Source organism: Helicobacter sp. T3_23-1056 (assembly GCF_053654535.1).
On record NZ_JBSIUU010000019.1, the window covers coordinates 1 to 48,875 of the forward strand.

A 48,875-nucleotide genomic window follows, 5' to 3' on the forward strand; every position below is an offset into this window, starting at 1 on the left:
AAATATTTTAAAACATAGTGAAAAAATGCAAAAAATTTGTGATTTTTACAAAAAAAAAAAAAACGGCACAAAAATGGGCAAAAAATGAGGAGGGTTTTGATGAAGCATTATGTGGAAAATGGTGGATTTTATGTGGAAAATGTGGAAAAGAAATGTGAAATATGAAGTCAAAATCTAGCAAAAATGTGAAAAATATAAAAAATGTTGTGGATTAAAAAAGTGGAAAATGTGGAAAGAAATGTAAAAAATAGTGGATTTTGGTAAAAAAGTAAAATGTTAAAAATGTGGTGGATTTTGGTGGAAAATATAAAAAATATGGAAAATATGGAAAATGGTGGATTTTGAAAAAAAAAAAAACGATTTGGTAAAAAGTTTGTGCTAAGATTTTGCATTTTATTGCTAGATTCTGCGCAAAAACTTAAATTTGGGCAGAATCTTTAAAAAGGCAAAATTGCAAAATGACAAAATTGTAAAATTGCAGAGCAGAATTGTAAAATTTCAAATTTGCAGGTATGAAATAAAAAAATAACAAAAAGGAGTCAAAATGACACAAGCAAAGAAAAGCCAACCAAACACGACAGCAAGCGCAACAATGCAAAATCTATCTAGCACAACAACGCACAAACTAGCTAAGGCAACGCACAAACTAGCTAAAACAACGCGAAATCTATCTAGTGCGATAGCTAGCGAAACAGCTCAAAAAATAACTCAAAAAGTGGCTAAAAAAATAGCTCAAAAAGTGGCTAAAAAAATAACTCACAAAATAGTTCAAAAAATGGCTCAAAAAATATTTTGTGTAGGGCAGAATCTATCTAGCGTAGCAATACAAAATTTAGTTGGGGTAAGATTTAGGATTGTTGGAATTTGTGGGGTATTTTTGTGCTTTTTTAGCCTTGCCACGCTAGAATCCAAATCCTCACAGGATTCTAAAGCCTCGCAAGAATCCAAAACCTTACAAGAATCCAAAACTTCTCAAAAATCCACAGCAACACAAAAATCCGCAACCACACAAGAGTCAAAAACTTCGCAAGAAGCCCAAAACATAGAATCTAACGCAACCAAAGAGCAAAATCTAGCAATAGATTTTGTAGATGGTATCAAAAAATTTTATGAGGAATATGCGATTGAGCTTGGTATAAAAGGTGAGTGCAAAAATGACGCAAGCAGTCCCACAAAACCAAACAACAGCGCAAAAACAAGCACCCCTGCAAAACAAAACACCCCCGCAAAACAAGGCGCAAAAGACAAAATTTATAAAGCAAGTTTTACCTGCAAATATCCGCAAATATATCCATTTTCACGATTTGGGCTAAGAGAAATGAAAGATTTTTTTGTGATTGCCGATATGCAGACACGCGTATCAGTCCTAAATCAAAACGAGATAAAAGACAGCACAAACGCCAAAATTATCTACACAAAAGATTTGGCAACAAAATTAAGCAAGGTCCAAAGATTTTTGCCTAAAAATTTTACTAGCAACTCATATCAAAAGATTGCAAATGAGGATTTTGAGGTTGGTGGTGAAGCAGTCATAGACACAAATGATGGCTTAAAATGGAGAGTTGGAATGGATTATGTCATATCTAGCCCTTACTTTAAGCAAAAGTCCCTAGCAGAAATACTATGGATAATCAATGATTTTAATTTGGATTCAATCGATGATGAAAAAGATGGGCAATGCAAAGAGGCACTACGCGAAATACATACCCAAAAATCTATTTTTGAGGCAAAAATCACGGATTTGCCAAAAAACATTCAAGCGCAATGCAAACGATTTATGGAGAATTTGGATTTTATGCAAAGTGCGAAAATCCACATAAAAGAGGTAAAAATCCTGCTAGATGCAAAAAGTGTGCGCAATATCATCTATGAAATGATGGCAGATGACTACCAAAAAAATGGCGAAAAACTAACCCAACAAGAGTTTGTCAAACAAGTAAAGCAAGCAAATGAATCTATGCAAAGTAGCATTTCGCTACTTAGGCTTACTGGTAGCGAGGCTGACGAAAAGTTTTTTATGGATTTTTTGCTAACGCTTGCGGATAAAGTAACCAACGCTATCACGCAAAACAAAAATGCTATGATAGGATTTTCTATCAAACACAAGCAGGGGCAAACTATCGATATTGGCAAATGGCTAAAAGCCGATGATAAATCAACGCTTGAATATTTGATATGGCAAAGTTTGGGCGATATGCAGTGGCAAGTCATCGATAAATGAGGCAAAATATCGCTACAATATTCTATAAAATCTAGCAAAAAAATGCGAAAAAATACGAGAAAACGCGAGAAAAAAATGAGCAAAAAACTTATCGTTTTTAGCGGGGCTGGGCTAAGCGCGGATTCTGGGGTAGCGACTTTCCGCGATAGTGATGGGCTGTGGGCAAACTATGACCCGATGGAAGTTTGTAATTTTCAAAATTGGGAGGAAAATTATGAGCTAGTGCATAGGTTTTATAACCTGCGTAGGGCGGAGCTAAGAAGCGTTAGCCCAAATGCTATGCACGAATTTTTGGCTAGTTTGCCTAAAATTTTGGCGCAAAATTTGGCAAGTGAGAGTTTGATAAACGAGGCTTTGGCACACGAAAATTTGGCAAGCGAAAATTTGGCAAACAAGGCTTTGAGGCAAAAATCTAGCACGCAAAATATAGAAGTGGTGTATCTAACGCAAAATGTCGATGATTTGCTAGAGAGGGCGGGCGCAAAAAATGTCATTCATCTGCACGGGGAGCTAACCAAAATCATCTGCCCCAAATGCGGATATATCATAGAAATCGGCTATGATGAGTTTGATATATCTAGTGTGTGCCCTAAATGTGCTAGCAAAAAGCTAAAACCAAAAATAGTGTTTTTTTATGAGAATGCACCGCTGTATGAAACAATGTATGCAGAATTTGGCTCGCTTGGCAGGGGGGATATGGTGCTGGTGGTGGGGACAAGTGGCAATGTAGTCCCTATCAGCTATATTTTGCGAAGTAATGAAAACATAGGCTATAAAATCCTAAACAATCTAGCCCCATCGCCACACATTGATGAGGGGCTTTTTGATACCGTGATTTATCAAAAAGCGGTGGAGGCGTTTTCACAAATCAAGCAAGAAATAAGCGCGTTTTTTGCTAAAAATTGATTTTAGATTTTGCGGGTAGGGGGTAGTTGTGGATTTTATGATTTTTAGCGTGTTTTTTAAGTCTTTTAAGTCTTTTAAGTCTTTTAAGTCTTTTAAGTCTTTTAAGTCTTTTAAGTCTTTTAAGTCTTTATGTCTAGCAAGCTGTTTTCTAGCTCAAAAAGTGGTGCTACATCGCTATCGACATAGACGCAAAAATCACAAATAATCCCCAAATCGCTTCTGTGTTTTTTTAGTAGCGTAGCGATTTTTTCGCTCATCACCCAAAATTGCGCTAATAAATTAGAATCTTTAGAATCCTTAGCGTTTTTAGATTTTGGCATTTGGCTTAAATCGCCTAAATTGCCAAAATCGCTAAAATTACTAAAATCACCCAAAACGCTAAAAACGCCTTTTATAGGACCAAGTGAGGGGAAAATGCCATAAAAATGCACTTCTTGTTTGCGCGATTTTTTGGTAGTCATTTGAAACAAATGCTCTTTGTTTTCATCGCTTATCACAAGGCTAAGCACCCCTTGAGATAGGCAAAGTAGCGATTTTGATAGCTCGCTAAAATCTTTTTTGTTTTCACACATTGCAAGCTCTTTTAGCAAAAATTCTTTTAACTCATTTACAAAATCTTTTGGATTTTTTTGCAATTCTGCCAAATCGCTAAGGCTAAATTTTAGTGGCGAATTTTGCAGATTTTCCATTATTTTTGGGTTTTTTATGAGATTGCTTAGGATTATTTGATTTGCCTCGTTTTTTTGCATATTTGCCCAATAGCTTTTGCCGATTTCTAGCTTTATGGCGGAATTTGTGGCGATTTGGCTTCTGCCAAGTTGCAATAAATATTCGCCATTTTTGCTTTGTGCTAGCACTTTTAAAAGCACGGGCAAAGAGGCGTTAAAATGCTTTGGGGTGGTAGAGTTGCCCGCATTTATGGCAGAATCTAGTTTGGCAAGATTGCTAAGAGTTTGCAGGGGATTTAGATTCATTGTTGGGATTTTGTGTTATTTTTTGGTAGATTTTAAGCTAGCGCACACAAAACTAAGGATTTCATAAGATAGGGCAAGTTTAGATTTTTTGCCTAAAAATTCTATGTCTTGCTTGCTAGCTAATGCCCTAGAATCTAGCAAATAAAAGCTATTAAAATCCGCTCCAAAAGGGCTAAAATCTATGCCATTTTTTGCGTCATTTTCTAGGACATTTAGGCATACGCACGCGCATTCTTTGCCACCTTCTTTTTTGGTTTTTAGCATTTTTTTGGCGTTTGTGATGGCATTTTGCAGTGTATTTTGGCTATCGATACTTTCGGCTTTAAAGCCTATTTTGTAGATTTTTTTGCCATCAATGCTTGCTAAAATATCTTGCGTGGCGCATAAATCTAGGGTTAGATTTGGTAGGGAGGATTTTTTGATTTTGTAGTTTTTGGGGGATTTTGGTGCGTAGTCGCACAACGCTGCTGCCATAAATAGCACGGGTTTTTTGCTTTTTATTGTTTTGTTTTTTGGCGATTTTTGGTCGTTAGATTTTGCGTTAGATTTTGCGTTATTAAAATCCATTTTTTGCAGGCAATAATCTATCGCATTTTTGTAGTCATCATTTGTGCTTGCGCTTAGGCATTGTATTTCGTTTGGCAAAAAGTCATTGATTTTAGAAGAGATAAGCGTTACTTTTGCGCCTAGTGTGTAGGCTGCTTTGGCAAGCGCGATTGCTTGTTTGCCACTTGAATAGTTGCTTATAGCGCGCACGGAGTCAATCCGCGCGCTTGCTCCACCGCCTGTGATGATGACTTCTCTGTCTTTCCAAAAATTATTATTTTGCCAAAAGTTATTATTTTGCCCAAAACTACATTCTTGCAAAAAGCCACTTTCTTTGCAAAAAACACTTTCTTGCCAAAAATTATCTTGCGAAATACCCCTGCAATCTCGCGCTCCAAATCCTGCTATGTCAAATCCCGCTATGTCAAATCCCGCTCTAAGCGTGCGAAAAATCATCTCTTCTACTTCTGCCAAAGCCCCCATTCCATAGGTATTGCACGCTAGCAGGGCTTTTTTGGGGGGGATTATTTCATAGCCAAAATCTTGCAAGATTTTGAGTGAGTTTTGCACTTGAATAGAATCAAACATTTGCGTATTCATCGCTGGGGCAAGCAGGATTTTTGTTTTATTTTGATTTAGGGCTAGTAGGGTTTGGGTGATTAGGTTATCTGCGATTCCATAGGCGATTTTTGCGATGATATTTGCTGTGGCAGGGGCGATTATGACAATGTCTGCCCATTTTGCATATTGTATGTGGTTTGTAGATTTTGGTTTATTGAAATCAAAAGATTTTGCCTCTCTAGGATTTATGTCGCTAAAATCTACCTTATTTTTTGCATTTTCTGCCCAACTCTCCGTGTCTTTATGCAAGACTTCATTATGGCTTAGGGCTTCAAAGCTAAGCGGGGAAATAAATCTTTTTGCCTCTTCGCTCATTATCACAGCGATATTTGCCCCTAGTTTTTTTAGCCCGCTTATTAGTTCTAATGCCTTAAAAGCCGCGATAGAGCCACTCACGCAAAGCAAAATATTTACTTGGCATAGCAAATGCGCATCGGGGGTTTTTTTGTCGTTGTTATCGCTTGGCGTAGTTAGCATTTTTTCTCCATTATTTGTTGTAATATTGGGTTTTGTGAGAGAATTTTAGCATTCTTTATTCTTAATAGAGTATGATTTTATTTGCAATTACGATTCCATTTTATTTTTACAAAAAGGCATTGGCTAAATGATACAAATGACTTATCGCCAAAAACTGCGCAAAATCACACGCATAGCACTTCCATCAGCGGCAAATTCTTTGCTAGATATTATCGTGATGGCATTAGGAATGGTGTTTATGGGGCATTTTGGGCAAGAACACATTGTGGCAGTTTCGATTGCTATGCAGTTTATGATGATGTTTTTTGCGATACAAAATATTTTTTATATTGGCACAAATGCCCAGATTTCTAGGTTTTTTGGGGCTAGGGATTCGCAAAGCGCGTCTATGGTTTTTTCTACGCTTTTTTTGCTTTGTGCGATTTGTGGGATTCCGCTTGTGTGCGTGGCGTTTGTGAGTGCGGATTGGTTTGTTGCGTGGTTTGATTTGAGTGAAAAATCTCACACGCTTACCAAACAATTTTTAAGTATTGCGATTTTTACCCTCCCTGCGATGTTGCTAAAAAACATTATCTCTGCGGCTTTTGCGGCGATGGGAAATACGCTTAGCGTGTTTATCATACGCATTTTTAGCACGATTTTTTGCGTGGCGAGCAACTATTTTTTGATATTTGAAGTGAGGGTAGAGATTTTTGGCGAAGTCTATCAGCTAGGTGCTGGGCTAGGAATCATAGGCGCAGCACTTGCAAGCACTCTTACAGGGTATTTGGAGCTATTTTTATCATTTTTGCTTGCATACAAAAAAGGTAGATTTTTTATTGGGAAATTTGGAATCTTTTGGAAATATTTTTATATCGCGCTAAAGATTGGGATTCCCACAGGGATAGAGCGGTTTTTGACGCTTGGCTCTCTTGTGCTTACTACGCGTTTTATCGCTAGTTTTGGGGATATTGCCGTAGCTGGCTCACAGATTGGCTCGCGTGTAGAATCGTTTGCGTTTATGCCCGGATTTGGCTTTATGGTGGCGGCTATGGCACTCACAGGGCAAAATCTAGGTGCAAATCGCGTGTGGTTGGCGGAGGATTTGAATAAGACGATTTTGCAAATCTCTAGCGTTGTGATGGGGATTTTAGGCGTTTTGATGGCGGCGTTTGCGATACCTTTAAGCAAAATCTTTTATGATGATAGCGCAGTCATTGAAGTGGCAAAATGGTATTTATGGGCGGTGGGGCTTAGCCAAATCCCGCTTATTTGGGTATTTGTGCTTGATGGGGTTTTGCGCGGGGCTGGGATAACCAAACGAAGCCTTATGATAAATGCGATAAGCATTTGGCTTTTTCGCATAGCGCCTATGTGGATAGGGATAGAATGCGGGCTTGGGATATGGTGGGTGTTTGTGCTGATTTTTGTAGAGACATATATAAGGGCGGGGATTTTTTATGTGGTGTATGCTAGGGGTAGCTGGAAAAGGGCTGGGAGAGAGCTGTTTTAGATTTTGGTTTTGTGTTGTTTTGATTTTGGCTAGATTGTGGTTTTTGGGTGTTTTTTGAGGTATTTTGGGGGAGTGTTGTTGATTGTGGATTTTGATTTATGTGGCGGTGTTTATTCACGCACGATGATAGGTGAGAGGCTATTATTTTTGGCAAAATCCTGTGCCTCTGCCTCGCTACTAAAACCCTGCACAAACACGCGATACAAGTCATTATCCTCTTTTATGAAAACATTATAATCCTGCGTAATATCTTCAAATTTTTGCTTAGTGGATTCTGCCCCCGCTTTTTGCCTAAACACGCCTACTTGGAGGGAAAAAACCCCGCCTGCAACGGCTTGTTTTGTCTCGCCTACTTCAAACTCATCTTGTATCGCTTCATTGGCGATATTTAGGGAATTTTGGTAGTTTTTATCTACTTTGCCACCAAATCCTATCACTTCTAGTCGCACTTTTGCTGTGCCGTGTTTTATCATATCGATGTCTTTTGCGGCGACATTTGAGAGGTCGATTATGCGTCCTTCGACAAATGGTCCTCTGTCATTTATGCGCACTATGGTTGTTTTGCCATTTTCTTTGTTTAGCACTTTGACAATCGTATTCATAGGGAGTGTCTTGCTAGCGGCGGTGTGGGCGTGCATATTGTAAGTTTCGCCATTTGAGGTTTTTTTGGCGTGAAAATTTGGTCCATACCAGCTCGCGATACCATCAAAAGTCTCGCCTATTTTTACTTTTGTGGGGTAATACCATTTTCCAGCGATTTGATAAGGTCTCATCGTGGCGCGCTGTATGGCATCTGATTCTCTCATACCATACATTAGCGATGCGCCAGCCCCGCTAAAAGAATCAATAGGCGCGTTGCTTGCGTTGAAATTTTGCTCAAAGAGTTTGCCAAAACTTGTGTTTTTTGCTCGATTAGAAAAATCTCTGCCAAAGGCTTTTTCAAGTCGTTCATTTTCAAATACTTGATGCGCAAAATGCCCTGCTTTGCCCACAGAGCGATAGCTTGCCAACGCTTCATAATCTTTAAACGCTCCAAGCCCACCACGATATACGCTCTCATTCGCACAGCCTGTAAGAAACAATGTGCTAGCAAATATCGCTGATATAAATAATGCGATTAGATTTTGGTGCGAGTGGTGATGAGGTGTTTTTTTTGCGTTGGTAGTGGAGGCTTTGGGGGTTTTAGATATGTTTGCAGAATCTATGCTGTGGATTTGATAGCGCATTTGCGTGAGAGAAAAAAGCATAGATTCTTTGTGTTATTTTATGCGTTTTTATGGTGTATCGCCACTATTTTTGTGCGATTTTATCACTAGAAGCAAGAGGGACAAGAAGCCTTTGGTTTGCTGTGATTCTAGGTTTGTCGCTTAGGTTGTTGGTGGATTTTAGCGTGGCTACGGTGATGCCATATCGCTTTGCGATACTTGCTAGATTTTCGCCTTTTTTGACTCTATGAAACATAAATTGCGCGATTTTAGCGTTGTCTTGGTCAAAATTTTGCTTAAAAAACGCGAGTTTGTCATAGGGCAGGTATATGGAATATTCTTGTTGATTTGGTGGCAAGAAATGATAGATAATATGTCGGTTATATTTTTTGATGTCTTCTATGTCCATCCCTGCGCCTGCTGCGATAGATTCTAGCATTGTCCCGCCTTTGACTTGCACTTCGGCTAGCGTATCCATAGCACCACGATTTAGCAGATATTCTCTATCAGAATCACGCATTTTTTGCAAGTTGCCAAATGCAAGCGACATACTCAAAATCGTGCGAATATAGTTTCGCGTCTCTGCGGGCAAATATTTTGCCTTCTCATCAAGCAAGACATTTAAATCCTTTGTGCCAGCTTTTGCGATAGCTTTGTTTAGCCGTCCTAGACCGCAGTTATAAGCCATCGCGGCTAGATACCATTCGCCTGTGGCTTGGTATAGGTATTGTAGGTAGCGGATTGCAGCTTTTGTGCTTTTTATCGGGTCGCGCCTCTCATCTACATAGTCATTGATGATAAGCCCCATATCTCGCGCCGTAAAGCTCATAAATTGCCAAATTCCACTTGCTTTTTTGCGACTGTATGCTTTGGAGGAAAAGCCAGATTCTGCCATCGCTAAAAATAAAAATTCTTGTGGGATTCCGCCTTTGGCAATCATAGAGCGGATAATGGGGATAAACTCATAGCTTGAGTCAAACTGCTGGACAAATCTCGCCCATCGTTTATCATCGCTTTGTGAATGCAAAATCGTATTTGTTTTTAGACTCGCCAAAAATTCTTCACTAACGCCAAAGGAATTAAGCGTAGAAATGCTTTTATTATCGGGACTAAAGCCACCATTTGTGGTGCTTAAAAATCGCTCACTTGGAGTGGTGCTTGGTGTGGATTGGATAAATGGTTGGGGGTTTTGGGTGTTAGAAACTTCTGTGGCGGTAAGAGGATTTTGATTTTCTAGGGTTGTTAGGGTGGATTGTGCGCTGTTTTGAGGGGGTGTGGTAGAATCTAGCGATGTGGATTCTGCTTTTTGTGAGTTTTGTTGCAAATTTTGTTGAAAGTTTTGTTGTGAGTCTTGGTTTTGTAGATTTTGGCTATTTATCGCGGTGTCTAGGCTGTTTGATAGATTGTTTGGCAGAGAATCTATCGCAGGATTTTCAGCGTTACTACTATTTGGGTCTATGCCGAAATTTATATAGCTTGACTGATCGCTAGAATCACTAGAATCTAGCAATAGATTTTGACTAGAATCTAGCACGCCACTCCGCAAAGCATTGCTAGAAAATACATCAACAGCATTGCTTGCATTTAGCGCGTTTATAGCACTTAGACTTAATGCACCTACACTTACAAAAATCCCTTTTAGTAAAAAGTTTGATATTTTCACCGATATTCTCCTCTAAGCTATTAGCCTTTGATATTGCCCAAAAACAAAGCTAGCATTATAGTTGATTTTTGCTATTTTTCAGTAAAAATTAAATAAATTTTGTGCATTTTGTGTCGTTAGGCTCGCTATTTTCCCTGCTTCAATCCCTAATATTTCCCCCACACGCGCACAAATAAGCGGTATGTATTCAGGGCTATTGCGCTCTCCACGATAAGGGTGGGGCGTGAGATATGGCGCGTCAGTTTCTAGCACTAAGCGATTTTGCGGGATAAGAGGCAGGACTTCAAGCAATCTTCTAGCGTTTTTAAAAGTCGCCACCCCACCGATTCCATAATAAAAACTTTTGCTTAATCCTAGCAGGATTCTATCGGCATTGTAGCAGTGCAAAACCCCCCGTGCTTGCTTATAAGAGGACAAAATCTCATAAGCATCATTGCTTGCTTCACGGATATGCACAATAAGTGGCAAATTTTTTGCAATCGCTAGCTCTATTTGCTCGATAAAAAGGGCTTTTTGCGCAATTTTTATCGCTTTTATTTGCTCCATTTTTTTTTCTGCTTCATTTTGTGAGTCCTCCTGTGCTATTTTTGGTAGATAATAATAATCTAGCCCACATTCCCCGATAGCCTTGCATTTTGGCTCATCGATAAAACGGCTAAGACTTTCCCTAAAATCCGCTTCTTTGTCAATATCGCAAGGGTGCAATCCGCACGCAAAATACACCCCCTCATATTTATCGCTAATGTGCTTTGCTTTTGACAAAGTGTGCGGGCTTGCAGCAGGGATTAGGATTTCTCGCACGCCAAGTGCATAAGCATTGCTTATCACCAAATCCAAATCGCTATCATATCGCGCATCATCTAAATGACAATGTGTATCAATAAAGTGCATTTTCGTCCTTTAATCATTCTAAAATAAATAAAAATCCACAAATTTTGTTAAAATTCTAGCAAAAATTTCACTAGCAAAAAACTTCAAAATCATAGCAAAATCTATGAAAATATATTATTTTTAAGTTTATAAGGATTTTATGATGTTTAGCGGACTTGTGCGAGAGATAGGGGAGATTAAGAGTTTTAGAAATGATATTTTGCGTGTGCGATGCGCCCACAAAGCACAAATCGGGGATTCTATCGCTGTAAATGGAATGTGCCTAACCGTGATAGAGCTACATAGCGATGGATTTTCATTAGAGATTTCTAAGCATTCCCAAAATCTAGTCGCGCTTGAAAATTATAAAAATACCGTGCATATTGAGCCTGCTTTGAGGGCTGATTCTAGGCTTGATGGGCATTTTGTGCAGGGGCATATTGATTGCATTGGCGTGATAAAAAGCATTGTCCCAAAGGCAAATGCGACTATGTTTGAAATCGCCCTGCCTTATGAAAAAATCGAAATGATTATCCCGCAAGGCTCAATCTGCATAGATGGCGTAAGCCTTACGATTGCAAGCGTGGGAGCGGATTTGCACCCAAATCAACGCCACGCACAAAACGCCAAACAAGAAGCGATTTTTTGCCTAAGCATTATCCCGCACACTTTGCAAAACACGCTTTTTTGCACTTATAAAGTCGGCAGGCGAGTCAATATCGAAACTGATATGATTGTCCGCTCTATCGCACATATCCTAAAAAATAAAACGCAAGACAAAACCCAAAGCAAAGCGCAAAATAGCGCGACTTGGAGCGAGCTAGATTCTATCGCGCTAAGGTATTAAACCCCAAAATCTAGCACAAAATCTAAAAGGCACAAAATGCAAAAAAATTTTCATCAACATAGCCAAAATCTATCAAGCACAAAAGCCGCCGCACTTGCTTATAATCAAACGCAAGACATCGCACCAAAAGTCCTAGCAAGCGGCAAAGGCGAGGTGGCAAAAAAGATTATCCAAAAGGCAAAGGAATTTGAGATTCCGCTTTTTGCAAATGAAGAGTTAGTCAATATGCTTTTGGAAGTAGAGGTTGATGAGTGTATCCCTGTGGAGCTATATAGCGCGGTTGTGGAGGCATTTGTATGGCTATATAATATCGAGCAAAAATCCCAAATCAGCCAAAATCAATAGCAAAACTACAAACAAAAAAGGTATAAAATAAGTGAAAAAAATTTTTTTAATTTATGTGAAAAACGCATTTTACGCGCTTATAGCGGGCGTGGCTTTTGTGCTAAATGCTAGCTTTTTTAGCGGTTGTGCGTTTTTGGATTTTAACATATCCGCTAGGCTAAGCGGATATGAGCAAACAAGGCAAAATCTAGCCACAAAATCTAGCCACACAAAAACAGCCACTTCTACAAAAACAGCGACAAAATCAAACACAAAATCAACGACAAAATCTAGCCAAGACAACGAGCAAAAAGATTCTACAAATTCTACAAATATCGCCACGCAAGGCACGCAAGTTGCATTAGGAGCGGGGGCATTAGCAGAATCTGCGCTGGCAAATGTAGATAATGCAAATGATTTTACACAAGAAACGCAATCTAAAGAGGATTTTATCCTTAGCGAGCTGTATAAACAGCAAGAATCTTGGGCTAGCACGCCATATCGTTCAGGTGGGATAAGGCGTGAGGGAGCGGATTGTAGCGGGTTTGTGATGGTGGTTTTTGACGAGAGTTTTTCTTTGCAACTCCCTAGAATCACGCTAAATCAAATGGCACAGGGTGAAAAAATCGCTGGCAGACACATAGGTAGCAAAAAATTGCGTCCTGCGGATTTGCTGTTTTTTCGCACGGGTAGGGGAGCGCACGGCTATCATGTGGGGATTTATCTGCAAAATGGCGATTTTATGCATCTATCTACAAAGGGCGGGGTAAAGATTGTGAATATTTCAAATAAATATTGGAAAGATAGGCTTAGAAAAGTCGTGCGCTATGAGATTCCATAATGTCTCAAAATCTTAGCGCATAGATTTTTATAGATTTTTTCAAAAATAGTCAAAATGAGAGCTACAAATCAAGGATTTTGGTTTGAAAATGAGCAAACCCAAAATCTGCTATAATCCCAAAATCTAACCCCAACCAAAATCCCAAACAAAAACAAAATCACAACCAAAGGAGAAAAAATGCGAAGTGATGTAATCAAAAAAGGCTACTTAAAAGCCCCAAATCGCTCGTTACTGCGGGCGTGTGGGCTAAGCGAAGAGGACTTTGATAAGCCATTTATCGGCGTGGCAAATAGCTACATAGACATTATCCCCGGGCATTTTTATTTGAATGAATATGCGCGGATTATCAAAGATGAAATCCGCAAAAATGGCTGTGTGCCGTTTGAATTTAACACAATCGGTGTCGATGATGGCATAGCGATGGGGCATAGTGGAATGCTCTACTCCCTGCCTAGCCGTGAAATCATCGCAAATTCGGTAGAATCTGTGATGAACGCCCACGCCCTTGACGCGCTCATCTGTATCCCAAACTGCGATAAAATCACGCCGGGTATGCTTATGGGCGCGCTTCGCGTGAATGTGCCGACTATCTTTGTGAGCGGGGGACCTATGCGGGCTGGATTTAGCGAAAAGGGCGAAAAACTTACCTTAAATAGCGTCTTTGAAGCGGTGGGCGCGTATGAAGTCAAAAAAATCACAGAATCTGAACTCAAAGACATAGAATGCAAAGCCTGTCCTAGCGGGGGCTCTTGCTCGGGGCTTTTTACGGCAAACTCGATGAACTCACTATGTGAAGCTATGGGAATCGCACTAAGTGGCAATGGCACGGCGTTAGCACTAAGTGATGAGAGAGAAAATCTACTGCGCAAAGCCGCAAGGCGAATCTGTGAAATCGCCCTGCAATCGGTGTCAGATTCTGAGGTGGGTGAAAAATTTAAGATTCGCAATATCATTAACCGCGCCTCCATTCGCAACACAATGGTGGTGGATATGGCTATGGGCGGAAGCTCAAATACGATTTTGCATATGCTTGCCATTTCGCGTGAGGCTGGCGCACCGCTTGACATAAAAGAACTCAACGACATTAGCAAAAAAATCGCTCATATCGCCAAAGTCGCCCCGAGTCTGCCCGAAGTGGCGATGGAGGACATTGGGAGCGCGGGAGGCATAAGCGCGGTAATCAAAGAAATCTCACGGCGCGATAATGGACTGCTTGACTTAGACGCGCTCACAATCACGGGGGAGAGCTTGGGCGAGCGGATAAAAGATGCGCACATCAAAGATGAAAAAGTCATTCACAAGGTGGAGAACGCGTATTCACAAGTGGGCGGACTAGCGATTTTGTTTGGCAATCTCGCAGAGCAGGGCTGCGTGATAAAGACAGCGGGAATCACAGGAGCGCGGAAATTTAGCGGGAAAGCCGTGTGCTTTGATAGCCAAGAAGACGCGATAAAAGGCATCATCAAAGGCAGAGTGCAAAAAGGCGATGTGTGCGTGATACGCTATGAGGGACCAAAGGGCGGACCGGGAATGCAAGAAATGCTAAGCCCCACAAGTCTCATAATGGGAATGGGGCTTGGCGCAGATGTCGCGCTCATCACAGATGGGCGATTTAGCGGGGCGACACGGGGGCTAAGCATAGGGCATATAAGCCCAGAAGCCGCAGAGGGCGGACTTATCGGGCTACTAGAGGACGGCGATATAATCGACATTGATGTGGATAGCTACGAAATCAATGCAAGGTTAAGCGAAGCGCAAATCGCGGAGCGAAAAGCGAAATTTACACCATTGCAAAAGCCTCTGCGCTCTCGCTGGCTCTCACAATATCAAAAGCTCGTAAGCAACGCAAGTAATGGGGCGGTTTTGGATAGTGAATATTTTAAGAGTTGATTTTAGTAATTTTTAAATAATAGAGTTTTAAATGCTTAAAATTTTCCTTAAAAACCAAGATAAAACCAAATCTATTGAGCGTTACACGCTTGAAAATGAAAAATTGATAGTCAAATTTTTTAACCAAGAAACGCTTTATACTTATGGCAAGGACAATTATGCGATTATTGAGGTGGAGGAACTATCCAAAAACGAGCTTAGAATTTTTGAATATTTTGCTAAAATTGCGGACATTGCAGGGATAAAGGGCGATGATGATAAATCGCTACTTGCAAATGAATATAAAAAAATTGCAATAAATGATAAACCACAAAGCGCACTTTTTGCCTATATCAAGGCAGATTCAAATATTGCAAGTTATTATAACGATAAGCCTTTGCTTTTTCCTTTTGGCTCAAATCTCTCACAATGCGAGGCAGTGCAAAACGCGCTTACAAGCCAAATAAGTATCATTGAGGGACCACCGGGCACAGGCAAGACACAGACTATCTTAAATATTATCGCAAATCTTTTATACCGCGACAAAAGCGTAGCAGTGGTGTCAAATAATAATTCCGCCATACAAAATGTCTTTGAAAAACTAGAAAATGCTAATTTGGACGCTATTTGCGCTGTGCTAGGCAAAAGAGAAAATAAAGAAAGTTTTATCCAAAATCAACAAGCAAAATTAACAAAACTAAACCAAATCCTTAACGCAAATGTGATAAATCACAAAGCCATAATGGAGCGACAAATCACTAAATGCAACAAAAATTTATGCGAATTTTTTACATTGCAAAACGACATAGCCAAGACAAAATCTCTTTTGGAGCAAACTAGACTTGAATTTACACACTTTAAGCGCGAATCTAATGCCATCAATTTACCAAAAATTAGGAATCTATCTGCACTACAACCCGCGCAGCTGCTTTATTTTAAAGCACAAATTGAAGAATCTAACAAACCAAAATTTTGGCTTAAACTTAAACTTATTTGGCTTTATGGAATAGGCGATTTTGCTTTTTACAAAAATCCTACAATGAGCATTTTACAAGCATTTGAATATCTCTTTTATGAAATCACAATAGATAAACTCATCAAAAAGATTAAGCAAGATAGCGCAAGATTTGAGATTTTAAAACAGCAAGATATTCTTAATACACTAAAAACGCTATCGCAACAGATTTTACAATCTCATCTAGCACAAAAATATGCCAAGATTCAATGTGTGGCATTTGATGAAAATGATATGTCTTTAAAGGCTGAATCTTTTATCAAACAATATCCTGTGATTTTTAGCACTACGCATTCTATCGTTAGCTCATTAAATGCAGATTTTGTATTTGATTATCTTATTTGTGATGAATCTTCACAAGTAGATTTAGCCACAGGTGCTTTGGCTTTATCTATGGCAAAAAATGTGGTAATCGTAGGCGATTCAAAACAGCTCCCAAATGTCATTACAAACGTGCTAATTCCGCAGATTGAATCTCTAAATAATCAGTATAAAATCACCCCACATTATGATTATTTGGCGCATTCGTTTTTGTCTTCCGTTTGTGCGCGATTTGCAGATGTGCCAAAGGTTTTGCTAAAAGAGCATTATCGTTGCCACCCTAAAATCATAAAATTTTGCAATCAAAAATTTTATGATAATGAGCTAATAATTTTAAGCGAAAATGATAGCAAAAAAGACGCAATTAGTGTGCGATTCACAGCGCAGGGCAATCACGCTAGAGGGCGGTTTAATCAACGCGAAATCGATGAGATTGTAAATATTTTGCCAGAGTTTAGTGGTGAAATTAGCGATTCAGAGATTGGCATAATCACACCATATAATGAGCAAAAACAAGCATTGCAAAAGTCTTTGGAAGGAAGTGAAATAGAAATTGATACCGTGCATAAATTTCAAGGGCGCGAAAAAGAAGCGATTGTCATTAGCGTGGTAAATAATGAAGTGAGCGAATTTGTGGATAATCCACAGATTTTAAATGTTGCAATCACACGCGCTAAACGATTTTTACGAATCGTAGTTTCGCCCAATTTTGCAAACCAAAACAGCCACATTGGCGACTTAATCAAATATATTCAATACAATAATTTTGAAGCAAAGCAGGGCAACATAAAATCCATATTTGATTTGCTGTATCGTCAAAATTATAAGGCAAGGCAACGCTATCTTAAAAATAAACGCAAAATTTCGGTGTATGATTCTGAAAACATTGCGTTTCATTTTATCAACGAAATATTGCAAAAGGGTGGCTTTTCTAATCTCTCAGTGGCGTGTCATATCCCGCTTTTACGCGTGATTGGCGATACTGATAAATTAAATGAGAGTGAGAAAAAATACGCGCTAAATCCACGCACACATATTGATTTTGTGATTTATCATAAAATGGATAAAATGCCTATTTTGGCAATCGAGATTGATGGATATGCGTTTCATAGAGCAGATTCAGCACAAGGATTGCGCGACAATCTCAAAAACACGATTTTAGCAAAATTCAACTTTCCGCTTTTAAGGCTCAACACCACAGGGAGCAATGAAAAAAAGCGTATCGTGGATATGCTGATGAAAATTCTTCATCGCTAAATTTTCACGCAAAAAGCGTGAGAATTTGTTACAAAATTTCAAAGCCAATTTAATATTTCAAAAACCACTTCGCTATTTTCTTGCTATTATTTTGTTTTGATGGTCTCATATGAGACACATTCACAATCTTTGTCAAATGGTATTATATTAAACTGTTCTCCACCGTTTTTGTTTATTGTGCAAGTTATATACCCAATTATCACTATATTATAAAGAGCATTTTTATCTACATAATATTGTTTGGATACTATAATGCCAATTCTTATATTTTGTCCTTTGTTATTTTGGGTGGCAATATTTAGATATTTGCCATTTTCTTGTGTTTGTCTGAAATCAAGTTTTACAGTTTTCCCAAAAAATAAAAACAAATCATCATTCTTGCTACGCTTAAATTCTAACTCTTTTAGTGATTTTTTCCGTAGTGTTTGATGAGATTTTGATACACGAATTTTAGTTTGCATATCAATAGTGGCTTTTTTATTGTTATCTTGTGGAGGAACAATTGCATTATCATCTTGTTTTTCAGACAAATATCGCAATGCAGATTTAAGTTGATTTTTAATTTGTTTTGAAGTCAATGTCTTAACATATTCTGTCGTTGTTTTATGAGATTTTTGCTCATTCTTGTATAGACAATTGCTAGTATGTAAAGACTTTGGTGCTGTTTTAAGATGACGTTTTTTATTTGTTGTATGCAAGACAAAACTCAATTTTGCTTGATGACAATATGGACAAAACATATCGTTTTTATATTGTATATAATTATATTCATTAAGGCAACTGGCACTTATTTGCCTACTATGTGATTGTGAATAAAATTCTCCAAATTTATTAGTTTTATTCATTTTCCTTCCTTTAAAATATTATCTTTATTTTTTTAGGACACAACATAGTCTCTTCTTGAATTTTACCGTGATTATAACATTTTTTGATATAATCGCACACAATGATGGAGCTAAAATGGCAAAGGTAGATTTTATCGACACGCTACTTGCATTCTTTGGCTTTGGGCTTGTGCGCAAATGCGCGATTTTGCGCAAAAATATAGCACAATTACAAAGCAATCTTAAAATCTTTACACACATTAAAATTGATGAAAAGATTTATACTCTCGCACAAGATTTAGCCACACATTTGCCACATAATGCCAAAACCACGCAAACGCTTGAAAATCTAAACCAAACCATTTCGCTTATCAAATCTCACAATGAAACTATTAAAAATCTACAACAAAAGCTAGATAACGCTATTTCAAAGCATAGCGCAAAATCTATTTTGGCACATATTGATACTTACAGCTTAGAATCCATTCGCACCCTAAATGAAATCGCATTGCAAATCGCCACATATAAATTGCCAAATTCACTAGCACAAAAAGATAGTTACTTGCGCTATATGCGCGATATTGGCGAGATTTTTGATAATTATGCGACAATATTAAAACAACATAGCCTTATTAAAGATTTTCAAAGCCTTGATAAGCAATTAAAAGATGAATTTATCGATGGCAAAAATGCGAAAAAAATGCTTGATTTAGTCAAAAATATACAAGATTTTGGAGCAAAATTTTATGCCACGCCTAAATTTAGCACTGCGATATTGGAGCGACACAATGAGGAATTTATCGCACGACATAGCAAGGATACAATTTTTGAAAACATTAACGGCAGAAGTTTAGATTTAGACCAAAGGAGAGCGGTATTAAATGATAGTGGCTCGCTTCTTACCATAGCTGGGGCAGGAGCTGGAAAAACACTTACCATTTGTGGTAAGCTAAAATGGCTACTTGATAGGGGTAAGGCAAATGCAAATGAGATTTTGCTGTTGTCATATTCTCGCGCTTCAGCTAAAGATTTGCAAGAAAAAGCGCATTTGATAAATCCTAATTTAAAAGTCAAAACCTTTCATTCGCTAGGATTAGAAATCCTTAGTCAAAATCTATCCACAAAGCCACTTATCGAGGAGCAAGATATATCTGTGTATATTCGTAAGATTTTTGCAGAATCTAAAAATTGGCACATATTATGGGATATTTTTCGATTTTGCACGCTATATCCACTTGGCAATAGCGAGGCGACTTATCAAACGCTAGGCGAAAAATTTGCCTTTTTAAAACAAGCAAATTTTACCACGCTTAAAAATATACTCTCAACCCCCACAGATTCAAGCAAGCGACTCCAAACCCTGCAAAAAGAGCGCGTAAAAAGCTATGAGGAGCTAATCATCGCAAATTTTCTTTTCATAAACGGCGTGGAATATGAATACGAAAAACCCTATAAAATCAACACTGCCACTCCGCACAAACGGCAATACACGCCTGATTTTTACTTGAAAGATTATGATATATATTTGGAGCACTATGGGGTCAATAAAAATGGCGAAACACCACAATATCCACCAAAAGACGCTTTAAAATATAAAGAATCGATGGCGTGGAAGCGACAAACACATAAAGAAAATGGCACGACTTGCATAGAGACCTATTCTTATGAGTTTAGCGAGGGCAAAATCTTTGAATCATTAAAGCAAAAATTGCAAGATAATGGCATAACGCTTAAACCGCTCAATAAAGAGCAGATTTTAAACGCACTCAATGGCATTTATGAAAGCTATGATTTAAAATCCTTTTTTACGCTCATTGCAAGTTTTTTAAATCTTTATAAAGCTCGTTATCCTAACGCCCAAAATTTCCAAACGCTCAAAAACCAAAATCAAGGCTTAGATTATGACAACAAAAGAGCGCGGTTATTTTTGGATATTTGCAAGTATTTTTATGAGGGCTATTATGAAAATCTGCGAAGTGAGGGCAAAATTGATTTTGATGATATGATAATGCGCACTATTGAGATAATCCCAAATTTGCAAGATTATCGCTATAAATACATTATCGTAGATGAATTTCAAGATATTTCACAAAGTAGGACACGATTTTTGCAGGCTTTAATCAAAAATGGGGATTCTAAATTATTTGCTGTGGGCGATGATTGGCAGGCGATTTATCGCTTCGCGGGCTGTGATATAAATATCTTTTTAGATTTTAGCGCGTATTTTAGCGATGTAAGTCTATGCTATATCACTTCTACGCATAGAAATTCACAAGAACTCCAAGACATTATCGAGCCTTTTATCACGGCAAATCAACAACAAATCAGCAAACATATCCGCTCTAACAAAAGCCAAGAAAATCCTGTTAGAATCCTTTATCATAATAACGACATAGAATCTGCTTTTAAAAGGGCTTGTGATGAGATTTTAAATCTAAACAAAAATGCGCAGGCGCTAGTGCTAGGTAGGAATAATAAAGATGAGGAGAGAATCTCTTTGGCATTATTTCATTTGAAACGCAATACCAACTTGAATCTAGAATTTAAAACCGTGCATAAATCAAAGGGATTAGAGGCTGAATTTGTGATTTTGCTAAATGGCGATGGCGGGCGAAATGGATTTCCTAATACCATAGAGGACGATAAACTTTTGGAGCTAGTATTAGGCGCAAAGGATACATACCCGTATGCAGAGGAAAGGCGGTTATTTTATGTGGCTTTGACACGCACAAGAAGTATTGTCTATGTGCTATCAAATCAAAACAACCCATCAATCTTTGTCAAAGAAATCGATAGCACGATAAAAGACGCTGATAAAGATTTTGCTTCGCTAATTTGTCCGCATTGTAATGGCAAACTCAAACTACGAAATACCGATAAACAAAAGCCATTTTATGGTTGCGAGCATTATCCATATTGCGATTATGTGATTTTTGATATTGATTCTGTCTTGTGGGATTTGGCTTGCCCTGATTGTGGGGATTATCTGCGCGTAAAATTTGGCAAATATGGCAAATTTATTTCTTGCAATGGCTACCCGTATTGTCATTACACAGGCAATTTTAGAGATGATTTTTAGCGATTTTTGCATCATTTGTTTTTTATACCTAGCACAAAACACGCTTTTTAGATTTTGCAAAATCTAGTCTTGATTTTACCCCATAATGTGTAGAATCTACACATTGAACTTTATAATCCACCACTTTTTGACCAAGACATTAACTTTTCTAAACAATAATCTTTAGCAAAACACAAAAAAGGACACAAAATGCAAACTATCCAAAATTCGCTAAATTTAGCGCAAAATCTACTGACACAAACCACGCAAAATATGAGTGCTAGCGAAAAAGCATTTCATCACAAAATGCAAAGATTGCTCCAAAATCCACAAAATAAAGCTTTGCTAATCGAGCTACTTGATAGGGCGTTTCGTAGCAAAAATTGCGCGGTAAATTTTGAGTATGTCGCCCACACACTGCAAAAGTATGGCATAGCAGATTTTTTTAGCGCGGGCGAAAAAGCGCTGCTTTTTGCGTTTTTAGCCTTTGGGCGTCTTGCTCCAAATCTTAGCGTGCCGTTTTTTGTGCGACATTTGCGCGATGATACAAAATCGCTTGTGCTAGATTCTGCCAATCTACAAAATCATAGCGCGAAACGAAAATCCCAAAATATCACGCTAAATATCAACCTAATCGGCGAAGAGGTTTTAGGCGAAAAAGAGAGCGCATATCGTATCAAAAAATATGAGGACGCCCTAAAAAGCGAGTTTGTGAGCTATATCTCTATCAAAATCACTACGATTTTTTCGCAAATCAATATTATTGATTTTGAATGGTCAAAAAATGAGGTGGTAAAGCGACTTTGCTATCTCTACCAAATCGCAGAGTCCCAGCAAAAAAAGCAGGGTGTGGAGAAATTTATCAATTTGGATATGGAGGAATTTAGGGATTTGGAGCTAACGACAATGGCGTTTATGGAGAGCATTGCAAAGTTTGATTTGCGCGCTGGTATCGTGCTTCAAGCATATATCCCTGATTCGTTTCATTATCTACAAACGCTATTTGAGTTTTCAAAAAATCGTGTGAAAAATGGCAAACCACCTATCAAAATCCGTTTTGTCAAAGGTGCAAATATGGAGAGCGAAGAGACTATCGCAAGCCAAAAAGGCTGGGCGTTGCCGACATTTAAACGCAAAATAGACACGGATAGCAATTACAAAAAAATGCTAGATTTTGTGCTGCAAAATGATAATTTTAAGTTTATAAATATTGGCATTGCAAGTCATAATATCTTTGAAATCGCTTATGCTTATACGCGTATAAAAGAGGCGGGTGCGCTAGAATCATTTAGCTTTGAAATGCTTGAGGGTATGAGCTTGCAATGTGCTGATGAAATCTCAAAGCTGCATAATCTCGTGCTTTATGCGCCTGTGTGCGAAAAAGAGCATTTTAACAACGCCATTGCGTATTTAGTCCGCAGGCTTGATGAAAATACAAGTGAAGATAATTTTATGCGACATTTTTTTAATTTGAGAGTTGATTCTCCCGCGTATAGTGCGCAAAAAGCGATTTTTTTGGATTCTATAAAAGGCATAGATTTGCTTGATAACTCCACTCGCAGAATCCAAAATCGCAATATCGCAGAATCTAATCAGCATTCTATGCGTGAATCGTTTGCAAATGAAAGCGATACGGATTTTATCCTGCCACAAAATCGCGCGTGGGCATTGGCAATAAAACGCGATTTTGAGCATCTAAAAGGCTTTGAAATCTATCCTGTAATCGGCACAGAAACAAAAGAGAATCTTGCCACAATGCAGGTGTGTGAAAAAATGCAAGTGCGCGATAAAATCAATAATGAAAAAATCGGTATCGTGCATTTAGCAGGGGAGAAGCAAATCAAACAAGCATTGCAAGTCGCCCAAAATTGCGCTCCAAAATCCCACGAAAAAATCGCGCAGATTTTAAGCAACGCAGCGCAGATTTTGCGAAATAAAAGAGGCGAGCTAATCGGCATTGCCGCAAGAGAGGTGGGCAAGACTTTTGGTGAGATTGACGCAGAAGTAAGCGAGGCGATTGACTTTGTGGAATTTTATCCGCATTCGCTAAAAATGCTAAAAGCGCAAAATCCGCATACAAAATTTACCAAAAAAGGCATTTGCGTAACCATCGCCCCGTGGAATTTCCCAATCGGCATAAGTGCTGGGAGTATCGCTGCGCCTTTGGTAGCTGGGAATGTGGTAGTTTATAAACCATCTTGCCTATCCACAATCACAGGTTATAAACTTTGTGAGTGCTTTTGGGAGGCGGGGATACCAAAGGATATGCTGATTTTTTTGCCTAGCAAAGGTAGCGATATTAGCAAATATCTTTTGAGTGATTCGCGGATAAATTGTGCGGTTTTGACAGGTGGCGAAGAGACAGCGTATAAAATGCTAAAAGCAAATCCTGCGTTGCTTCTAAGTGCTGAAACGGGAGGCAAAAACGCTACGATTGTAACCAAAATGGCTGATAGGGATTTAGCGATAAAAAATATCATTCACTCTGCTTTTTCAAATTCTGGGCAAAAATGCTCGGCAACCTCGCTTCTTGTGCTAGAAAAAGAAGTCTATGATGACGCAGAGTTTAGAAACGCGCTAGTTGATGCGACAAAATCGCTAAATGTAGGCTCGCCATTTGAGCTAAAAAATAAAATCGGTGCTTTGGCAGATAAGCCCGATAGCAAGGTGCAAAGGGCGTTAAGCAAACTAGAATCGCACGAAGAGTGGGCGTTGCCACCTAGCTTTGAAAATGACAATGAATTGTTAATGCGCCCGTGTATCAAATACGGCACAAAACAAGGCGATTTCACGCATAGCACGGAGCTTTTTGCGCCGATTTTAAGCGTGATGTGTGCGGAGAGTCTAGCAAATGCAATAGACATTGTAAATGCCACAGGTTATGGGCTTACGGCGGGGTTGGAGAGTTTAGATGAACGGGAGTGGGAGTATTTTAGCACACATATTCAAGCGGGCAATATTTATGTAAATAAACCCACCACAGGCGCGATTGTCCTGCGACAACCATTTGGCGGTGTGAAAAAATCTGCCATCGGTTTTGGACGCAAAGTGGGCGTTTATAACTATATCACGCAGTTTTTGGATATTACCCAAGAAGTCGCAGATAGCAATTTAGCACAAAATGAAATTAGCGATAAAATAGCGATGATTTTGGAATGCAAGAATACCCCACCAAAAACCCCTCCCGCAGGGGGAGAGGATTTTATAGATTCTCCCTCTCTTGCGGAGATTGAATCAGTTTGTTCCCCCTCCCTTGCGGAGGGGGTTAGGGGGTGGGTAAATGCGCTAGATTCTACGCAAAAATCCGCCTTGCAAAAAGCGCAAATTATGGCGCAAAGTTACGCATACTATTACAAAAACGAGTTTTGTGCGAAGTTTGAGTTTGTCAAAGTGCGTGGGGAGGAAAATATCTTTTCTTACACAAAAATTGCAAATCTAGCGTATAGAATCGCGCAAACTGATGATTTAAGCGATATTTTGGGTGTTATCATCGCTTCAAATATTATGAAAATTTCGCTAAAAGTGAGTTATGAAGATAAAAATATCGATTTTGTGAAGCAAATATGCGAGAGTTTATCGCTAAAAGCGGATTTTGTGCGTGAGAGCGCAAAGGATTTTGCAGAGAATATTGCAGATTTTGAGCGAGTGCGCTACCACGCAAAACCCGATAAAAGCGATATGATTTATCAAAAAGCAAGTGAGATTGCCAAAATCATCATTTCGCCAAAACCGCTTATAAATGGGAGATTTGAGTTGCTTTATTATGTAAATGAAAAGTCTGTAAGCATTTCTTATCATCGCTATGGGAATTTAGGCATTCGTGGCGTGCAAATCGCAGAATCTAGCGCAAAATCCGCCAAATCTTGCAATGCCAAAAACGCATTAAATTCTACAAAACTCACAAATTCTCATATTGATCTTTCATCTTGTCATATTGAGCGTAGCGAAATATCTCAAACAAACAACAAAAGAGATTTTTCGCTTCGTGCTTCACACTCCGCTCAGAATGACAACATAAACAAGTCTAGCAACGACAAAAAATCCGCAGAATCTAAAAACAATACCCACCCCCTAACCCCCTCCGCAAGGGAGGGGGAATGTTTGGAAGTATCCTCCGCAAGTGAGGGATATAAAGAAACCCCCTCCCCTTGCGGGAGGGGTATTTATCGCAAGTGAGGTGGATTTTTGGAAGTATCATCCGCAAATGAGGGGGGAATATTTGACACAAATTTTAACCCGCTTTTGCCACTAGATTTTGCAAATAAATCAAAAAAAAGGATTTAATAATGGAAGTCGTGCATATTAGTTTTGAAATCGCAGTGATGTTTATCGCATATTCGGTGCTAATGCTCTACATTGGATTTTATTTTTTTAAGAAAAATAAAAGCACGGAGGATTATTTTTTGGGTTCGCGCTCGCTTGGTCCCGTAGTCTCTGCGCTCTCTGCTGGGGCTAGCGATATGAGCGGGTGGCTACTTATGGGATTACCCGGTGCGCTTTATGTGAGTGGGTTTATAGAGAGCTATATCGCTATTGGGCTAACGATTGGAGCTACGCTAAATTGGGTATTTGTGGCGAAGCGACTTCGCATTTACACAAGCGTGGTGGCAAATAGCATTACCATACCTGATTATTTTGAGACAAGGTTTGATGATGATAGGCATATTTTGCGTGTGGTGTGCGCGGTGGTGATTTTGGTATTTTTCACTTTTTATGTGTCTAGTGGGCTAGTTAGCGGGGCAAAGCTGTTTGAGAGCACCTTTGGGCTACGCTATGAATACGCCCTTAGCACAGGGACGCTCATCATCGTGGCTTACACATTTTTGGGCGGGTATAAGGCGGTGTGCTGGACAGATTTGATTCAGGGGATTTTGATGATGGGTGCGCTTATCATCGTGCCTTGCGTGATGCTTTATCATTTGGGTGGATTTGGAGAGGCGATGCAAATCGTGCGTGAGATAAAGCCAAATGCGCTATCTATGGGTGAGGGAGCAAGCGCAGTTGGGATTATCTCTGCATTAGCGTGGGGGCTAGGATATTTTGGACAGCCACATATTTTGGTGCGATTTATGTCGATTCGCTCCACAAAAGAGATTCCGCTAGCCACGATTATTGGCATTTCGTGGATGGCGATTTCGCTTCTTGGGGCGTGCTTTATCGGTGTCTTAGGCATTGCTTATGTTTATAAATTTGATTTAAGTCTAAATGACCCTGAAAAGATTTTCATAGTAATGAGCCAACTACTTTTTAATCCTTGGATAGCTGGGATTTTGCTCTCTGCGATTTTAGCGGCGGTTATGAGCACGGCTAGTTCACAGCTTCTTGTCTCTAGCTCGACTATCGCAGAGGATTTTTATAAGCGCATTTTCCACAAAGATGCAAGCTCTAAAATGGTTATGAATCTAGGCAGGGCTGGGGTTTTGGCAGTCGCACTAATCGCATTTGTGATTTCAACGGATAAAGATTCTAGCATTTTAAGTATCGTGGCGTATGCGTGGGCTGGGTTTGGTGCTAGTTTTGGCTCGGTTATGATTTTTTCACTATTTTGGGGGAGAATGACAAGACTTGGCGCAATAAGCGGTATGATAACAGGCGCGGTGGTTGTCGTGGCGTATAAAAATATCTTTGCTGAAATGCTAGATTTTCGCATTTATGAAATTATCCCGGGATTTATATGCGCAAGTGTGGTGATTGTCATCGTTAGCCTATGTGGCAAGGTGCGCGAGGGGACAAAAAAGGCGTATCATAAAATGCTAGAAAATTTATGAAAATTAGCGCGTGGATTTTGATTGCTTGGTTTGGTAGTGGCGCAAATAATTGATAATTGGTTCTAACGCTTCTTTGCAAACCTCTAAATCTAGCGTCATAATGCTTAGCGGAAAGCCAAAAGATTCTAGCTTGACAGCGTCTTTTTGGGTGGTCAAAATAGAAGTGGCGTTGGTAGAATCTAGCCATTTTTTTACTTGATTTTTATCAAAAAGCGCGTGGTCTTTTAGCGTGATTTTGGCTACGATATTTTGCGCATAATCTTGCAAAAATTCTTCTAGCCTCGTAGGATTTGCAATCGCGCTTAGAAAAAGCATTTTTTTGCTAGGGTTTTGCACGGTAACTTTGCGGATAAAATCTACCCCGTCTTTTAAGACAATGCCATTTTGCAAAACAATGCCTTTTTGCGAAAAAATGCCATTTTTATATGTCTTGCGTTCATTTTTGTCGGGCTGATTGTTTGGTTGATTGTCGCTTTGTGGAGTTTGGTATTGGTTGTAGATTTTGGGGGATTCTCTGTAAATCCCGCTTGGCAGGCAAAATCTAAAATACGGCTCGATTTTGGGGCGCAAAATAATGTCAAATTTGCAAAATCCAAACCGAAATCCATCATCAAGCAAAATGATTTTCGCGCCATTTTTGATTGCTTCTTGCAGGGCTTTTTTGCGATTTTCACATACGATTAGGGAGATTTTTTGCGCGCTTAGATTTTGTGCGATTAGGTATGGCTCATCGCCTGCATTCAATACGCTCTCTAAAATCTCCCCATCTTTTGCCACCCACACAAGCCCCCTGCTTTGCCTACCATATCCACGCGAAATGATATAGATTTGCGTGTAGCGTTTTTGGCTCAAAAAACGCGCTAGATAAATGATAAAAGGCGTCTTGCCACTCCCGCCTGCGATTAGATTCCCCACCGAAATGATAGGCACGCCAAAATCTGTTTTTGCTATGTTTTGGATTTTGCGCTTCAAAGAGGCGATACAAAAATACACAAAACTACAAGGTAGTAGCAAAAAAGCTAGAATCTTTTGGGGTAGATTTGGATTAAAAAAATAGCTATCTAAAAAATGTGTTTTGTTTGTGGTGTGTGCGTTTGGCGTGCTAGGATTTTTAGCGTTAGAATTTATGGGATTAGATTTTGTGGCATTAGGTTTTGCGGCATTAGATTTTGTAAAATTAGATTTTTTAGATAGATTTTTTGTCGTTTTTTCTTGCATATTTTTTCTCTACAAATTAAGGGATAAAAATCTTTGGCAATGAGCGTTTAAATAGATTTTGAGATATGCGTTTTTTTGCCATTTTGATTGCTTCTTTTGGGATTAGATTTCCTTGCGTGTCGCGCAAATTTTTTATTTTTTTTAAGTCAATGTTTGTAAAATTCTCTACTTGCCTAAAATCCCCATATTTTTTGCAAATCGCCTCTAGCGCAATGTCGATTTTGGCATAGCAAAATCCTAGCTCGCCCTCATCGCTTTGCCCTGCGTATAAATCCGCACTTGGTGGTTTGACAATGATAGATTTTGGGATTTTTAGCATTTTTGCTAAGACAAAAATCTCGCTTTTATACAAAGAGCCGATAGGGTTTATCGCGCACGCCAAATCCCCAAAAATCGTCCCATACCCAAGCATTAGCTCGGATTTGTTGCTAGTGCCTATGACTAGGGCTTTTTTGCGCGATGAATAATCATACAAAAGTGCCATTCTAAGCCTAGCACAAAAATTTCCCATTTCAAGCGGGGTGGGATTTTGCCAAGCAAAATCTTGTGAAGTGGGTTTTTGCGTGGCAAGATTTTGTTTTGTAGAATCCTTTTGCGTGGTGATTTTGTGTGAATCCAAAAACGATTTTTGATAATCCTCTAATGGCAAAATCTGCAATGGCAAATTAAATTTTTTTGCTAGCTCTTTTGCGTGAATTAGCGAGTCTTTGCTAGAGCTACTAGATGGCATAGATAGGCAAAAAACCCCTAATTTAGATTGTTTGCTTGCTTTGTGGCAAAGGGCTGCAACTACGGCAGAATCTATCCCACCGCTAAGCCCTAGCACAAGATTTTGCGCCCCTCTTTTTTGTGCTTCTTTTTGCAAAAATGCCACGCTTTTTTTTATGAAGTTTTGATAGTATTTTTGGCTTTTTATGATAGTGATTTTGCTCATTTTGCCCCTTAGATTTTGCCTTAGATTTTGGGTTTTTGGTTAGCTAGCATTTGGCTTTTTATTTGGTATAATACTACGATTTTTTAAGGAATGCAAACTTTTAGAAATGCAAATGTTGGTTTAGATTTATCCCAAAATCAATACACAAAAATACGCAAAAAGGATATAAATGTCTCAATTTATCGAAATGCTAAAAAAAGATAAAGCTCGCTATATCACAGGCGCGGTGCTAGTGGCATTTGTAGCGTTGCTTATTTATATAAATAATTCATTTGTTATGTGGGCTACTCTTGGCGTGCTGTTTTTGCTAGGATTTAAAGAAAGCCTAAATCTATATAAAATCCAAGATGAGCCGTATTTGTATATCATCGCTGTGGCGGTGTGGGTAGCGGCGTTTTTTAATGCAAGCCCGATTATTTGTGGCGTGTGCGCGTGTATGGTTTTGGCTTCTTATCTTGCTTTTAGACAAGAGCTAAATCCCAAAAATATATTGCCATTTTTGTATCCTGTGATTCCGTTTTTGGCGTTGTATAGCATATATGTGGATTTTGGTTTGGCGGGGATTGTGTGGCTTATTTTAATCATCGCTTTATGCGATATTGGTGCGTATTTTGGGGGGCGTTTGTTTGGCAAAACACCTTTTAGTCCCACTTCGCCCAAAAAAACGATTGAAGGCGTGATTATCGGGCTTGCGTTTTGCGTGGTGGTGGGAAGTGTGGTTGGCATTTGGGCTTTGGGGGTGAATTTTTTTGCGTGCATTTTGCTAAGTATGTTTGTGGGGGTTTGCGGGGTGTTTGGGGATTTGTATGAGAGCTATTTGAAGCGAATGGCTGGAGTGAAAGATTCTGGGAGTATTTTGCCCGGACACGGCGGGGTTTTAGATAGGCTTGATGCGCTATTGTTTGGGGCGATTGGTATGCACTTTGTGCTGTCATTTTTTGGCACATTTGGCAGTGGGGAAAATATCGTGCCTACGCTTTTTGGGGCATAGTGGGGCATAAATGATTATTTTGGGTAGCACAGGCACGATAGGAGTGCGCGCTTTAGAGATAGCCCATCGCTTTGGCAAAGAGATAGAAGCAATCGCAGCAGGAAAAAATATCGCGCTACTAAACCAACAAATCGCCACATACAAGCCAAAAAAAGTTGCAATCGCTTGCAAAGAAGATATTGACAAGCTAGAATCTGGTGGCGCAGAAGTGTTTGTAGGGGCAAGCGGAATCTGTGAAATGATACAAAGTTGCTCTTCACATCTCGTGCTAAATGCAATCGTAGGATTTGCAGGGCTTGCCCCATCGATATGCGCACAAAAATGTGGCAAAAAGCTAGCCCTAGCCAACAAAGAATCGCTTATCACGGGCGGCTGGCTACTTGATAGAAGTGAGATTATGCCTATTGATAGCGAGCATTTTGGGCTGTGGTATTTGATGAATGGATTTAGAAAATCTAATGCGGATTTTGGCACAAATGATTTGAAAAAGCAAGATTTTAGTAAAGATTTTAGTCAAAATTTTGGTGTAGCAAAATCTAGCACAAAGATTTTTGAGGCAAATCACCACGGCACAAATCCAACGCAAAATCCAAAACAAAATCTAAGACAAATCAAGCGACTTCTTATCACAGCAAGCGGTGGAGCGTTTCGCGATACTCCGCTAGAATCGATGTCGCACGCCACAAAAGCCCAAGCCCTAAAACACCCAAATTGGCAAATGGGGCAAAAAATCACCATAGATTCTGCGACTATGGCAAACAAACTTTTTGAAGTGCTTGAGGCGTATTGGCTTTTTGGCATTAGCGAAGTTGGCGCGTTTATCGAGCGTAGTTCGACTATCCACGCGCTTATAGAGTTCATCGATGGTAGCACGACTGCGCATTTTGCCCTGCCTAGTATGTCTTTGCCCATCGCGTATGCTATTGATTTGACACAGGCAAGTGGGAGCAAAATCTTAGATTCTATCGATTTAAGCGCGTTAGGTAGTTTGTCTTTTGAGGCGATTTGTCCTGCTAGATACCCGCTATGGGGGCTAAAAGACACCCTGCTAGCAAACCCAAAACTAGCCGTAGTGATAAATGCTGCAAATGAAGTGGCGGTTTTAAAATTTTTGCGCGATGAGGTGGCGTTTGGCGAGATTGCCAAAATCGTGTTTAGCGCGCTAGATAGGTTTCAAAGTAGCGTAGGAAGGCTAAAATCTTATGAAGATATAGCCGAGCTAGATTTACAAGTGCGAATGTTTTTGCTCCAAAATCCAAAAAAACAAATCTAAACCCAACAAACATAAAATCCTCAAATAAATCATCAAATCTAAAACTACATTATTGATTGTCGTTTGTGCTATTAAGTCGTTTTATTTTGCATAAAATCCATTTTTGTTTCATTCGCAAAATCTTTTTATAAACACTGCTAGCGACATAAAATAACGATGATTTGTGCATTTTGCGTTTTTCATTTTGCAGCGTTATCTCTAACTCTAACGCAAAAATTTTCGCAAGATTTTGGCAAAAAGGCGAAAAATGCTTACTTTGGACTAAAATCGTGCTAATCACAAAGCGATGATTTTGCAACGCCAAATGCAGTTTTTGCACATCGCTTCTTTGTGTAATCGAATCCGCATTTTCATAGTAATGATACAGCTCATCGCTTATGCAGGCGTAATTTTTGGCATAAAAAAGCACATTTACAAAGTTTAGCGCGTCCTCTGCCACCAAAAGCCGTTTGCCTAAATCCAAATTTTGCAAAGATTTTGCGTAAGTGGAGCGCAAAAATGCCTTGCCCCATAATGTCCAATATTTACCAACGCCCCTTTTAGCAATCCATAGCATAAAATCTTTAATGCAAAAAAGTGCGTTTTGTGGGTGCAAAATATGTGATTTGTTTGATGAATCGCTTTGCCTTTTTGCATAGTTAAAGGCTAAAATATCGATTTGTTCGCCACAATCTTTGCTAAAAGCGATTATTGCGTTATGAATCTTTTCACACGCATTTAGCTCTAAACTATCGTCAGCGTCCAAAAATAGCAAATACTCGCCCTTTGCGTTTAATGCGCCAATATTGCGCGTGGCAAAAGTGCCTAGATTTTGCGGATTTTGCAGGACTTTTATGCGCAAATCTTTATCTGCAAACTCTTTTGCGACTCCAACGCTATTATCCGTGCTTGCGTCATCAACGCAAATAATTTCAATATTTTCATAACTTTGATTTATCGCGCTTTGCAACGCTTTTGCGATAAATTTTTGAGCGTTAAAAATGGGGATAATGATAGAGACAAGCTGGGTTTGTGGGGTTGTCAAAGTTTGGGGCGTTGCTTGTGCGTGTGTTTTTGTTGATTGCATTGCTTGCGCGTGTGGCGTTGTTATTGTTGCTTGCGTTGTGTTTGATTGTATTGCCTGTGTATTTGGATTTGCTTGCGTTTGCGTTGTTTGTGTGTTTAGAATGTCTTGCATTGGTGTCCTTAAAAAAGTGATGAAAAACTTAAAAAAAGCGATAAAAAAAAACGCTAAAAACGCTAAAAATGCGAAAAACAAAAAAAAAAAAACGAAAAAAAAAAAAAATGCAGAAAAAATGCGAAAGACAAGAAAAATTATATCAAAAACGATTTAAGTTAATGTGTCAAAACTGATATAAGTCTCTTTTATTTAAAATATTGAATAATTCAAATTAAACAAGAAAAATCCATAAAAAATCCACAAAAAATCCATAATATAATGCAATATTTTTTCGTATTTAATAATCTTTTAAGCATAATCTTATTAGAATCACAGCTTTTATTTCTTTAAGATTTTCTTTTTAAAATAGTTTTGCATAGATTTTCTTTTGTAGATTTTTGCATAAATTGTTTTGATAGATTTTCTTTATAGAAATTGCCTTAGATTTCATATTTCAAAAAGGACGCTCAATGAAAAACCTTACACTTAAAGCCACCTCCGCAATCAAAAACTTCAAAAAATCACTACTCGCAGTTTTTATCCCGCTTTTTATGTTTGCAAACTTTGCGTATGCTGCTATCAACCTAAACACCGCGACTAAAAAAGAGCTTGTTAGCTTGGAAGGCATAGGCGATAAAAAAGCTGATGAAATCATCAAATACCGCACCAAGACGCCTTTTAAGAAAATCGAAGATATAAAAAACATAAAAGGCATCGGCGATAAATTGTTTGAAAAAATCAAAGATAAGATTGAAGTAAAATAAGCTTTTAAAACCTGCGTTTTAGTGTTTTGATTGTCGCTAGCCTGCATAGATTTTGTGGCAGGCAGTGGCAGAAAATGGCAAAGAAAAAATGGCAAGAGAAAAATGGCAAAGAAAATGGCAGGCTAGATTATCTAGCTTGCCACGATTGCACAAATATTTTTAACAAAACACAAAACCCCAAAATCTACTTCCCTCTAAACATAAGCTAAACATAAATTTTCATAACCTATTTTTCAATCTACAAAATCTTTGCTAGCCTTACTTGCTACGCTACCATATTTCTAGTATTTTTAGATTTTTGTTTGTTTGTGGCATTATGTGGATTTTGCGCAAAAATTTCATTTTTGATATAATTTCGCACAAAACAAAATCATAAATGACAAAATGCGACAAAACTCGACAAAACCATAGCCCAAAACAAAATCCACCACCAAAAAAATCCCAAAAGAACACAAAATCTAACAACTAGGAATCAAATGAAACTTATTTCAAGCATTTATTTTAAAATTTTCTTTCTTTTTTTTAGTGCGATAATCCTTGCGATATTGCTTGCCTATGAGATAGACAAAAGCTTCCACACAAGCGAAATCTACCGCTCCAAATCCGAAATCTTATACCTCATTTATTCGATGATGCCAAATATCATAATGGGCGATTTTGATTCTGCGCAAATGCTAGCGGGGCAGTTTGGGTTTTTTGCCCTAGATAGCTTGCCTAGCACATATACGACACTATATCAAAGCACCGATGATGTGATTTATTCGATGATTTTTAGCACAAAAGAAATCATAGGATTTGAGCTAGAATATGAGGGCTACCACACTATCGTATCTCGCCCCATTTCTTATGGGCTGATAGTGGGTGATGATTTTTGGCTATTTTTCGCGCTTTTTGTTGGGATTTTGACATTGCTTGGAGTGATGGTTTTGCGATTGTTGTATCCTTTGCGCAGGCTTAAAAAATCGCTAAAATCTTTTATCAGCGAAATGGAGCTATCTAGCCATAAAATCAACACAAAAGATGAAATAAGCGCGTTAATCGTGTCGTTTAATATGATGAGCGAGCAAATAACGCGTATGCTAAAATCTAGAGAACTTATCCTAAAAAGTCTAGGGCACGAGCTAAAAACCCCGCTTACTAAAATGCGACTTTTTGTCGAGGTGTCCCAAAAAGAATATCCGTATATGGAAAAACTTTTGCCACACATAAGCGGGCTAAAACAGCTAATCAACAATATTTTGGAGCTAGAGCGACTAAATAGTGGCAAAATGCAACTAGAATCTAGTAGATTTTTTGCTGAAACACTTGTGTTTGAGACGCTAAAAAACTTTGGCGATACGGAGGAAAAAATACGGCTAGAAATGAGGGAAAATTTTGTGATTTGCGGTGATTTGGAGCTGCTAGCAAGGGCATTGCGAAATCTTATCGAAAACGCGCTTAAATACAATGAATCTCCGTTTATCAAAATCATTATAGGCGATGATGCGTGCGCGCAAAATGCAATGCTAGCTAGCAAAAAAATGGAGCAAAAAAATAATGACGCACAAAGTAGCACAAACAAAGCACAAAATCTAGCGACACACACAAAATCTAGCGACACAGATGACATAAACGGGACAAAACATAACGCAAGAAAACTGCTAGGCTGGGGAAATATAAACTATACTACCGCTTTGGAGCTAGAATCGCTTAATGATTCTTTTGCCTCGCCTACGCTTAAAAACACGCTAAAAAACGCACTGCAAAAACAAAATCCAAAATGTATATCTATCGTAAGCAAATCCCCGCCACTTACGCATCCATTTGATTATTATACCGAGCCTTTTGTGCGCGATGAAGCACATAATGCACAGCCCGGACACGGGCTTGGGCTATCAATTGTTAGCGATATTTTGGCATTGCACGGATATGCTTTGCAATACAACTACCATAGGCAAAAGCACTATTTTTCGATGGTTTTTACGCATTTGGATTAAATAGATTTTGATTGGATTTTGTGGCTTTATGTCTTAGATTTCGCTTGCATTTGGCTAGATTTTGCTAGTTTTCGCGCTTTTAGATTTTGACTATATTTTTTTGTGGCTAGATTTTGGGTTATAAAGCGAGCGGTTTTATCGTGCTAGAATCGATTAGATTTTGCATTTTTTGTATGGTGGTGTTTATGATTTTTGTGATTTGTTTATGGCTTAGGTTAGATTTTTTGCGTGGGATTATGGTGTAGATTTTATCTTTGGTTGCCCATCTGTGCGTGTCTTTGCGCGAATACAGCCCTATTGTTTTTACGCCTTGAATAGAGGCTAGGTGTATGCTACCTGTGCTTGGGCTTATCATTAGGCTTGATAGATTTGCAAATGCGATTAGGCTAGATAGCGTGTTGTCATTTGGGTAGATTATTAGTCGTTGTTTTGTTTGGTTTGGCAGGGAGGATAAAATGGGGTGGGTTTCTACTTGGGCGATAAAATCGCTATGCACGCTAGGAAAAGTAATGATTAGAATGAAAAGATTTTGGTTTTTTGGGTTTGTCAAAATCCGCCCCATCATATCCAAAAACGCGCTTAAAGGCAGGGTATGTGTCGCAGCATAGCTAAAAGGATTTATAAAAATCATAAAAGGATTTTTTGTAGAATCTACATTGTCGCTATTTGTGGGATTTTGGGGAGAATCTAGGGCGTTTTTGGATTCTAGGTTGGATTTTGCTTGTAGCATTTGCGTATGTTTTATGCGGTTATGCAAAAAATCTTTTGTGCGTTGTTCTATATCGGGGCTAATTTTTAGCTTTATCTCATTATGCAGGGCAAAATCTAGCTCACTCATTATGCGTTCAAAATTTGCATAAGTGATTTTTGGATAATTTTCTAGCGTATTATGTTGCCCCCCCCCCGTTTTAGCTTTTTGCCTAGTCAAATTTTGCGTCATCAAAATATTGCCTACAAACTCATCAAACGCATTTTTATCAACAAGCCTAACAAGCATACATAGCGCGTCTTTGGCATTTAGCTTGCGGTATTTGTCAAAAAATAAAAGCGAGGGATATTTGGTTTTGGTAGAAAAAAAAGAAGCGAATTTTAGGGCGGTGATGATGGGCGTATCTAGCGGTGATAAAAGCCTAATGTATTGTGATTTTGGATTGCTTAGCAAGAAAAAATCACAGCGATATTTTGCGATAGTGGCTAAGGAATCTTTGGATAGAGCACCAATATCTAGTATCTCATCTGTGCTATCCATAAAATCCACAAAATCTAAAATCTCTTTTAATAGCGCGTTTCCAAAAATGATAAGCCTGCAATGATATGCTTTTTTGGCAAGATATAGGGCTTTGATAGCGATTAGGTTATCGCCTAGCCCATAATGATGAAAAAATCCTATTGTTGTTTGAGTTGTCGTTTGTGTCTTGGTTTGTGGTGGGGCTAGATTTGTGTGTGTGTTTGTCGCATTTGGCACTTGGATTCCTTTTTTGGATTTTGCTTTGTGCTAGATTTTGCTAGATTGCGTATTTTTGGTTTTGTTTGGCTAGTTTGATTTTGACTTATTTTGGGCTTAAAAACTAAGATTGCAAAAAGTGGCATTATAGCAAAATCATTTTCCATACCAAAATCTAGCGAAATGTAAAAAACGCTTTTTATTAGCTTTTTTTAAGTAGAATGTTAGCGCAATTTTTGCGATTGCAGATTTTAGCCATAGCAAGTAGATACTACTTGCAAACTAGACTAAAAGGAGAAAAAATGGCACTTTATGATAGGAATCTAAACAATGTAACAGCGACAAGTCAAATGGCTTATGCTGATGAAAACGCGCTTGTAAATTTTGTCAAAACGACTTATAAATTCTTTGGCGCGAGCCTGCTTTTTGCCACCATTGGTGCGCTTATTGGCTTGCAAAATTTTGCATTTGTGCTTGAGTATCGTATCGGCATTTTTGTCGCTGAATTCGCTGCGCTAATCGCGCTATTTTTCTTGCGCGCAAAACCTGCGGTAAATGTTGCGTTGCTGTTTGTATTTACATTTTTAAGCGGTGTGACACTTGTGCCTTTGCTAGGCTATGTCGTTGCTCGCTCTGGCTTAAATGCAGTATGGCAAGCACTTGGTATGACGACTATCGTCTTTGGCGTGATGAGTATCTACGCGCTAAAAACCAAAAAAGACTTAGCAAATATGGGCAAAATGCTCTTTATTTCGCTAATTGTCGTGTTTGTTTGCTCGCTAGTAAATTACTTTTTCCTAAACAGCACTCCATTTCAAGTCCTAATCTCTGCGGCTTGCGTGGTGCTTTTTAGCCTATATGTAGCCTATGATACGCAAAATATCGTGCGCGGGCTTTATGATAGCCCTGTGCTAGCAGCGGTAAATCTTTATTTAGATTTTCTAAATATCTTTATAAGCCTTTTACAGCTTATAGGCATACTAGGCGGAAATGACGACTAAGATTTGCGCTAGAATCTAGGGCGATTATTTCGTTTATCGCACTAGATTTTGTTTTTTTAAGCTAGGTTTTTAGGTGTTTGTAAATGCCTAAAATCTAGCTTTTTTATTTACGCAGATTTTCTACGCCGTTTGCGACTAGCAGGGCAAAATCTTTTGCAATTCGTGCGTTTTTGCTTCCCATTTTTGTAGCAAAATTTAATGCCTTTTGCCGAGCGATTTTTGAAATCTCATTTAGATTTTCTTCATTTGGATTGTTACTTGTATCGCTTAGATTGTTTGTGTTAAAAAAATCTATCCCCTTTATCCCCTCTTTTTGCAAAAATGTTTCTACGCATTCAAGGTATTGCCTAACCCCAAAATCATAAAATCCAATCTGCAAGCCAAACCTATCGCTAAGACTTAGTTCTTCTTGGACTATGCTATGCTCAGGGGTGTTATCAGCACCTGCGTTTTGGATTAGCTTGCGGATATTAGAAGTGGCATATAGCAATATATTTTTTGCACGCGCTTCAAGCGAGCCTTCAAGCACGCTTTTGATACTTTTATACTCATTTTGCTCTGCGCGGAAGCTCAAATCATCACAAAAAATAATAAACTTATAAGGCTTATCTCTTAGCATATCAAAAAGCAATGGCAATAGCAAAATATCCTTGCTATCAAGCTCGATTACGCGTAAAGATTTTGGGTAAAAAGATTTTAGGGATTTGTCATTTTTAGTGCGCTCTGTTTTGATTGCGCTATTGATTTCTAAAAATTCTCCCAAAACTTGCTTTACACAAGAGCTTTTGCCACAGCCTCTAGCACCCCACGCAAGCACATTTAGCGCGGATTTGTCTGATAAAAAACTAGCCGTATTTGCCCTCAAAATCTCTACTTGCTCTTCTAGCCCGATTAGATTTTCTACTTTGTCAAAATCTCTAATGCTATGCAGGTAGCAAAAGCTATCAAACCTGCGCAATACAAATGCTTTGTGCGCTTCAAAATCCACTTCTAAAAGTTTCGCGAAATTTGTGCTACCCCAAAAAATATCCATAAAATCTCCGTTTATTTTCTTACTTTTTTGCCTAAATTCCACGCTACAAACGCGCTTTGCAAACTGCGATTACGAAAAAGCCCAAAAGCTAAAATGCCAAAATGCTACTACTGCGAAATCTAGCGCGAAAAATCCACCAAAATCATACCCATAAATATTTCCTTAGGCAAGATTTGTTTTTTAGGCATTGTGCCAATATCTTTTGGGCTAAACGCGCTATCTAGGCTAGAATCCACCACAAAATCCCCGTATTTAAGCAAACTCTCTAGCACATACCCGCTAATCTTTCGCCCACCAAAAATATATTCTACCTTAGCCCACGCTCCACCGATTTGGCTAGATTCTAGCGCGTTTGTCTTGCCTAGCACATATAGTTTGCGACCCTTTGGAGCTTTTGCCACAAATGGCGAAACCTCACTTGGCTCACTGCGCACAAATGCGCTCGAAGCGATTACTTGTGCGGTTTTTTTATCCATTTTTTGTGTGCGCTCTTTTGCGGATTCTTTGTTAGATTCTTTTGTGGATTCTTTAGAAGTTTCTTTTGTAGATTCTTTGTTAGATTCTTGGATTTTGGCATTTTGGCTAGCATTATTTATGCTATTTTTGCTTATTGGTGCATTTGTATCATTTGTGTTTGCTACCACCATAGTCGTATCCAAATCCACCACAAAATCCCCGTATTTAAGCAAACTCTCTAGCACATACCCGCTAATCTTTCGCTCACCAAAATGATATTCTACCTTAGCCCACGCTCCACCGATTTGGCTAGATTCTAGCGCGTTTGTCTTGCCTAGCACATATAGTTTGCGACCCTTTGGAGCTTTTGCCACAGGTGGCGAAACCTCACTTGGCGCACTGCGCACAAACGCGCTTGAAGCGATGACTTGTGCGGATTTATTTAGATTTGCAGGTTTTGATATGTCGGATTCTAGTGAGGCGTAGCGTGGAGTGTGTAGGGTGTATGTGCTAGATTGTGGCGTTTGTTTTTTATAAAACTCGATTCGATATAGATTTCCCGCTTTATCGATACTTGCTAGGGGGTTTAGATATTCTTTTTTGATTAGGATTTTGTTGTTTTTGGGTTTTGATTTTAGCCCCACGACTTTTATGTCATATTCGCTAAAATCAGTGATTTCTACAAAATCTACCGCTTTTATGACTTCGCCAAATGCGATTTTTTGCTCTTTGTTATCGATATTTGCCCTTATTTGCGCTCCGTTAGATTTGCCAAACTCCACATATTTTGGTGTAAATTTTGTCATTGAGTTGTTGCCATATTTTAGCGTTAGGGCATTGCCTCTTGGCAAAAGTCCCAAAATCTTAGCCCCAGATTCTATGGCGATTTTATCAAAGTTTTTGTTAGCAGGCAGTGGAAAATCCGCAATCTCGCCCCGCAAATCAAAAAGCGGAAAGCTAGGCATACCCTCTATGCTAAAGGCTAGATTTTTATCATATATCACCTTGCCTACGCCATCTACGCTAAGCGTAAAATCCCGCTCAAATCCTATCCCCACTTTTTCTAGCAACGCCTCGATAGCAAGCAAATGATAATACACCCTCTCTTTTAGATTTAGCGTCTTGCTAGCTTCGTTTGCAAAGGCTGGCTTGCCCTCATTTATCGCATAAAAAGTGAGTGCTTTTTGCATTTCTTTGTCTGTTTTTGCGGTTTTTGTGTTGCGCACGCGATATTCGTGCAGAGGTTTTAAGATATGGGCATTTACGCGCTTTGTGATATGCGTGGCTATCTCATCTAGCTCGCCAAATCGCACGCCCTCTAATCGCTCTTGGTCGATTATGGTGCAGTTTCCCCACCGCTTTGGGCTAAGTAGCTCGCTTTGGTGCGTGTGGCGATAAAATCCGCTCCCATCGTGCAAATGCAACACTAAATCAACTTCTTTGCTAGAAATGATTGATTTTGCGCGATTTATGAGCGGGGATTCTGGGTCTTTGGGGGAGAGGGTGGCAAATTTACGATTCATATCATCATAAAGCCCGCGATGATTTAGCAGCATCGAATGCGGGTTTATCACGGGGATAACCCACACGCTACCTTTTGTGATTTTGTAGTGATTTAGAAAAATATTTGTGGCGTTAAATCCCCCGGGCTCATCGCCTTGAATCCCGCCTATGAGAAGCAGGGTAGGGGGTTTATTGGGGTAGTCATTGGTAGATTCTTGCTTTGATTCAAGTTTAAAAAGATGAAAATCTATGGGTTTTAGATTTTGGGAATTGGCAAGTGCTAGGGCGACACAAAGCCATAAAACACAAAGCCATAAAAAAAGCGGTCTCAAAAATAGTCTCATAGTAGTCCTTAAAAAATATTTGGTAAAAAGTGTGAATTATATCGTAAGCGAAATAATAAAGCAAAAATCAATCTAAGACACGCACAAAAAACAGCACAAAAAATCAATGTCAAAACACACAAAAAGCACACAAAAAGGAATGATAAATGCTTTTTACGCGTTTATAGTTAGCGATTTAGAAGCATTCGTGCTAGTTAGCTAGAATGTAAAAATGCGATTTTAGCCTTTGCCATCTTAGTCTTAAGGAGAAACAATGCAAAACAAGGCAAATGAAATCATAGAGACTTTCAAAAAACATATCAAAGAGCAGGGCATAGAGCCACAATCCCTAGCCAAAAACGCCCTAAGCAACATAGAAGCTATCCAATCTGCCAAAACCCACTCGCCCTTTGTAGCCCAGCGCAAAATCCGCAATTTTGGCGAAGACATAAAAAGCGCAAATGAACTCACAGGCGCGTTTCAAACACTTCAAATCACATTTAAAAAACTTCTATCCCTAGCAGATGAGCTAGAAGAGCTAGATAATGCCGCAAAAAGTAACGATGAGGCAACGCAGAAAAAATCACAGATTTTGGCGCAGATAAAAGAGCGCGTGCAAATGGCTATTTTTATGGGTGAGGGATTGTTTGACACGGATTTGAGCGCGAAAATAGGCGATAAAAAGATTTTGCTAGAAAATCCATCGCCTATGCCATTGCTTCAAAACGATAGCGCAAAATCTACTAAGAATTTTCAAACCTATATCAAAGAAAAATTGCTAGAAATAAATGAATCTTTATCTCATCTAAGCAAGGCAATCTCAAATGCTGAAATATTTGATAAAGCGCAAGATTTTGGGGATTTTGATTCTAGTGCGGATTCTAGTGTGTTTGAGAAATTTGACAAAAATATCTTTATGAAATAAATATAGATTTTAGCGCAAGGTTTTGATAGGGCGACTAAAATAGAAATATAAACTTGCGTTAAAGTTTTTAATCGGTTTATTAGATTTTGTAGATATAATAGCGATTTTTTTAAGCAACAAATTTTTATACAAAATCTAATCTTAAGGATAAATATGCCTTTTTTAGCCACATATTTTGGGGCATTTTGCGCACTAAACCCTGAAGAATGCCCCAAAGAATACACGCGTGTAGCCATAGGTGCGCAATACGCACACATAAAAAATCAACCAAATCAAAGCCAAATTTTTGACACCAAAATCTATGGTGGCTATGTAAATTTAGAAGGCGGAATCACTAGCAAGACTTCGCGCACGCGCTTTGTCATTAGCACAAAACTTGGCGTAGGCAAGCAAGAAGCTAGCCCATCTAGCCTAGATTTTGCGGGGCAAAATCTTGCTATTTTTGGCGAGATACGACCAAAAGTGGGGGTAAATCTAGCCACAAAAAGATTCCCTCTTTTTCTAAATATCGCTTATGTATTTGAAGCCTACACTTCGCGCAAAAAGGGCGATAGTAGCGGATATTCGTATTTATTTCACTATCTTGGTGGCGAGGTAGATGGCAAAATCCCTTTTGGCAAAAAAGTCGCGCTAGAATATGCTTTTGGGTATGATTGGCTTTTTGGCGGGGGGTATGGATTTGGGGTGGCGAAAGATTCTAGCCTAAGTGGATATGGGCTAAATGGGCATAGCTACGCGCTAAATGCAGGTGTGGGCGTAGCCTACACAGCAAATCCGCAAAAATCATATTATTTAAAAATGATTTGCAGGTATCAAAATCTAGGGCATTCAAATGTCGCACAACGCAAAAATATTCAAAATCACTCAAACGCATTAAGTATGCCCTCAATGCGAAACATAGTAGGAATGCTTGAAATGGGGATTGAATTTTAAGATTTTATTTAAAAAAAATATTTTTGGCAAATTTGGCAAAATCGTGTAAAGGCTATAAAAAAATACACAAAAATAAACGAGAAAAAATACGCAAAAATTTTTTGTTAGATGTTGTTTGATTGATAGATAGATATTGGATTTGTTTTTGCTTTTTTGTGTGGATATATGTTTGGTTTAGAGTTGCGCTATTTGCGATAGTTTGGGCTTATTTGGTGTTTTATTTTGGATTTAGATTTTGGGTTTTTGTGATAAAAATTTGTGAGGTGTATTTTGCGTGTTGATTATGGATTGCCACAGACTTCGCTTAGCTCACTTTTGTCTAGCAAGATGACAAACGCGCAAGAAATTGCCCAAGAATCCACACAGGATTTTACACAAGAATCCTCCAAACAATCCACGCAAAAATCTACAAAAGATTTGCAAAATTCCCAAAAACTTCAACAATCTAGGCAACCCCAACAATCTAGCAAAATCCAAGATGACAAAACAGCCAACACGCAGGCGCAAAAAAATTCAAACGAAGCAAAATCTAGGCAAACTTATGGAATGGAGATTTTTGAGCTAATGAGCGATGAGGAATATAGCGCGTTTGTGAGGGCGAGTGAGGGAATGAGCGAGGGAGAAAAACTAATCGCTGCTCAATCGCTTTATAGTTTGAGGCAAGACTATCAAGGGCAGGGCGCACCGCAAAATGCCAAAAATCCATACACCAAGACAAACCGCGCTTTTGGGCGACATAATGACTTTTTGGAGCGATATAAAGCGTTTTATTATGGGGTGGAAAAAGTAGAGATTTTGGGCTAGCGATTTGGGGCTATGGATTTGGGGCAAAGATGGGCAAAATAAGATTTTAGATTTTGACAATTTCTATGGTTTTTTGCATTGCTAGCTCTGTGGCTAGCTTGTCAAATTCCTGTTTTGATTGATTTGGCTGAATGTTTTGAAGCGGGAAAGGAAGCGCGTTTGCCAAAATCTCACTTAAAAACTGCCCTCTAAAATTTAGCCAATATTCCCTATCGCACACGATGATTAGCTGTTTTTTTATGCGACTTATGGCGACATTTAGGGCGTAAGCTGCGTTGATATTGTGAGAGTTAGTCAAGTGATGATGAAGCATCACGGGAGAGAAAATCACCGTGTCAAATTCTTGTCCTTGCGAGCCGTGAATCGTCCAAACATTGCGATAAGACACGCCACATTCGCTAAGCAATTTTTTTTGCCTAACAAATGGCGTGATAACCGCATAATTTTCAAAATTTTGTAAAATCATAGATTTAGTCAAAGTCGCACAATCCGCCACAGCAGAATCTACCGCAATCGCAGAATCCGCCACAACCATAGAATCCACTTCGTTAGAATTGTTAAATTTTAGCCTAGCTTTTTGCATTTCGTTTATGAGTGTTGCAATTCTTTGGGCTTCTGTGATATTTTGTTTGTCCTCCATAATCGCATTTGGGCAGTGTATATAAAAAATCTGCGTATTTTGCTCTTTGCCTTTTAAGCCATTATGATAAATGTGAAAATCTAAGATTTTGGCTAGATTGTCCCCATAGCGGTGGGTTTGGCGGAGGGTGCAAAAGGTGGTTTTTGCGTTTTTGGATTCTGTGAAAAATAGCGTGCTAGATTGGGTTTTGCTAAAAATGGGCGCGTTGCTTTCAGCAGGATTTGCGAAAAAATCCTCCAAAAACAGCGAAGAGAGATTAAAAAGATTTGCCCAGATTTTGTCGCCTTTGATTTGGGAGAGTGGCATCTCACAGATTGGCATTAGCTGCTTATGGTCGCCAAGTAGCGTGATAGGGGCATTTTGCGTGGTTAGGACTAGGGCTTTGATAAGTGGGGTAAAAGCGCACTCATCTAAGAAAAAATGATGAAAATCTATGCCCAAAGTCGCTTGCTTTGCGACAAATCCATCCATCGTCATACCGATAACTATGGCTTCTTTTATCCTAGTTTTTGAGATATTTGAGCTAAATAGATTCTCTTTTGCCTTTTTTGCTAGCACTTGTGGGTCGCACACTTCGGTGTATTTTTCTAAAAACGCATTGCTAGGCGTGCCAAGTCGCAAAATCTTTTCCCTATTTAGCCCTAATTCATCAAATTTGCTAATAAGCGCGCTTAGCACTTGCTCTAAGGCGGAATTTGTCGGGGCTAGCACGCACACAGGCAAACCCTCATAAATATAGCATAGCAATGCTTCAAAAAGCACGACTTGTGTCTTGCCACTGCCCGGTGCCCCCCAAATATAGCTAAAAGGCGTATTTAGAGCGCATACAAGCGCGTTTTTTTGCTCATCATTTAGATAGTCTTTTAGGTATTTTTGTGGTGGCAAATCCGCAATGCGGGGCTTTATGCTAGGCAGGGCAAATATTTCAGCTCTTTTAAAAAATATTTCTAAATTGGTGATTAAAAATTTTAAATCGCTAAAAATTTTTATGTCATTTTGGTGGGTTTTGATAGTCTCTAATAGCGCAAAATCTAGGCATTCAATCGCTAAAACCCCCGTTTTTTCATCATAAAACAAGACAGAAAATCCGGTATTCTCGCTAAGTGGCAAATATTTTCCATTCAAATCAATCATTAGCGAATCGGTATTTACAAATTTTGCCTTGATAAAAAATTTGATGACGCTAGAATCGATATTTATACGGAGGATTTGGAGTTGCTCGCAACCTAAGTTGTTTTGCTCTAAATATTCATAATAGATTGAAGTGGCGTTTGTGAGGGCTGTTTTTGTAAGTTCTGTTTGCTGGTTCATTTTGGTGTTTTTTGGATTTTGGGTGGATTTTGCGTTGTAAGATTTGCGCGATAAGCCTAAAAATCTATGCTAGCATACTATCAATGTCATATAGATTTGGCTTTTGCTTGCTAAGCCACAGCGCACATTCTAGCGCGCCTTTGGCAAAAGTGGCGCGATTTGTGGCGTTGTGGGTAAATTCTAAATATTCGCCCTGCATATAAAATCCTACCGTGTGCCTGCCCGCGACATCGCCACCGCGAAGAGAAACTATGCTTATTTGCCCCTCTTTTCTCTCACCCGCAGACGCCCTATCTGTGATAAATAGATTTTGTGGATTTTGGGCTAGGTTGCTATTTTTTGTGTTTGTATCGCTTAGCCCCCGTCCTTTTGCGCAGGAATGAGCTAGGGCTAGGGCAGTCCCGCTTGGTGCGTCTTTTTTGAAGCGATGATGAATCTCGCTGATTTCTATGTCTGCGTTTTGTAGTTTGGAGGCTACTTCTTGGACTGCTTGTCGCAGGATAGCCACGCCTAGCGACATATTTGCGGCATAGAGGATAGGCGTGTGCTTGCTTAGAGAATCTAAAAGTGTAAAATCATCTTTGCTAAGCCCTGTCGTGCCTATGACACAGGCGGGCAAAGTAGGCAATGTGGATTTTGAGAGGCTAGATTTCGATGGGTTAGATTTTGACAAGCTAGATTTTGATGGACTAGATTTTGGCAGGCTAGATTTTTGTTTGTTTGCTTGGCGTTGATTATCGCTAGAATCTAGCCTTTTTTGGAGTGCGCTTAGTAGCGAAGCTGTGCCACTTCGTGCGCTAAAATCTATAATCACCTCGCACGAAGCGATAAACTCATCTAAATCATTAGTGATAAGCGTTGGATTTTGGTTTGGATTCTGGCGTAGTGCATTTGGGGCAAAATCCAGCTTTTCACGCACAAACATAGCACTTAAAATCGCTTTGTTAGATTGTGCTATTTCATCGATTAGCAGTCTGCCTACGCGTCCTGTGCTACCTAATAAACCAATGTTTATTTGCTCTGTGCTCCGTGCCATAATCGCCCCCGAAATGTCAAAATCTAATGCAATGAGTCAAGATAAGCTATCGCGCTAAGTGCCGCAGCTGCGCCATCTCCAGCCGCACATACCACTTGCTTTGGTGCATTTATGCGTATGTCGCCTGCTGCAAAAAGCCCTTTGATATTTGTTTTCATCGATAAATCAACAATGATAGAGCCATTATCCTCGCTAGCACAGAGCATAGAGCCATTATCTTGTTTTAGCACTTGCGTATTTACCTCATAGCCCACAAAGATAAAAATCCCAGAAAATTCTATCTCTTTTTTCTCTTTTGTTTTTGTGTTTTCTAGCACCACAGAAGTAGCTTTTTTGTCATTGCCCTTGACTTCGATGGGTGCATAAGGGGTCAAAAACTCGATTTTAGGGTTGTTCCTAGCGTGCTCTAGCGTGATAGGTGCGCCACGAAACTCATCTCTTCTATGCACAAGCGTTACTTTTGCACACATTTTTGTGAGATATATCGCTTCTTCTAGCGCGGTATCGCCACCGCCGATTACGACTACTTCTTTGTCTTTGTGGAAAAACCCATCGCAAGTCGCACAAGTGCTAATGCCTTTGCCCCAATACTGCTCTTCGCCTGCTATTCCCATTTTTCTAGGGCGTCCGCCTGTGGCTAAAATCACCGATTTTGCTTCTACTTGGCTATCTACATCATAGTGGATTACGAAGTTTTCGCCTTTTTTGCTGATTTGTAGCACTTCTGCCATTTCGCGTTTTAGCCCGAAGCGAAAGCACTGCTCCTGCCACGGCTCCATAAAATCTAATCCGCTTTTTATTTCTGCTACTCCGGGGTAGTTTTCGATTTCGCTACTGCCTGTGATTTGTCCGCCGGGCATACCTTTTTCAAACAAAACTACATCTTTGATTCCGCCTCTTGTGGCATAAAGCCCCGCAGTAAGACCCGCAGGACCTCCGCCGATAATTGCTACATTTAACATTTTTTCTCCTTTGTTGTCAAAATGTATTTTTGGTATTTTTGCATTTATATAATGCAAAGTATATAAACAAAAAAAGCTAGATTCTAATGGCACACGCCAAAAGAATCTAGCCCCGAAAAATCAATGATTTAAGAATGTAATTATCCAAAAAGTCCAAAAACACTCTTAAAAATTATGAAAAACATTTTATAGCAATGCTTCAATCTTGCTCGCAAGCACGGCTTTGCTATGCGCTCCTACGATTTGCTCGACTACTTGTCCATCTTTCATAAAAAATATCGTAGGAATATTGCTGATTCCGTATTCTTCTGAAATCGCCTTTTCCTCATCGACATTTACTTTGCAAATCGCTGCTTTTCCTTCAAAATCGCTCGCAAGCTCATCAATCACTGGAGCTAGCATACGGCAGGGACCACACCAAGGCGCCCAAAAATCCACCATAGCCACACCGCTTTTGGTTACTTGCTCGAAATTGTCTTTTTTTAGTTCAATGTATTTTCCCATTGTTGTTCTCCTATTAAGTTAAAATAAAGGCGAGAAAATTTTATAACGATAAAATAAACAAAATCATCTATAAAATAAATATTTTGCGTTTTGGCACTTTGGGAGAGCAAAATCTAGCAAAATCTACAAAAATCTAACAAAATCAAAAACGCTAGAATGTTATGTTTGTAAGTGGCGATAAATGGCGTAACAAACATTTAGATTTATACTTTTTTTGCAGATTTACGCTTTTTTGGCTGGCATTTGATATTTGCTTTTTAAGATTTGGTTAGCCACCTACATATTAACCCAAAACGCATTATGTCGCCGTTTTTTTTAGGTTTTAGGTTATTGTTGCGTGGCATTAGTTATGAATGTGTTTGGTTTAGAATCTGTTTTTGTATTTTATTGTTGGTGGATTTTGCTTAATATGGTATAACGCCGACTATATCCCACCAAATGCCAAAGACACAAGCAAAGCAATCTATGGCGTGATTCACAGATCACAAGTGGGCTTTGAGTGTGAGTAAGATTTTAACAAAACATTAAAGAGTTATAATCTAAAATCCAAAAGCGCGAGAATTAAGCGATTTTAGATAAGATTCAC

The 48,875-nt window shown here is 39.0% G+C and carries 37 protein-coding genes and 1 pseudogene; 21 read left to right on the forward strand and 17 right to left on the reverse strand.

The genetic code is table 11. The features are described from left to right. Positions 1-544: 544 nt before the first annotated feature. Positions 545-2,221 (forward strand): hypothetical protein, encoded by a 1,677-nt coding sequence (locus ACWIUO_RS09815; protein ID WP_454177722.1) that lies wholly within the window; start codon positions 545-547, stop codon positions 2,219-2,221. A 75-nt stretch (positions 2,222-2,296) separates the two neighbouring features. Then, complete coding sequence (locus ACWIUO_RS09820) at positions 2,297-3,127, forward strand: SIR2 family NAD-dependent protein deacylase (RefSeq protein WP_454177723.1); 831 nt, start codon at positions 2,297-2,299, stop codon at positions 3,125-3,127. A gap of 119 nt (positions 3,128-3,246) precedes the next feature. Here ACWIUO_RS09820 and ACWIUO_RS09825 read toward each other — a convergent pair whose 3' ends face one another. Beyond that, positions 3,247-4,101 (reverse strand): hypothetical protein, encoded by an 855-nt coding sequence (locus ACWIUO_RS09825; protein ID WP_454177724.1) that lies wholly within the window; start codon positions 4,099-4,101, stop codon positions 3,247-3,249. A gap of 15 nt (positions 4,102-4,116) precedes the next feature. After that, positions 4,117-5,745, reverse strand: a complete 1,629-nt coding sequence (locus ACWIUO_RS09830) for a phosphopantothenoylcysteine decarboxylase domain-containing protein (protein ID WP_454177725.1) — start codon at positions 5,743-5,745, stop codon at positions 4,117-4,119. 127 nt (positions 5,746-5,872) lie between these two features. Here ACWIUO_RS09830 and ACWIUO_RS09835 point away from each other — a divergent pair, with 127 nt between their 5' ends. Continuing rightward, positions 5,873-7,237, forward strand: a complete 1,365-nt coding sequence (locus ACWIUO_RS09835; protein WP_454177726.1) for an MATE family efflux transporter — start codon at positions 5,873-5,875, stop codon at positions 7,235-7,237. On the opposite strand, the gene ACWIUO_RS09840 is transcribed toward ACWIUO_RS09835, so the two are convergent. From ACWIUO_RS09840 to ACWIUO_RS09855, 4 genes are all read right to left on the reverse strand, one after another. Continuing rightward, complete coding sequence (locus ACWIUO_RS09840; RefSeq protein ID WP_454177727.1) at positions 7,197-7,391, reverse strand: hypothetical protein; 195 nt, start codon at positions 7,389-7,391, stop codon at positions 7,197-7,199. The genes ACWIUO_RS09835 and ACWIUO_RS09840 overlap by 41 nt on opposite strands. Continuing rightward, a complete protein-coding gene (locus tag ACWIUO_RS09845) occupies positions 7,348-8,484 on the reverse strand; it encodes a septal ring lytic transglycosylase RlpA family protein (RefSeq protein ID WP_454177728.1) in 1,137 nt (378 codons plus the stop codon). Before ACWIUO_RS09845 ends, ACWIUO_RS09840 begins: the two co-directional genes overlap by 44 nt. A 43-nt stretch (positions 8,485-8,527) precedes the next feature. Beyond that, positions 8,528-10,105, reverse strand: a complete 1,578-nt coding sequence (locus ACWIUO_RS09850) for a transglycosylase SLT domain-containing protein (protein WP_454177729.1) — start codon at positions 10,103-10,105, stop codon at positions 8,528-8,530. 78 nt (positions 10,106-10,183) lie between these two features. Next, the gene (locus ACWIUO_RS09855) at positions 10,184-10,996 is read right to left on the reverse strand and encodes a TatD family hydrolase (protein WP_454177730.1); all 813 of its coding nucleotides are present in this window, start codon (positions 10,994-10,996) and stop codon (positions 10,184-10,186) included. Positions 10,997-11,138: 142 nt separating this feature from the next. On the opposite strand from ACWIUO_RS09855, the gene ribE reads away from it, so the two are divergent. From ribE to ACWIUO_RS09880, 5 genes are all read left to right on the forward strand, one after another. Beyond that, positions 11,139-11,822 (forward strand): riboflavin synthase, encoded by a 684-nt coding sequence (gene ribE / locus ACWIUO_RS09860; protein ID WP_454177731.1) that lies wholly within the window; start codon positions 11,139-11,141, stop codon positions 11,820-11,822. Between the two features lie 36 nt (positions 11,823-11,858). After that, positions 11,859-12,167, forward strand: a complete 309-nt coding sequence (locus ACWIUO_RS09865) for an EscU/YscU/HrcU family type III secretion system export apparatus switch protein (RefSeq protein WP_454177732.1) — start codon at positions 11,859-11,861, stop codon at positions 12,165-12,167. A gap of 31 nt (positions 12,168-12,198) precedes the next feature. Further along, a complete protein-coding gene (locus ACWIUO_RS09870; RefSeq protein ID WP_454177733.1) occupies positions 12,199-12,987 on the forward strand; it encodes a C40 family peptidase in 789 nt (262 codons plus the stop codon). A gap of 177 nt (positions 12,988-13,164) precedes the next feature. Then, the gene (gene ilvD, locus ACWIUO_RS09875; protein WP_454177734.1) at positions 13,165-14,877 is read left to right on the forward strand and encodes a dihydroxy-acid dehydratase; all 1,713 of its coding nucleotides are present in this window, start codon (positions 13,165-13,167) and stop codon (positions 14,875-14,877) included. Positions 14,878-14,908: 31 nt separating this feature from the next. Next, positions 14,909-17,449, forward strand: a complete 2,541-nt coding sequence (locus ACWIUO_RS09880; protein ID WP_454177735.1) for an AAA domain-containing protein — start codon at positions 14,909-14,911, stop codon at positions 17,447-17,449. 86 nt (positions 17,450-17,535) lie between these two features. Here ACWIUO_RS09880 and ACWIUO_RS09885 read toward each other — a convergent pair whose 3' ends face one another. Continuing rightward, entirely contained in the window at positions 17,536-18,294 is a 759-nt protein-coding gene (locus ACWIUO_RS09885) for a hypothetical protein (RefSeq protein WP_454177736.1), read from the reverse strand. 115 nt (positions 18,295-18,409) lie between these two features. On the opposite strand from ACWIUO_RS09885, the gene ACWIUO_RS09890 reads away from it, so the two are divergent. The 3 genes and pseudogenes from ACWIUO_RS09890 to putP all read left to right on the forward strand — a co-directional run bounded on the left by ACWIUO_RS09890 (position 18,410) and on the right by putP (position 27,099). Then, entirely contained in the window at positions 18,410-21,352 is a 2,943-nt protein-coding gene (locus ACWIUO_RS09890; RefSeq protein WP_454177737.1) for a UvrD-helicase domain-containing protein, read from the forward strand. A gap of 189 nt (positions 21,353-21,541) precedes the next feature. Further along, positions 21,542-25,162 (forward strand): annotated as a pseudogene (locus tag ACWIUO_RS09895) (proline dehydrogenase family protein); the annotation flags it as partial. Positions 25,163-25,617: 455 nt separating this feature from the next. Then, positions 25,618-27,099 carry a sodium/proline symporter PutP gene (putP, locus tag ACWIUO_RS09900; protein ID WP_454177738.1) on the forward strand — a complete coding sequence of 494 codons (1,482 nt, stop codon included), beginning with the start codon at positions 25,618-25,620 and terminating at the stop codon, positions 27,097-27,099. A gap of 3 nt (positions 27,100-27,102) precedes the next feature. Here putP and lpxK read toward each other — a convergent pair whose 3' ends face one another. Together lpxK and nadE are read right to left on the reverse strand one after the other, a co-directional pair. Then, a complete protein-coding gene (lpxK, locus tag ACWIUO_RS09905) occupies positions 27,103-28,317 on the reverse strand; it encodes a tetraacyldisaccharide 4'-kinase (protein WP_454177739.1) in 1,215 nt (404 codons plus the stop codon). Between the two features lie 16 nt (positions 28,318-28,333). Then, the gene (gene nadE, locus ACWIUO_RS09910) at positions 28,334-29,251 is read right to left on the reverse strand and encodes an NAD(+) synthase (RefSeq protein ID WP_454177740.1); all 918 of its coding nucleotides are present in this window, start codon (positions 29,249-29,251) and stop codon (positions 28,334-28,336) included. Positions 29,252-29,420: 169 nt separating this feature from the next. Here nadE and ACWIUO_RS09915 point away from each other — a divergent pair, with 169 nt between their 5' ends. Next, entirely contained in the window at positions 29,421-30,242 is an 822-nt protein-coding gene (locus ACWIUO_RS09915; RefSeq protein ID WP_454177741.1) for a phosphatidate cytidylyltransferase, read from the forward strand. A gap of 10 nt (positions 30,243-30,252) precedes the next feature. Further along, positions 30,253-31,515, forward strand: a complete 1,263-nt coding sequence (locus ACWIUO_RS09920; protein WP_454177742.1) for a 1-deoxy-D-xylulose-5-phosphate reductoisomerase — start codon at positions 30,253-30,255, stop codon at positions 31,513-31,515. Positions 31,516-31,564: 49 nt separating this feature from the next. Here ACWIUO_RS09920 and ACWIUO_RS09925 read toward each other — a convergent pair whose 3' ends face one another. Beyond that, positions 31,565-32,692 carry a glycosyltransferase family 2 protein gene (locus tag ACWIUO_RS09925; RefSeq protein WP_454177743.1) on the reverse strand — a complete coding sequence of 376 codons (1,128 nt, stop codon included), beginning with the start codon at positions 32,690-32,692 and terminating at the stop codon, positions 31,565-31,567. A gap of 452 nt (positions 32,693-33,144) precedes the next feature. Here ACWIUO_RS09925 and ACWIUO_RS09930 point away from each other — a divergent pair, with 452 nt between their 5' ends. The 3 genes from ACWIUO_RS09930 to ACWIUO_RS09940 all read left to right on the forward strand — a co-directional run bounded on the left by ACWIUO_RS09930 (position 33,145) and on the right by ACWIUO_RS09940 (position 35,414). Further along, the gene (locus ACWIUO_RS09930; protein WP_454177744.1) at positions 33,145-33,438 is read left to right on the forward strand and encodes a ComEA family DNA-binding protein; all 294 of its coding nucleotides are present in this window, start codon (positions 33,145-33,147) and stop codon (positions 33,436-33,438) included. A gap of 74 nt (positions 33,439-33,512) precedes the next feature. Further along, entirely contained in the window at positions 33,513-33,647 is a 135-nt protein-coding gene (locus tag ACWIUO_RS09935) for a hypothetical protein (RefSeq protein ID WP_454177745.1), read from the forward strand. A gap of 267 nt (positions 33,648-33,914) precedes the next feature. Next, positions 33,915-35,414: a histidine kinase dimerization/phospho-acceptor domain-containing protein gene (locus ACWIUO_RS09940; protein ID WP_454177746.1), complete on the forward strand. Its 1,500-nt coding sequence runs from the start codon at positions 33,915-33,917 to the stop codon at positions 35,412-35,414. A gap of 118 nt (positions 35,415-35,532) precedes the next feature. Here ACWIUO_RS09940 and ACWIUO_RS09945 read toward each other — a convergent pair whose 3' ends face one another. Continuing rightward, a complete protein-coding gene (locus ACWIUO_RS09945; RefSeq protein ID WP_454177747.1) occupies positions 35,533-36,879 on the reverse strand; it encodes a hypothetical protein in 1,347 nt (448 codons plus the stop codon). Positions 36,880-37,160: 281 nt separating this feature from the next. On the opposite strand from ACWIUO_RS09945, the gene ACWIUO_RS09950 reads away from it, so the two are divergent. Next, positions 37,161-37,859, forward strand: a complete 699-nt coding sequence (locus ACWIUO_RS09950) for a Bax inhibitor-1/YccA family protein (RefSeq protein ID WP_454177748.1) — start codon at positions 37,161-37,163, stop codon at positions 37,857-37,859. 103 nt (positions 37,860-37,962) lie between these two features. Here the strand turns inward: ACWIUO_RS09950 and ACWIUO_RS09955 are convergent, their stop codons facing one another. After that, positions 37,963-38,892: a DUF815 domain-containing protein gene (locus ACWIUO_RS09955; RefSeq protein ID WP_454177749.1), complete on the reverse strand. Its 930-nt coding sequence runs from the start codon at positions 38,890-38,892 to the stop codon at positions 37,963-37,965. Between the two features lie 119 nt (positions 38,893-39,011). Then, the gene (locus ACWIUO_RS09960; RefSeq protein ID WP_454177750.1) at positions 39,012-41,195 is read right to left on the reverse strand and encodes a M99 family carboxypeptidase catalytic domain-containing protein; all 2,184 of its coding nucleotides are present in this window, start codon (positions 41,193-41,195) and stop codon (positions 39,012-39,014) included. Between the two features lie 253 nt (positions 41,196-41,448). Here ACWIUO_RS09960 and ACWIUO_RS09965 point away from each other — a divergent pair, with 253 nt between their 5' ends. The 3 genes from ACWIUO_RS09965 (at position 41,449) to ACWIUO_RS09975 (ending at position 43,836) form a co-directional block, all read left to right on the forward strand. After that, the gene (locus tag ACWIUO_RS09965; protein WP_454177751.1) at positions 41,449-42,099 is read left to right on the forward strand and encodes a flagellar FLiS export co-chaperone; all 651 of its coding nucleotides are present in this window, start codon (positions 41,449-41,451) and stop codon (positions 42,097-42,099) included. A gap of 153 nt (positions 42,100-42,252) precedes the next feature. Then, positions 42,253-43,032, forward strand: a complete 780-nt coding sequence (locus tag ACWIUO_RS09970; RefSeq protein ID WP_454177752.1) for a hypothetical protein — start codon at positions 42,253-42,255, stop codon at positions 43,030-43,032. 270 nt (positions 43,033-43,302) lie between these two features. Beyond that, positions 43,303-43,836, forward strand: coding sequence for a hypothetical protein (locus ACWIUO_RS09975; RefSeq protein ID WP_454177753.1), 534 nt, complete (start codon positions 43,303-43,305; stop codon positions 43,834-43,836). 46 nt (positions 43,837-43,882) lie between these two features. Here the strand turns inward: ACWIUO_RS09975 and ACWIUO_RS09980 are convergent, their stop codons facing one another. The 4 genes from ACWIUO_RS09980 to trxA form a co-directional block, all read right to left on the reverse strand. Continuing rightward, positions 43,883-45,787, reverse strand: coding sequence for an AAA domain-containing protein (locus ACWIUO_RS09980; protein ID WP_454177754.1), 1,905 nt, complete (start codon positions 45,785-45,787; stop codon positions 43,883-43,885). Between the two features lie 64 nt (positions 45,788-45,851). Beyond that, entirely contained in the window at positions 45,852-46,823 is a 972-nt protein-coding gene (gene dapB / locus ACWIUO_RS09985) for a 4-hydroxy-tetrahydrodipicolinate reductase (RefSeq protein ID WP_454177755.1), read from the reverse strand. 23 nt (positions 46,824-46,846) lie between these two features. Further along, complete coding sequence (trxB, locus tag ACWIUO_RS09990) at positions 46,847-47,785, reverse strand: thioredoxin-disulfide reductase (protein ID WP_454177756.1); 939 nt, start codon at positions 47,783-47,785, stop codon at positions 46,847-46,849. Positions 47,786-47,971: 186 nt separating this feature from the next. Continuing rightward, a complete protein-coding gene (gene trxA / locus ACWIUO_RS09995) occupies positions 47,972-48,289 on the reverse strand; it encodes a thioredoxin (RefSeq protein WP_023927023.1) in 318 nt (105 codons plus the stop codon). 377 nt (positions 48,290-48,666) lie between these two features. On the opposite strand from trxA, the gene ACWIUO_RS10000 reads away from it, so the two are divergent. Continuing rightward, a complete protein-coding gene (locus ACWIUO_RS10000; RefSeq protein ID WP_454177757.1) occupies positions 48,667-48,798 on the forward strand; it encodes a hypothetical protein in 132 nt (43 codons plus the stop codon). Positions 48,799-48,875 lie beyond the last annotated feature (77 nt).

Coding starts and splice junctions, on each gene's coding strand:
- ACWIUO_RS09815 (WP_454177722.1), top strand. CDS start 545: ATGACACAAGCAAAGAAAAGCCAACCAAACACGACAGCAAGCGCAACA.
- ACWIUO_RS09820 (WP_454177723.1), top strand. CDS start 2,297: ATGAGCAAAAAACTTATCGTTTTTAGCGGGGCTGGGCTAAGCGCGGAT.
- ACWIUO_RS09825 (WP_454177724.1), bottom strand. CDS start 4,101: ATGAATCTAAATCCCCTGCAAACTCTTAGCAATCTTGCCAAACTAGAT.
- ACWIUO_RS09830 (WP_454177725.1), bottom strand. CDS start 5,745: ATGCTAACTACGCCAAGCGATAACAACGACAAAAAAACCCCCGATGCG.
- ACWIUO_RS09835 (WP_454177726.1), top strand. CDS start 5,873: ATGATACAAATGACTTATCGCCAAAAACTGCGCAAAATCACACGCATA.
- ACWIUO_RS09845 (WP_454177728.1), bottom strand. CDS start 8,484: ATGCTTTTTTCTCTCACGCAAATGCGCTATCAAATCCACAGCATAGAT.
- ACWIUO_RS09855 (WP_454177730.1), bottom strand. CDS start 10,996: ATGCACTTTATTGATACACATTGTCATTTAGATGATGCGCGATATGAT.
- ribE (WP_454177731.1), top strand. CDS start 11,139: ATGTTTAGCGGACTTGTGCGAGAGATAGGGGAGATTAAGAGTTTTAGA.
- ACWIUO_RS09865 (WP_454177732.1), top strand. CDS start 11,859: ATGCAAAAAAATTTTCATCAACATAGCCAAAATCTATCAAGCACAAAA.
- ilvD (WP_454177734.1), top strand. CDS start 13,165: ATGCGAAGTGATGTAATCAAAAAAGGCTACTTAAAAGCCCCAAATCGC.
- ACWIUO_RS09880 (WP_454177735.1), top strand. CDS start 14,909: ATGCTTAAAATTTTCCTTAAAAACCAAGATAAAACCAAATCTATTGAG.
- ACWIUO_RS09885 (WP_454177736.1), bottom strand. CDS start 18,294: ATGAATAAAACTAATAAATTTGGAGAATTTTATTCACAATCACATAGT.
- ACWIUO_RS09890 (WP_454177737.1), top strand. CDS start 18,410: ATGGCAAAGGTAGATTTTATCGACACGCTACTTGCATTCTTTGGCTTT.
- putP (WP_454177738.1), top strand. CDS start 25,618: ATGGAAGTCGTGCATATTAGTTTTGAAATCGCAGTGATGTTTATCGCA.
- lpxK (WP_454177739.1), bottom strand. CDS start 28,317: ATGCAAGAAAAAACGACAAAAAATCTATCTAAAAAATCTAATTTTACA.
- nadE (WP_454177740.1), bottom strand. CDS start 29,251: ATGAGCAAAATCACTATCATAAAAAGCCAAAAATACTATCAAAACTTC.
- ACWIUO_RS09915 (WP_454177741.1), top strand. CDS start 29,421: ATGTCTCAATTTATCGAAATGCTAAAAAAAGATAAAGCTCGCTATATC.
- ACWIUO_RS09920 (WP_454177742.1), top strand. CDS start 30,253: ATGATTATTTTGGGTAGCACAGGCACGATAGGAGTGCGCGCTTTAGAG.
- ACWIUO_RS09925 (WP_454177743.1), bottom strand. CDS start 32,692: ATGCAAGACATTCTAAACACACAAACAACGCAAACGCAAGCAAATCCA.
- ACWIUO_RS09930 (WP_454177744.1), top strand. CDS start 33,145: ATGAAAAACCTTACACTTAAAGCCACCTCCGCAATCAAAAACTTCAAA.
- ACWIUO_RS09935 (WP_454177745.1), top strand. CDS start 33,513: ATGGCAAAGAAAAAATGGCAAGAGAAAAATGGCAAAGAAAATGGCAGG.
- ACWIUO_RS09940 (WP_454177746.1), top strand. CDS start 33,915: ATGAAACTTATTTCAAGCATTTATTTTAAAATTTTCTTTCTTTTTTTT.
- ACWIUO_RS09950 (WP_454177748.1), top strand. CDS start 37,161: ATGGCACTTTATGATAGGAATCTAAACAATGTAACAGCGACAAGTCAA.
- ACWIUO_RS09955 (WP_454177749.1), bottom strand. CDS start 38,892: ATGGATATTTTTTGGGGTAGCACAAATTTCGCGAAACTTTTAGAAGTG.
- ACWIUO_RS09960 (WP_454177750.1), bottom strand. CDS start 41,195: ATGAGACTATTTTTGAGACCGCTTTTTTTATGGCTTTGTGTTTTATGG.
- ACWIUO_RS09965 (WP_454177751.1), top strand. CDS start 41,449: ATGCAAAACAAGGCAAATGAAATCATAGAGACTTTCAAAAAACATATC.
- ACWIUO_RS09970 (WP_454177752.1), top strand. CDS start 42,253: ATGCCTTTTTTAGCCACATATTTTGGGGCATTTTGCGCACTAAACCCT.
- ACWIUO_RS09980 (WP_454177754.1), bottom strand. CDS start 45,787: ATGAACCAGCAAACAGAACTTACAAAAACAGCCCTCACAAACGCCACT.
- dapB (WP_454177755.1), bottom strand. CDS start 46,823: ATGGCACGGAGCACAGAGCAAATAAACATTGGTTTATTAGGTAGCACA.
- trxB (WP_454177756.1), bottom strand. CDS start 47,785: ATGTTAAATGTAGCAATTATCGGCGGAGGTCCTGCGGGTCTTACTGCG.
- trxA (WP_023927023.1), bottom strand. CDS start 48,289: ATGGGAAAATACATTGAACTAAAAAAAGACAATTTCGAGCAAGTAACC.